Source organism: Daeguia caeni, assembly GCF_042653845.1.
Lineage (GTDB): Bacteria > Pseudomonadota > Alphaproteobacteria > Rhizobiales > Rhizobiaceae > Brucella > Brucella caeni.
The window spans coordinates 56,099-108,642 of sequence record NZ_JBHSEL010000031.1 but is presented as its reverse complement, the minus strand read 5'-3'; the positions used below and the strand labels follow the sequence as shown (position 1 = coordinate 108,642).

Genomic DNA, 52,544 nt, shown 5'->3' with positions numbered 1-52,544 from the left:
GTCAATGACGTGCTCAATCGTGTCGATATAGCCGCGATACATAGGCTCGACATGGAGCAGCTCGCGCGTATCTGGATCAAAATAGGCGTCATATAGGATGACCGTCCGCCCCTTGTAATCCACGCTCTCAATCTGCGCCAATTTGTCAGGTGTGATGCCAAAGTCCGCCCGCGTCGGCATGGTGATTGTGATTGGCAGTGCCGCAGACCCCAATTGCTGCGGCGGTTCCTCGATCGCGATCAGCTGATTTGGGATGTATGTATGACCATTCCACGTCAATTCTGACGCACCATTCCAAATGTACCATGCCCCAGTGCCAAAGAGGAAATCTCCGAGAGAGCGCACCACAAGGCGGCCCTCGGCAAGCAATGTCTGTAATCGCGCCGGGAAGCTCATTTAGGCACCTCTATAAGCTGGAATTTTGCCGTAGGGCGCGGCCCAACAGTCATTTCAAAACTGCCTGCCACCAATCTAGTATTCAATTCCGGCTGTTTAAACAGCACTGTGGCTCCAGCCGCGATATATGAGGCAATGGGCTGATCAACCGTAACCGTGATAGTCGTGCTGGATGCGATCGCACCAATGACTACCTGCGCCATCTGGCGATAGTCACCGCTCTTGAAAGAGATCAGATCACCCGGCTGCAATTGCAGGCCAGTCGATACGCCTGTGATCTGTACAGTATACCCATTGGCGACCGCACCACGTGCGCCCGTTCCCGTGATTTTTGCGTTATTCGGGTCTCCCCAATATGCACGTGGGACACAAATATGAGTTGGACGATAAACAATCGTCTCCATGCCACCACGGGCGGCCGCTATAAATGCCTGCAACTGTACAGCTTCGCGGGCAGTCATCGGGACCGTTTGCATATCAATGACACGGTACGGATCCGCATATTCGACCGTCGATATGGCACGGCCACCATAGCGTGTTTGGCTAACCGGGATAAGCAGCTGAGGGTATGACGGCAAAAATCTCACAGTAGAAATCAGGTCAATCACAAAAGCCCCCGTCGTTGTGCCTGCTTACTATCACGCGCGAAGCGGGCCGCTCCCGCCTTGTCGTAACTGCGAATGGCATTCTGGCTTGTCTGCTGAGCAATATTTTTGACGTATGATTGCAGATTGCCGTTGTTGTCTACTGACACGCCTACATCGACAGCTATGCGACCAGTAGATTGCAACGGGCGTGCATATGATAGATTAGGCAATGATGGAGCGCGCAAGGTCGCCACGCCACCATCCGCCATTTTCTGGATCTTATTGTTATTGATCGCATCAAGTAGAGGCCGGAATTTCTTGGTTGCAGCAGCATTGACCACGTATTCGCCGTTGGAAAGGCGTGCCGGGATGCTGTCAGACCGGGAAGTCCCAGGGCCACTGATATAGCCACCACTCGCAGCCTGGATTACACCGCCATCCTTAAAGCCAAGCAGCCCCAATATGCCTCCGCCGCCACGGAATAATCCGCTGAAGATGTTATCAAAAGCCATATCCATGAGCTTATTGATGATTTTGTCCAAAGCCCCAGCGAAGGCCTCCGCCGCTGATTTACCGGCGATAAGATCATCAACGATCCCGCGCAATGCGTCTTTCTGAGCATCACGCCATTCTTCTGCGCTTTGGCGGATTTTGTCATGCGCTTCAGCCAGCTTATTAGCCTCTGTAGTCGCCACTGCCCACTGCTCAGCCGTCTGTGATATCTGCGCCCGCAGTTCTGGCGTGATAGCGACACCGGCCCGTTGCGCCGCGGTCAGTAAGTCCTGCTCTGTTCGAGCTTTCTCAACCGCGTATCCGTAATCATTCACCAGCGGATTGAGTTGGCGCATAGCCTCGGTTTCCGCGACCAAAGCGGCAGTCCGATGTACGACATCACTAATCTCGCGATCAAGCTTCTGGTCAGGTGTTTTGTGCTGTCGGCCCGATGCTTTACTAGATGCACTCCTGCGCGCGTCCGCGGCAAGGTTAGCCTGAGCCTGTTCTCGGAGTTGCTTCTCGGTGAGAATAGCTCCAGTTTTTTCGGCGTCCTTTTTGATCCGGGCGATCTCTGTTTCAAGCGCCAACTGCTCTTTTGTGAGCGTATTCCGTCGCTGCGCCTCTTTGAGATAGGCGTTTCCTGCCTCACGGGCCTGAATGTATGGGTCTTTCGATGACCTCTCAGCACGGCCTTCAATTACAGTGGACCAAGAAATTCCCGACAACAACGCCTTAGCTTGCGCCGCCTGAGAGTAAAGAACGGCAACTTTGTTGATAAGGCCGTCAAGACCGACCAAGGCCGTGCTGAAGCTTACGCCGCCAATAGCAGCGAGTGCGGCCCTCGCTTCTTCTGCCCCCTCACCGGTGTCACGAAGCTTCTTTAGCGCATCTTCCAGATTTTTGCGCTGCTCGGCAGTTATGATCTCTCGCTTTTCAAGGCGATCAAGGTCGTTGATGACAGTGTCAAGCTGCTGCTTTGCTTCATCCATACCAGGCATTACGCCGAGCGATAGGGATTGTGCCTGCAAGGCGGCAATCTTTTGGGCAGTGCGATCCAACTCATCAGCCATGTCTTTGACGGCATCGCTAATGGGAGTAGATCGAATAGCGTCCATCCGCTTACGAACCTCCTCCGTCGTCACCTGCATTCCTTGGAGGAGGTGTGCAAGTTCAACGATTTCGGTTCTTGCTTTACTGTCCGCGCTATCATCCGAAAACAAATCAAAAACGCTGGACCTAGCGCGTGCCTGGATGGCGCTTAGTTCGTCACCTGCGTTGCCGAAATTCCCACCGGTACGGATACGGTCAAGTTCGTCGGCAATCGAGCGCAGTTTCTGGGCGTTCTTTGCATCCGTCAAATCTTTGATTGATTTTGCTGCCGTATCTATGCCTTCTGCTACTCTTGGCGCGAGTAGGCCCAAAGCCTCCAGCTCACCTTCAAACTTTTTGGATTTCTGCGATGCCTCAGAAGCGTTCAGCGAATATAGCGCCAAGGCACTAACAACCGTACCGCCTAAGATTGTGCCTATCGGCCCAGCAGCTGCGCCGAGACCACCAAATGCGGTTACAAGACCCGACATGCTAGAAGCCGTTCGCAAGGCTGAAACAAACGACCAGACCGCTGACGAGGCAAGACCGAGAGACCGGATCATCCCAAATATAGATCGCCCAACCAGTGCCCCGGCAATGATGCCAGCCACCTTCAGGACAATATCAGCCGTATGATCGAAGTTGTCGGCTAGGGAATTTAACCCCTGAACGAGGCGCTGAGACGCACCAAGGCTTTCATCTGTTTCACCAATGTACTTCGTGAAAGCGTTATTGACTTTCGTAATACCCTGTTCGATGGTCTGTGTTGCATTGGCTGCCATCGACTGGATCGTGGGAAGCCCCCTGAGAAATGCTTGGAAAAACTGCTGACCGCTCACCTTTCCGTCAGTGACAAGCTGTTTCAGCTTCGATACGGAGCCGCCCGCCTCATCAAGGCCATTGGCGACAGCGATCAGAATTGGCCGAGCGCCTTCGTTGATACTATTAAACTCTTCTGCCTGTACACGAGCTTGGCCGAGCAACTGGCCTAATTGTGTCAATGCGCCCGATGCCTGTGATGCGCTAGTGCCTGCCACGCGCAGCGCAACCGCAACGCCATCGGAAAATTTGAGCATGTCGGCTTGGCTTGCACCAAGATTATCTGACGCCTGAGCCGCTCTGCCGTACAGATCGGCCAGTGCTGATATCGGAGTAGCATTGGCCTGCGCAGATTGGTAAAGACGTTCCAAAACGTTCGCCTGTTGCGCGCCAACAACCCCCGCGACTGCGAGGCTGTTTTTGGCGGATGTCCACGCATCTGCATATCGAAGGATTTCCCGCGTACCTAAGGCCGCACCGATGCCACCCAATGGCGCGACAAGCCCGCTGAAAGACCGCGCAAAGATAGCATCCAGATTTTTATTCATCTGGCGCGCGCGCTTTTCAATGGCATTGAACTGACTGTTCGTAATGCCGTTAGCCCTTGCCATGCTGCGCTCGAAGCTCTTTAAGTCAGCGGATAGCTGCACCACTAGCTTTTCAAGATCAGTTGCCATCGTGCGATTTGTCCTGTTAAACAAAAAGCCCGCACAGAGGCGGGTTAAGTGTAGAGGGATATATGAGCGTTCAAAGATACAGACTTACACCGCTCGGCTGGTTAGGGGCGGCATTATTCGTACTACCAACTCCAATTGCGGCTTGGATTTCTTCACCCGCTAAGCTTTCGCCGGGTGAGGACATGTACAAAAAGACGTTGGCCGAGGTTAGTGGCACGATCCCGTACGAAGGTCCATCTTTGTTTGTCGTGACGTTGCTGGCAACATCAACACTTGTCGGCTTGGTGATGTTACTGGTCGGAAGGGAATTACATCAAGACTGACGGAAAGATTAAGCCAGACACCTCTCCTTAAAATGAAAAGCGCCCCGTGGGGCGCTGATTTATCTTTCTTTAATGAAGTAGTATATCTGCTCTTCAAACCGATCTACGGTGATCTGGCCTTGGATGAGCTTCATAAATTCCACCGCTACGGCTTCATGATCCCAGTTAAATTCATATCCATTAAGCGCCATGAATATCATGCCAGCAGTCCATCCAGTACGCTTGTTGCCTTGCTCAAACGGATGGTTCTGCGCAATAGACAGCATCAGAATAACTGCGAGCCTTAGAATGTCATTATCACTTGAGTAATGATAATGGTTCACAGGACGCGCTAAGGCGCTCTCGAGGAGATCACGTCTCAAGAGCGCGAAGTTCTCTCCGCTTTCAGATACTTCTTCTCTATTAATTTTAATGACTTCCTCAATCGGAAGCCATAAAGGTTCATTTTGCAAGTTCTGACCTAATTTTCGGGAACTTGTTCATGATCTCTTTGCGCAAAGCGGCATAGTCCACAGCCCCTTGAACAGGGCGAGGCGGAAACTGGACACCGTCATTCTTGACGACTGGCACTGCTTTACGGATAATCATCTTCTCTCTCTCCGGTCTTCATTTTGAAGACTAGCTACATAATGATGCTATTCCCGCAACATTGCAATACCTGAGCAAAAGAAAAGCGCCCCGTAGGGCGCTCCGTTATGCTGCTTGTGCGGCCATAACAGCTATGGCCTGTTTTTGAGCGTCTATCCCGCCGAACTGGACAGAATGGCCATTTGACCGTGATTTTGGTAGAATTACAGCCATAAATTCACCTTCCATCCATTCATCAAGGGCTTGTGAAAGCTCACGAGCAAGACGGTTGACCTTCTCGACTGGATATTCAGTTGGTTCCATCATGCAGCCCTCCCAGCTTTGATGTGTTCTGGCAAACGTTTAGAAAAATATTCTAAGCCTTTTGGGGTCATGTACGAGCGTGGACGCGCTTTGTCATCTACGATCTCATTTTTTACTTCGAACAGCCCCATCTGGATGTATTGAACACGTGGAACCAGAGCTGTACCCTGATAGAACATATATTTTTCTTTCAGAAACCGAATGAACAGATTTGGACGAGCGTTTAACGCTCTGCCAGCATTTTGCAGAGTGTAGAGGCCATCTGCATTAACATAGGCATTATAAAAATCTGTTTTCGGCTTATCGGCTTCGATCTGGGATTGCAGTTCCAAAACCTTTTCACTGTATGACAGAAGAAGGCCACGCATTGCCGCAGGGTCATTGAGAACAGCAACAGGATCGACAGCAGCCTGTTTTGCGCGGCGTTCGCATTCAATAAAATATTGACGCGCCTGCTTGCCCTTCTCATTGCGCTCCACCATCGAAAGCTCTTTCGCCATGTCGAGGGAAAGCGCATATTCCTTGGACGGACGGCCTTTTACTGGATTTTCAGTAAAAGTCACAAAGTCCTGATTTTCAGCAAAGCCGAAGTCCCGGATACGTGCGGTGATCCAGTCATTGAAGCGTGTCGACACTTCAAGAAATGCATGAAGCTCTCTGGCGTTAACCGTCTGGATCGAGCTGCCGCCAATTTGGCCTTTAACTACGGATGGAAATTTGCTATATTCCATTTCAATAATCCTTTTCGACACTGGATTGTTTAAGAGCGAAGCTGGTTTACGAGGCCGTGGCTTCGCTCTTTTCATTTGCGCCATAAGCGCGCTCAAGCTGGAAAATAATCTCCGCGTTCATGCTCCTTCCATTTTTCGATGCCATCTGTCGAATTAATTCCCGCATCCCGTCAGGGAAGCGAAGAGAGAACTGGTCTGAGTTTCTTCCGGCAATTGCCATTTCATATTTTCCTTTCTGGCCTGGCAAATCATATTGCCGTAGTTGATACTACGGCAATTGCATTGACTGTCAATCGATAAAATTACAGTAGTACCAAAAAATCGAATTTGCAGGAGCACAACATGGTACAGCCACGCGCCGGACAGGGTACGGTCCAGATTGCACTTCGGTTGCCGCCGGACCTGCGCGACAGAATAAAAGAAGCTGCCGAAAAACACGGTCGCTCCATAAATTCTGAAATTATCAACACGCTGAACGCGTTTTATCCGGAACGCATGACGCTTGAAGACATGGTTAGCTACCTGAAAGACCTGACAGAACAATCCGAGGGAGGTTCTCGCTCCGAAATTATGGCCGAACTTGAACACGTCCTCGAATTGATCACAGAAACCATCCAGAAGCCTGGCGCCAAATGACCCTGATCTGCCAGTGGGCGACAGTTCCACCGCCCTTGCCCTTCTTTGTTACGATAACCTGACTGTGGGGCAGGTTATGAGCCAAAGCAACCGCTTCTATAAACGCCGCGACCGCCGCGTTTCACTTGGATGCCGGATTTCCCGGCAACTAAACTGGCTTCGACTAATTCACGAAAAGCCTTCGTACTTTCAAGCGCCAACCAATCAGAAGGGCGGCGACTGTCTTCGGCTCCCGCCGCCTTCCACATATCGGTAAGGCTCAACATTTCGGCTTTAACCGTAATGTCGTGTCCATTATAGACAAGCGGGCCGGAATTTTGGATAATGTGCGTATTCATCGCGGTTCCCTATAAACCGTGGTTGATAGACGCACCGCCCTGCAAGGCGGTGTTGTTGCTTGATGCGACGGGAGTTGAGTTTCCAAGGCCCTCTCCCGTCGCCGCCATCTCCTTCTCCAAGATGCGAAGGATGATGTAGTTCATTGAGCGATCATGCTTTGCAGCGTTTTCAGATACCCAGTCCTTAATTCTTTGTGGCATTCGCAACCCAAAAGGCGCGATTGACCCAATCTTATCATTCATCTTTCTACTCCGTTACTGATTTGGTACGTAGCCAGATTGATACCATTACGTAACGTAGTCAAGAGTCTTTTGCTTATTCCGTATTTTTTTGGTATCGAGTCCATTATGGCTAGACCGAAATACCCAAGTGATCAGGTGGACAAGACGATGGTGCGCTTCCCAGAAGGGATGATGGACCGTCTGAAAGCTGCTGCGGCTGAAAACCACCGCTCCATGAATGCTGAGATTATTGCGCGGCTTGAAGCTTCATTTTCCAATTCATCGGGGAGCAAACTTACCGATAGGCTTTCTGAACAGGAAAAAGCCGAATTGTGGGATTTCATCCGCGATATTGCGAAAAACGAACGGAAAGAAAAGTAACGCTCTACTCATTCAGCCAATCCCAACATTTACTTTCAAGACGCGTCCTGAAAGGGCTTAGACAATGAACGGATCATGGACACTGGCTTTTGTGATTGCTCCTGCTGCGGTTGTCGCGCTGGCTTATGCCGCTGTCCGCTTGCACGAGTACCGGGAAGCTTCTGGGCGGCATAAGCCTAGGCATTCTCACTAATCAGAACCCCGCTCCGGCGGGGTTTTGCCGTCATATCCCTAACCAATTCGCCAGATCGTCTTTCTCCTTGGCACTCAACCCGCCATCATCTGGCGAGTGTGCTTTGATATAGCCTTCCAGCGCAGCGAAATATTGCCACATAGACATGCGGTCAACTTCTTCCGGGCTGAACCCAGCCGCTGCACCACTACCGTAGACTGCGGCAAATCGGAACTTCCCGTTCGGGAGATCGTCTAGCTGCTCTCCGCCTGATTTGCCGCGTCCTGCTCCCCCACGGCTTCCTCCGGCGCACCGACAAGGCCAGCGGATAGCACAGCTTGAGCGACCATGAGGCTCTCAACCGGCGGTCGATCTTCAACATACTCTCGGACCAGCTTCAGCGCTTCTGAAGGCGTCATGCCGCCACCAATCAATCCATACCGGATCGTTTCGCGGATGTCGTTCATTCTCCAAGTGCCGTTCATCAGGCGCTCTAGAATGACGTAAGGACCGGCGTCACAGGCTTCTTGCAGGCTGGAAAGTTGCCCCCAAGCAAGCCGGAAGCGCTGAAGCCCCGGCCCGAAATCCAGTTCTACGGTTGCGTTTCTGCTCATTATGGTGTTACCGGCGTTGTTACGCGGACCATTTCGCCATCGGACTGCATCGTCACGTTGAGCGTGGCACGTTGTCCGTTCTGAGCGCCAGCCTCAAGGCTTTCGATGTGCATAAGGCCAGTCCAGGTGATTGTCTTAGCGGGGAATTCCCATTCCACCTTCACCGGAATGCTGTCGATGCTTTCGAATGCTTCCAGCCAAGTGTCCACGCTTTCGGCAGCTAGCACACCCTCACCGGAAACAGTCATCGAAAGGCTGGTCGCATCGCGCCCGGTCCAATCCACCTTGTCAGGATCCTCACAATCCGGGACATTGATTTCTTCCAGACCCTTATTCAGCGTGATCGAGCGCTGAGTGAAGCCGCAAGGCGCAGCGTAGACGATGGGAGTGGCGTCATTCCCAATAAGAACTCGAAATTTACCGCCCTTGATGGTAGTGGCTTGTGCCATGGGGTTTCTCCATTTGACAGTGAAAAACCCGCCACAAAGGGCGGGTGGTTGCAGAATTGAATTTTCGGTTTTCTATGGCTGCTCTACGAAGGCTACGAAGGTCATAGCGCCATGTGAGGTTAAACCGTCTGGGTCTCGGAATACGCGGCTTATACGGTGGTTGAAAGTCACCAATGCGTTGTCTGCGAGCAATATTCCATCTTCTGGCAAAGCCTTGCGAACAGCGTCAACAATCCTTCGACACTCAGGAAATCCGACCGCTCTCGACCAGACATCCAGCTGCATCGTGACTTCAAAACCGTCGATACAGTCGGCATCGTCACTAACCTCATCGGATGGGCCGAACGACACATAAGGAAATGTGGGGCTGTCCGGCACCCGGTCGTAAATGCGACCGCCGATCAACGCATTTAGCTCAGGTGACGCTTTCAGCAGGGTAACAATCTGCCCTTGAAGCTCATAGGTTGGCGAAGTCATGCTACCCTCTTATCGACTTGCAGCAACTTTCTTTGCCGCCTTGTTGATGGCGCGGGTTATGCGGCCCTTCGCACGCTTTTTGTTGGCGCGATACGACACATAGAAATATGGTCTAGCCGCCATCTTCTGGGTGCCAAATTCAACCCAACGGGCGTAATATGCCTCGCTATTACCGGCATAGATCGTGATCGTTAGATCGGTGGCCAGCTTTGAAGCGAAGACCTTTCCAAGTGTCATTGCACCACGCGGAACATCGCCGTAGGTCCAGCCAATGCTATCCTTTAGGGCACCAGTGTCTTCAGGGACAAGTTTCTTTGCTAATTCCACAATCTCATTCGCGGACTGTTCCAGCGCCCTTTTAATCTCGTCCTTGGCTATCTGTGGCATCGCGTTGAGCTTTTTCTGAAGCTTCGCCAGACCGATTATCCGCGATTCCGTTGCCATCTGATTTCCTCGGCGTCTTGGTTTTCGTGGCTGCGCCTTTTGCAACAGCTGCTTGAGCGCACGGTGTCGTCACATTCCCTCTGAAGCCAGCAGGATAGGCTATGGTAATCTGAGGCTTCGGCTTCCAGTCGAAATCTTTGGTAAACTCTACCCAAGGCATGGCATCACCCCGTAGCTACGCCGCTTTCGCACGTGAGCGAGATGAACTGGCGGTTAACTTCGTGCTCTATATCTCTGATATTGAACGATTCCCCGGTGCGCACATCCCGAAGCATCCAGTCAGTCGAAATCAGCCGGGTATTGGAAGAATTGCGGACCCGGACAACCTGGGTGTGCTTGCCTTGGAGTCTGCCGGCAAGGACACTTTCACCGCCTCTGAGGTGGATGAACTCAGCGCGGGTCTGGAACTGCTCGACAAAGTCTGACACGGTATTGCCCATGCCGTCGTCAACGTCTTCGCGTTTCAGCAGCGCGACCTGATAATGAAGTTGCCCTGATCCTGCTTTTGCCATGGTCACACCTTTGGACGCCGGAATTGCCAGATAAGCGCCTCATACGCCGGGTTGCTGTCGATGCGTGGGCCTTCTGGATCGCCACGGTACGAGTACATCAAGCCGACATGCATAAGGATTGCTGCCTTGAGAGACGCTGGAACTTCTCCCGCCGGAACGCCAGCCGTATATTCGATAGTGACCGCATCAGGACGATATGCCGTAGCGGGCCACGTGTTGCCGTAAGTGGGCGTGACACTCGTCCCGCATGTGTAGTCCAGTGTCTTGTAGGAGGCCGCTGGGACGGTTTGCTCCACATTGTCAACATCGAAGTACTTCACCGATACAACGCTTGCCACAGGGCCATTACGGAGCCGCAGAAAGCTATCGAACGCACAAAAGGACTGCTTCCATGTCTGGGTGACAAGCGACATGTTCAGCTTTCGCTCAAGATGGTCTGTAGCTGCCTGAATAAAGCGCGTGATCTGATCGTCATCATCGGTAAACCCGGAGACAATCAGATGCTGGCGTGCTTCATCCAGTGACACCGGCGTCTCGGCTGGCGCTTGTGTGCGGACAGGAAGCAGCATCGATCATTTGCCCTTGTTCTTGTCGGATGCGCCTTCAGCCTTGTGCTTGTGCTTCGGCTCAGCTTTCTCTTGAAGGACGCCGTTTTTCACGAGGTGCGCGACATCATTTGGCGATGCGGTGCGCACGTCACCGGGCCGGTAAAACTTGTCGCCCTGATGCTGTCGTTTGACATCGTATTCCATTGCTCTCTCCTTCGGTTCAAGAAACGGGCGGCGTTAACCGCCCGTCGATTTGAGCCGAACTTAGCCACCAGAACCCGCGTTCACATCGCCGTAGATGAAAGCTTCTGGACGGTAGACGGCCAGAGCAAGACGTTCTTCTGCAAGGATGGTGACGAGGTTCTTGATGAAGTCGTCTTCGTTCTCGGTTGCGACTTCGACACGAGCCTGCCAGCGGTCGAAAATCTGCGCACCCAGCTTGAATGCACCGGTGAGGAACTTGCCGGCGGCCATTGCCTGGGTCGTGACAACCGGCAGACCCCAGAGGGTCGGAGCAATCGTTCCCTGCGGGTTGCCGATGATGTAACGGCCCTGGGTGTCCTTCAGGAGTTCGATCGAAGTCCAGTCAATCGGGCTGAGAACGTGACCAGTCGCCGGGTATTCAGCCAGAGCAGCCTGAAGCATCGCCACACGAAGGCGGTCAATGCCGGTCACGGTCGCGGGCATGGTCGTGCCAGCCGGGACCGCAAAGGCGGTTGCCTGCGGGATGATGCCCAGCAGGTTCTGGCCGGTGCCATCGCCATTGAGAAGCTGGTTCTCTTCGACGTAGGCCAGACCGTACAGCAGACGCTGATCGATAATAGAACGCAGCTGGGCGATGTCAGACAGCACCTGACGGGATGCCTTCATCCAGTGTGCGATGACCTTGGCAGAGGTCGTCACAAGTTCGAACTGAATGTCAGAACCAGGCTTTGCAGCACCTTCAGCCACCGGAGCGGCGTTGTTGTTGAAGCCCTTTTCCTTGACGTATTCCAGCGAGCCGCCGTCCATCTGGCCCTGCGAAAGCAGGTCACGGATCGTAAGACGACGCTGGGGCAGTTCAAGAACGCCCGGGAGGCGAGTGGCTTGGATAGCAGCACCAACGGAACCGGCGGCATTCGTGGTTGCCGTGGTCAGCGTGGCCTTGGTCTGCATATCCACACGGCCGCGAGGGTTCGCCTGACCGAGAAACTCCTTGACTTTGTCGTTCTCAACGAACTGTTCGCCAATGGACTTTTCACGGTCGCCTTCACCACCTGAACGGGCCGCCTTCTGCTCGATCTCGTCAAGGCGGGCCTTGAGTTCGTTCATGGCGAGAAGATTTTCGTCAGCCTTCTCCTTCAGGGCTTCGCTGAGGTCGCCGTTCTTCTTGGCTTCCGCCACGGCATTTTCAGCGATTTCCTTCACGGCATCGAACTTCCTCTCGAAGTCGGCTTTGACCTCAAGAGCAAGCTGCTCTACTGTTTTCCCTTCACTCATGGGAATATCCTTTCTGGACAAAGAGGGGTGGATTTAACCGCGCAACGCAGTCAGGAAGGCGGTTGCGTCATCTGCCTTTTCGCCCTCTGGCTCCCCCAGAGCGGCCTTAGCATAGCCAACAGAGGCAATCTGTGTAGCCATGCTTTTGGGAACACCTGCCTCACGCAAGATGTCCTCAAACTCTTTGATCGGCATGGGATTGCCATCGCGCAGACGGCGGGCAAACTCTTCCATGCGATCGGATTTCACTGCCTCGATACGGGCGCGCCGGTTGGCCGGGAAAGACACTGGCGAGATTTCGAGCAGGTCCAATTCCTCCAGGTTGCGCACATTGCCGTCGGGCGTTGCTTTGATCTCGCGGTAGCCGATAGACAGCCCGCCGATGGCATGCGCCTTCATGAGTGCATAGACCTCGCGGGCCTTCTGCACTTCCATGATGAGGCGACCTTTTCCCCAGAGGCCTTTTGCATCTTCGGCAAGGTCCTCCCAGATACCAATCGGCTCATTCGGGTTGTGCTGCCACAGCATGAGAACATTGGTTCCCTCACGCTTGTGTTTCGCAAGGCTCCTGGCGAAGGCCCCCGGCATGACGCGCTCGCCGTAGCTGTCCACGTTGCCGTAGACCGAGCCGTAGCCCGTAAAGGTGCCGTCTTCCGACAGGTCTTTAACCTGTAGGGCAAAGTCTTTGGTTTTCATCGAGATTTATTCCTCGTTGTCGGTCTGACGCGGCGTCAGTTCTCGGTCTTCACCGGCATCGGTGATCGGAACATTCTGCATCTGGATGCGTGGGATGCTGCCGCCCTCAACAGGTGGCAAATTCTCAAGCTCTCTGACCTCATTGATGGTCATGGCCCCGATAGCGGTCATCTGCTGGTAGAACTTCGCCCTGCCGCTGCTGTCGCCGCGCAGAAGCCCTTCCTGGTTAAATTCGATGATGATCCCGGCGGCCTTATCTGCTGGCGTCAGCAACTGCTTTTCGAGCGCCTGTTCGATACGCTTCAGACGACGGCGAAGTGTGAACTTCTGGAAGGCAAGGGTCTGCTGTTCAATGCCCGATCCCCAACTGGTCGATTTCGACGTATGGCCGACCATGTGAGGCGGGACACCGAAGAACCGGCAGATTTCCTCCACAGAGAAGGCCCGCGTCTCCAGCATCTGTGCATCTTCTGGCGTAATAGTCAGTTGCTGCCATTCCGTGCCGCCTTCAAGGACGATTGGCTTGCCAGCATTCCCGCTGCCGATCTTCGCGGCCAGTTTCTGTTCGGCGACCTCGCGCTGCTCTTCTGTCAGCCATTTCTCAAACTTCAGGACGCCAGATGGGCGAAGTCCATGCTGGAACATTGATCCCGCCGATTTGTCAGCGGCTTGAGCCAGCCCAAACACCCGGCGGCCAAAGTAAAGCGTTGACACCCCACCGAGAGGATTGCCGCCAAACCCACGGATATGCAAAATTTCGCGGTCCGTCGCTTCTTTTGCTTCCCCGTCCTCGGTCCACCGATAGACCAGACTGCCATCCGTCTTCCGCTGCACGCTCATGAGCGCAGGAAGAATAGGAGTGATAGCCCTCACCTTATTGTCAGACCGAGTGACCCGTGCGTAAGCGTTGCCCCAAAGCTCCACGGATGCAGCCATGAAATCCCAGAAATCAACTGCCGTCTGGTCATAGTTCGGGCTGTCATGCAGAACGTTGTAAAGCGGATGATCTTTTGCAAGCTCACGCGATCCGTCAGCGTTGGTCCGGTATACCATCAAAGGCAGTGACGAAATCGTCCCAGAAATCAGGTTCACACACGCCCAGACTGCCGAAAGCGCCAGAACATTGCGTTCCGTGATGATCTCGCCCGCACCGCCGATGCTGTCCGATGGATACCAAGCGTCAGGCTCACGAACGGTCAGGTTCCGCTTCACAGGCGTATCGCCAACGAAACCATTCAGCATCTTACGCAATAGGTTCACGCTGCACCTGCCAAGCTCTTGAAGTAATCGTCTATTCCGTCATATTCGGCCTCTTGCTGGATGAACCAGCCGAGAGACATAATGAGCGCTACCGCTCCGTCGATCTTGTTCTGGGGCATTTCCTTGCGCGGATAGACGTTCTCTTTCGCGTCGTAATGCCCGACCACATTGCCGATCATCCAATTCATCACTGCATTGCCGGTGTGATGGATGCGGCCTTCGCGCATAAGAGCATCAAGCGTCTTTGTCGCCTCACTCATGGTCGCCACAGTCTGCCGGTATTCCACCGCTGGCATTCCGTCCCGCTTGAGGTTCTGGATCATTTGCTGGGCTTGCCAAGGATCGGTAGCAACCGCCTGCAGGTTCAAGCCGGGCGCTTCTGCTCGAATGTCATCCTCAATGACGCTGAAATCGATTGTCTCACCGGCAGTCGCGGTAATATCACCCTGCAACTCCCAGCCGCGATACATCGGATGGCGATCTTCATCGATTGCAGCCCGTGGTAGGTAAAAACGCGGAAAAACATAGTAATGCGCCTTCCCGTCTATCAACCTGCGGTATGTATTCACGCGGGCCGCAATATCGACCTTGCTGGCGAGATCAAGGCCGATGACGCATTCATCGTCGGCAAAATCTGCCTCATCCAGCGTCCGATCCTCGCATTTCCGCCACCACTCGGTGTCGAACAGCGCCGAATTGGCATCCACCCACACATTAAGGTGCTTGGTGAGGTAATTCGCCCTCGCCGTCGCGACCTGCCGGGCCTTTGCCGCCGTTTGCATGACAATCTTTGGATCGACCGAGACGCCCCAATTCGGATTGGCCTTGCGCAAAGTCTCCTCTGAAAAGGGATCGTCGCCCTCATCAATGGTGTAAATGATCCCGAATACCGATTCCGCCACCTCACCGCTGACGTGACCGGCCAGAACATCAAGGACGAACTTCCTCACCTCGTAGCAGATACCGTGCTTGTTGCTGCCCGCCGTGGTGATCATCCAGAGCATCGACTGAGGACGCTTGCCGAGGCCGGTTTCCAGCACATCGTAAACATCACGGTTCTTGTGAGCGTGAAGCTCGTCCACAATCGCCAGATGGATATTCAGACCATCCAGCGTGTGGCCGTCTGCCGACAGCGCCTTGAAAGAACTGGATGACTTCAACTGCACAATTGCTTGCGCCGTCACATCCACACCGAAGCGCTTGCGATATCCTGGCATCTTGCGAGCCATGGCTTGCGCATCGCGGAATACGATACGGGCCTGATCGCGGGTTGTGGCAGCCGAATAGACTTCTGCACCGGCTTCGCCATCCAGCGCCAGCATGTAAAGCCCCACCGGAGACGATAACGACGACTTGCCATTACCTCTGGGGACCTCGACATACACCCGGCGAAACCGCCTGTTGCCCTCAGCGTCAACCCAACCGAATGCCGTGCTCAGGATGAATACCTGCCATGGCTCAAGGATCATGAGATCGCCACGGGATGCGGCAGGCCCTTTGATATGTGGGCAAAGCTCGACAAACCGGCACACCCGATCAGCCCTGGCGGCGTCGAAATGATACCCGGCCGGCGGATTATCTAGATCTTTCAGCTGTCTTGCACATGCCTGATAGACATACTTGCAAGCCGGTATTGCCCCCGAAACCACGCCGCGAGCGTACTGATGCGCCTTCTGCGAATAGTTCAATGCGCCCTACCGTCAAATTCTGCGAATGGATCGTCTTCCTCGCCCTCGTGGGGCTGGTAAACCTTCGTTCTGTCCACTGGCGTTGCACCAAGTGAGGATAGCGCCATGCGGTAATTCCCGTAGAAGCTGGCAGGCAGGTCGGCGGTATTCCCGTCCATAATATGTGCTCTCATCAATGAGACGATTTCCACCGCGCCCCGATCCTCGAAGGTCAGCCACGGCAATTCGTCTGCAAATGTTGCCCAAGCTTTTTTTGCCGTCCTTGGCAGGTAATCCGGGGCCTTCCCCAGTCCTCGACCTGACGTTATTGGTTCACTGCGGTGCTTAAATCTCTGGGGGTCGTGCTTGTCAGCGCCGGTCAGCGCCGCTTTTGCAGTCGGCGTTCGCGGTCGTGCCATTTCAGCCCTTTGCCTTTTTTTGAATTGCGGATGCGTGTAAATGCTGGGCGCGCGGGTCTACAGCCGAACGCGATCCAGACTTTTCTCCACCCCCCCCGCCCCATGCTATTTGCCCATATCAAGCCACAGAGAGCGATTTGCGAGTTTTGCGACGCGATACAGCCAATCACCCCAAACGCTTTTCAGCGGTCAAATATGGAGGTGCCTGTCTACCCATCGATCTTTGGGCGCGGTTGGGTATCCATCCAGCCCGACGATACGATGCTCTATCTTCTTACGTCTGATTAAGTCAGGGCGTCGATAGTGCAGGCGCTCGATAGACTGGCATGCTCCATCGTGGCAGACGTCGCATACTGCCCATAGGTTGCTTTCATTGAAGAACAGGGCTTCATCGCCCTTGTGTGGTATCAGATGGTCGCATACTGCGGGTCTTAACCCGGTTGCGCCCTTCTCCGATCTACCTTCTCTCAGGATCACACCGCACATCTGGCAGGTGAACAGGTCACGGACGAGGATGGACCATCGTAGCTTCTGCCATCTCGCTGTCTTGTACCATTGTCGATAGGGCTGCGCTGTATCTCGGTCTGGCCTGCGCGCTCTGCGCCTATCGCCCATCTCTATCCCCTCGCCTTAAGCTCTGCTGCTACTGCCGCCGCTGTCTGATGATCGAGATTGGCGTCTAGCAGGTCGTGCATCTCTGCCCGTATCTGGTCAGCCTCATCCGTCTGCCCTCGCATGACTGCTGCGAGATGGAGATGCCTTGATCCTACGATGTCCTGCCATGTGGCTTGCATAAGCAGCTCGGGCTTAGGCATGGCAGATCACCCCGCGACCAGAAATAGTTGCGCAAAGAGCAGCGGGACTGGATAAGCCGATAGAGCAGCATCCCGCTGAGGCAGTGCCTCGAATCAAAAAGCCGCCCACCCGGCGGCCCGCAGGTCAGGACGCAATCCTGCATCCTGAAATCATGTGTCATAAATAAAGCAATTGCCACAGCCATGCAATCGATATTTTGTGCTCGCACAGCCTGTGGATACCAATATGTGCCAAAATTGCGGTGCCTCAAGTCCCGCGCGTCGCCGTCAGCGTGGCGTATGATCCATGAGGGCTGCATGATCCCGTATGTGACCCGGTGCGCGACAAGCCCCGCCGTTCAGGGCGGGGAAGGATAGCGCGGACGGTGCTCTATAGAGTGCCGTCCTTGCGTTTTTGCGTGAAAAAATGCCTGTAAAGCGCATTGCAGACGAGACGTATATCACCCAGCATATGCGGGTAGTATTGGTCCATCTCTAGCATGTACTGCACCGCGGCATACAAATTGCCATTGCGCGTCTCTTGCTGCGCCTCGTCGATTGCCCGGCGCGCATCAAGATACGCAATCTCGACGCGCTTTACCCAGTCCTCATAGGCGTCAGGATCAAACGCCCCCACAGTGCCCGAATGCTCATAATATGCGCCGGGCGATAGGTGCGCCCGACGCCAGCCGTTGTAGACCTGCCTATAGCGCTCCGCGGCGTTATACTGGTCAGCACTGATCCCGTCCGAATTGTCCCTACGCCAAGCCAGATGCAGACGGCCTAGATTGTCGGCGGCTAGGTCACTCAGGGCCTCTGAGGCCGTCAGCCCCAAAATCCTCATCCGTGCCTCCATAGCCACCCTACGTGGATCCTCCTTGGCGCGCGATGGCCGGCCATTAGGCTCCCGTAGCACATCCGGCTTCCTTGGCCTGCCTCGTCCCCTTTTGGCCGCCAGTTTTTGCGACTTGGTCTTCATCCACCCTCCATTATGCAGCTAGCTTCGCCGCACCACGACGATAAGAGCACTTGCTAAGCTGTTGCTGCCTCCGCGCTACATCAAATGGCTCAAGGCCCTGCGCAATGCGGATTTCGTCGGCTATTTGGATCACACGCTTGATGTGGACGATCTTCGGCTTGCCTTTCCCAAGCCGGATGCGCATCGTGCGGCCACGCCTACAGTCTACCTCATAGCCATAATCCGCCAGAAATGCCGCTAGCCTGTAGATGTCTACCCCGTCATTAGGCGCAAATTTCCGCACGCCATTTCTGGCAATGTAGTCGTCGACCAGGGCTGAAATATCTGCTGGCACTGATTTAATCCGCACTTGTGAGGTAATCATCAGGCCGCCCTCCTAGATTGATCGTCCCAGCGATAGCCGTGCTTGTCGAAGCCATCGCCGTCTTGCAGGAATTGCTCTGGAACACGGCACCCCGCGTCTCCCGGCATCGGCCCCCACACCGATGAGAACCAGCACCGATTGTCGCGGGCATAGCTCATCCTCTTGGTCCATTTCGCCGTGAGTTCTTCCGGTGAAAGTTCGCTGTCTGGCTTCGGCTTTTCCGCAGCTACAGGCTCCGGCGACCAACCAGCCTGCATCGCATTCCGTCCCCATTCGGCCTCGAAGCTGAGCCATCCCTTCTCGATCATCAGGTCCGCCGCCTGATCCGGCGTAAGGCCACAGGCATCCTTGGCCGAGGCGAGGCGCTTGGCAAGAAGTTCGGCGGCGCGTTCGGTCAGCGGTTTTTTGATCTTCGCCCTGTGTTCGACCACTGCGGCTGCAATGGCTTCGGAAAGGACGGATTGCAAAACCGTTTTGGGGGATTTCTTTTGGGCCCCTTTAGGGGCCTTTTCTTTAGGGGGATTAATTTCTTCGGAAGGGGTACGGGGAAACCCTTCTTTATCAAGGGGGATGTCACACTTGTCACGCGTGACATGCGTGACATGCGTGACATCGCGTGACATAGCTTTATTAAGACGACGCTTCTGTTGCCGTAGACGAGCAAGCTCGCGCTTATGCGCTGACCGCTCCCGCTCAGCCTCTTCTACTGCCTTGGCAACGCACACGATCTGCTCGGCAGAGCATCCAGCTTGGAGCATGGCCTCTAACACTGAGGAATTGATTGTCATTTTAAAACCTCGCCGCGTTACGAACTGCCGAACAGGCAACGTCAATGAACAGGTCAATCGATGTGACCGGCCCGTTGCGCTGCTTGGCGATGACAAATTCAAGTTTGTTCTGGCAATCGGCCAGACGGTTGATGCGCTCGTCTTCCTTTTCAGGAGACAGGCCCTTTTCCCGTTGAAGGTAATAGGCTTCCCGGTAGAGGAAGATGATCGTGTCCGCGTCCTGCTCGATCGCACCACTATCTCGAAGAGACGACAGCTGAGGTCGCTTGTCGGCTTGGCCTTCAAGTCCACGATTAAGCTGTGAGAGAAGAACGACCGCTATTCCATACTCACGCGCCATGGATTTAAGCGCGGCCGTCATTTCGGCAATTTCATTGGTTCGGTTGCCAGAATAACGGTTTGACGCTCTGATCAATCCCAGATGGTCGATCATGAGAAGTTCAAGCGGTGTTCCGCCTTCTTCCATCTTCTGCATCATGCTTTCGAGCTTGATGCGAATATCGGTCATGGAAAGGCCGGACTGCTCTTCGATCAGGAGAGGAAGGTTTTCAATCTGCCTCGCCGCGTTTTCGAGAGCGACTAAGTCCTGATGGGTTACTCGTCCTGTGATGAGGTCCTGATATGGCACTTTGATCCCCATATCATATGCCAGATCGGTCACGGCGCGTGCCGCCAGCTTGTCAGCATCCATTTCAAGGGAGATGAAGCCCACACCATGCCCCGCCTGTGCGACTTTAAGACAGGTGGAAAGACCAACAGTCGTTTTCCCCATAGAAGGACGGCCACCGATCAAGGTAAGGTCGCGCTTATGAATGCCGCCGGTACTGTGGTTTACGTCCGTAAGCCCCCATGTGATGCCTGTCAGGCCTGTTCCTCGCTCATGGGCTTCCTTGGCGGCGGCAAAAGCATTGCTGGCAGCATCCATGATGGAAATCTGGGATTTGCGCCGTGGCCCGCGCCGGACCTCGGAGAGAATATCATCTGACGCCATGCCGAAAGATTTCACCAGCTCAACCGGATTGGTCGCAGGATCGTTCGCAGCATCGAGCAGCAAAGCCGCCTCTTTGGCGATCTGGGCCTTTGCCCACTGTTCAACGACGCGCTTAGCGGTGTTCTCCAACGCCGCGCCGCCGTAGACGGCACTGACTGCCAGCCGGGAGATATAGGACGCAAGGCCCTCGCCCGTCGCTGTCTGGTACTGATCCTTGACGTTTTCCGGGATGAGCTTGATCACCACGTTGGGTTTCGTGGAATTCATCCGTTCATAGGCCGTCTGGATGGCTGAAAATATCTCGCCATGGATAGGCTCAAGGAAATGATGGGCTTCCAGCCGACCAGAGACGCGGCGGAAGTCCACGCCGAGAAGCAGGGTTGCGAGAACTTCCTGCTCTATCTCGATTACGAAACTGGATTTTTCGGGGATGGCGTTCATATTCCCGCCCTCCGCAGATTTTCATGATCCGCAAAAAGATCGATGAAACGACGCCAGGCGAGAGCGGCCTTCGTGCCGTCTTCATATTTCAGCGTCTTCTGGGCCGTCACAGCTTTATCGACGTAGTCTTCCCAAGCCTCGCCCATCTGCTCGGTAATCTCGACCATGGTCCTGCTCATGCTGTCACCTGCGCTTTCAGTTGGATATTCCAGCCCATCAGCGCGGTCTGCACGTCTCCCAAAGAGCGGCAAACAGCATATGGGATTAAGTTCTGATCGAACCAATCAAGCCATTCTGTCTGTGCTGCTGATGGCCTTCCTTTGTCAGTCTTGATTTCGATGAAAGCGACCGCGCCACCCTGCTGGATCAGGGCAATGTCAGGCACGCCCGCCTTTACGCCAGCAGCCTTGAGCATTGCGCCTGTTTTGGCGTCACGGCGGCCGCCATTGGGTATATGGATTGCCCTGATGTACGACGGCAAAGCTGCATCCAAAAAGCGCATTGCCTGCTTCTGGATCTGCAATTCACGCTGGCGCATCTCACCACCCCATCAGGATTTTGAGTGGGGTGACGATGACAGCTGCCATGATGATGGCGTATCCAATGATCAGGACAGCCCATGCGATGCGATGATCATTCATGTGCCCCTCCCAGTATTTCCGGGCATATCCATTCCGCTAGATTGGCCGCGTGATGGCGCAGCCATACAGCTATCCTGAGCCGCCTCTTGCGCGACAAGCATCGCAACAAGACGGGCGGTTTCTTCTCGGTATGCTGCATGTTCTTCCCTTGCTTTTATGATCGCCCGCATATCCTCGATTTCGCGGTGCTCGATCCGACTGGCTTCTTTATTAAAAACGGCTCGTACACGCCGTCTCGTCCACGCAGGGTTACGCTTACTCAGCTCTTGGTATGCGCGCTCCAGCATTGCCTTGACTGGCTCGCGCAGGCCACGCGCACCAATAATCTGGTCGAGAAGGGAAGCCGCGACTTCTACATCAGTCATTGCCGCCTCCTTGTGCTTGGCTGGAAAATCCAAGTTCTTGGGTGAAATTTCCACGTTCATGGACAACTCCGTTGCTAGGATGCTCAACGGATAGGGAGTTCATCTGTAGCAACGGAGGTAGATCGTGGAGCATATAGGCCATGCAGCATGGCGCACTTTGCAAAACGCACGCGCTGCTATGGCCAGAAAAGAGAGATTGGATGACAGTAAAAAATCCACCACGCGAAAAGCCCCGGACGGTACGCAAAACCAATCCGTCCGGGTAGCTTTCGGGAGCAAAAAGTGAGCGGGGCTTATTCATCGCTGCCGCCCCGCTCAAAATGGGGAGCCGTGGCGCAGGAGGCGAGCGCCACGGCTTTCGTCTGCCGATTTAGGGAGAAAGGCACAGGCAGACGAATTCAAATTCTTCAAAGCATGCTCACGGTCGATGAAGGACTTCAGGCGCGAGTTGCTCATACCGACGCCCTCACAGAACGGGAGCGCTTGGGAGGTGGAGGTTCAAAAAACCAAGCATCATCCCATCTAAGTTTCCGATCCAAAGCCGCCGCGCGGATGGCCTTCATTTCATCTAGCGATGGAGCAACGCCATTTTCCCATCTGGATATTGTTGCCTGCGTTACCCCTGCCAAAGCTGAAAATTCAGCTTGGGTGAGCTTAAAGACATTCTTTCGGATGTGTCGGAGCGTGTTCATGGGGCCGTATAATATACGCATACGTATAGATTTCAAGAGCAAAATTATACGTGCTCGTATTTTTCTTTTTGCGTTTGGTGTGGCTAGATATCCCTATGAGAAAAATTGACTTCTACCTTCGATCTATCCTCAAGGCGACCGGCTGGAACCAATCTCAGCTGGCTGAGAGGCTTGATACGACGCAGGCAACGGTGAGCCGATGGCTCAAGGGCTCCGAACCCGAGGGGCATAGGCGCGATGCGATTGTCGATCTTTACAATTCGCTCGTGAAATCCAGCGAAGATAGCAGCGAGACAGGAGGTATCGTTGCGGTCATGGGATATGTTGGTGCAGGCGCCGAGATCGAACCAGAGTTTGAACAAACGCCGCCTGAGGGGCTAGAGGAAGTCCAAGTGCCCTTCCCGCTTCCTGCTGAAATGATAGCGTTCCAAATCCGCGGCGATTCAATGCTTCCTGTCTATAAGGACGGACACATCGTCATCGTTTATCGCGAGCAAAAGAGGCCTCTGGAGACATTTTACGGCGAAGAAGCGGCAGTGCGCACGTCCGATGGGAAACGCTTTATCAAGACCATAATGCGCGGCGTGAATGGCGTGAACCTGTTTTCGTGGAATGCCGCCGTGATCGAGAATGTCCAGTTGGAATGGATTGGAGAGATTTTCGCCATCCTTCCTCGTTCTTCGATACGGCATGTCGAACGCAAGGGCGGAATTCAAGGGCGTCTTCGTATCTCATAGCAAGGCGCTTTGGCGTGATCAAATAGGGCAACACAGGGGGTAGCAACCATGCGGGGAATATGGGCGGCGGGGATCGCTTTGATCGTGGCTGGATGCGTCCAACCTCAACGGCCCGCGAAAATGTCGGGACCTTTTCCGACGAAACCGGCTGAGCAGCCCGTCGACAATCCTTGGTATCCGGGAGAGACGAAAGTCGTTCAAGACCTGATCGGAAAGGTCACAGTCTCGAGACAGGGTATAACACCATCTGGCTCAACCTATCGGTACTATTCAGACGGAAGCGGTTCGGTGACGAATGGTGCAGCCAGCTGGTCCCTCTCTTGTAAAGTAGACAAGATCAGCGACCAGAAGAAGTGCGAAATTACCAACCATCACGCCGACCTTTTCATAAACTACGGTTCATCACCCTCGCCCCGGTGGATTTGCTCAATACAACATGACTTCCCCGGTCGGACCGGGGCTATCCGTGTCGACGGGAATAAGGCAATGACTACAGACACAGATGGCTGTGTTCCGGGATCAAGGATTAGCCAATTCCTCGCCGGGAAGAGTGTGACGGTCCGAAGCGTCAAGTGGCCTTACGATTATGACCGGGATTCGACCGGTCCACTCACCGGATTAAAAGATGCGATGGATTTGGTCACACATATCCGGGCGAATATTTCAAATATCAGTTTCTAGATTGAAACGGATCAGGGGGGCATGAATGATTGATGAGAATTTACCACCTTTGCCGGTGGTGAAGGACCCAAAGAAATGGCGTGACGCCAAGGTCAGGAATGCGAAGGTTGACCTTACTGCTCGTGATATCGACCTGATCATCAGCATTTTTTCCACGACACATCACGCATTTCTCGAACTGTACGCGGCTGTGACAGGCGCAGGCGGCGCAAGTGCAGAAAGGCGGCAAGAGTTTGCAAAGCAGGCGTTCGGTTCAATGCATCAATCGAGTGCTATGGTTACCGAGTTTCTAAACTCGTTCATTGAACGCGCTGACAATGGTGAGTTCGATGGCCAATAAAAACCCCGAATACTTGCAGGTTGTGACCGACGCCTTTCAAGCCAATAACTCTACCGAAGAGCTGCTATTTACCTTGAAAGATGGCGGCGGCGGCGGTACATTTGACGACATGGAAGCACGTGTCGCAAAATTGGAAAGCCTTGCTGAAGACACCCGCAGTACGCTTGAAAGCATACAGCGGCAGCTTGCTCGTATCGATACAAAATTAGATGGCAAGCCCGATCAGGGGTGGATCATCACCCTTTTAATCGCAGTTTTTGGCCTGTCGTTTACCGTAATCGCGGCCACAGCTGGCGTATTTGCACTAATTAAGTAAGTCAGCCGCTCTCCATTCTGAAAGGAAGGATCGGCATCTAAGACCCTACCAAGGGCAACCCCGCTCCGGCGGGGTTTTTCATTTGCATCTGCTAAAACGGCATTTTGCCGCCGCTAGATGTTCTTGCGATCTGCGTCGATTAGGACCGCGCAAATATCCGGCAGCATCCTGGCATCATAGCCGTCAGCAATGGTATTGGAAGGTGTCACGAACCGTATAGGAGTATTTGCGCGCACATCTAATCCATTGATTTCCATGCCTTTATTAGCTAATCTAGCCATTAGAGCAGGTATTTTGCGCGCGCCTCCTTTACCGCCCCCCTCTGACATTCCTATACCAGATTGTAGCGATCTTAAGCTCAATACTCGTGTCTCATCCTCCAGCACGTAACATTGGATTTCTATATCGCCAAACTGAAGTTTGCGATCATCAGACCCACATATCGCCTTAGGTAGATTTGCGCGCTCTTTCTTAGCTTCAACACCTTTGAGAGCGATTTCCCTCCTTCTTTCTGGTGACACCGCCTCTTATGCGCCCGTATACGCCAACGCAATTATTTTTATACGTTCACGCATTTTTTCTGTTGACCTTTATACGTATGCGTATATTATACATCTCAACAATCAAGTTGGGAGCTTCACCATGAGCGGACAATCCGAAATGCAGGCGATTATCGATCGCCAGATCGCGCAGCTACAGCGCATACGCGATGATATCCCATCGCTGACCTGCTACGACCTTATTGACCAAGGCGAGAGCGCATTCAGCGTCAAGCGCATCCTCGATGCGATGCTGGAGGCCAATATGGAAGCCGTCATCGGCGCCATCGATATGCTGCGCTCTTTTGGCAATCATGGATATATTAGCAGATACGAATGCGCACGGCTCCGAGCCAATCAGCGCGATGATGTCGATGACCTCATCTACGATGCGCTTGAAGCCGCAAAGATGATGTCTCTCGGGGAGGTCGCGTGATGCGTGACCTCATCATCGACTTCATTAGCTTGATCGCGGTTTCCGTTTTCACTGCCACTTTTTGCATGTGGGCGGCATATTTTGCGGGGGTATAAAGGGGGATAAAAATGGGCGCACAAGCACTGGAAGCATATAGCGAAGATCATACCCAGCCCAATCAGCGCAAGGCTGTGCCTAGCACGCCTATGCAAATGGCGTATGAGCTGATCCATCAAGGTGCTGATCTTGGGGCTGTCAAGGAAATGCTGGCTTTAAGCAAAGAGCTAGCGGCGGATCAAGCAAAGCGTGCTTTTTCTGTGGCTATATCTGCGGCCAAAGCAGAAATTACGCCAATCGTGAAAAATCGCAAAGGGCATAACACGAAATACGCAGACTTTGCCGCGATTGCGCGGACAATCGACCCGATCATCTCCAAACACGGCTTGTCGTACCGATTCAAGAGCAAGCAGCAGGATGGTCGCATTCATGTGACATGCATCATTTCTCATGTAGATGGATATTATGAAGAAAATACACTCGAAGCCCCTGCCGACAATTCCGGCAGCAAAAATGCAATTCAAGCTATTGGATCGACACTGACTTATTTGCAGCGCTATTCGCTGATCCAAGCTTTTGGCCTTGCAGTAACAGATGATGATGATGGTGCCGCGGCTGGGGCACAGGCGGATGCTGGCCCTATCACCGATGCGCAGCGTGATGAGCTTATGCGCCTGATCAATCAGGCTCAGATTGAGATCGATATCTGGTGCCAATACTACAAAGTGGAGGCCGTGCAGGCACTGCCTGCAAATCTATTCGATCAGGCCAAAAAGCGGCTGCAGGATTATATCAATAGGAAGAAGGCAGGCACCAATGGCTGATATCGTCCAAGGTACGCCCGAATGGCACGCCGCGCGATTAGGCAAGGTAACAGCATCGCGTGTCGCTGATGTGGTCGCCAGGACAAAGTCTGGCTACGCCGCATCCAGAAAGAATTACCTGACAGAGCTAGTGCTTGAGCGGCTGACTGGGACTGTAGCGGACACCTATACGTCAAATGCAATGCAGTGGGGCATTGAGCATGAGGCGGACGCACGCGCCGCATACCAATTTGATCTCAATACTAGGGTGGCGACAGTGGGCTTTGTCGACCATCCGACCATAGAGCATAGCGGTGCATCACCAGATGGCTTGGTGGGCGAGACTGGGCTGGTCGAGATCAAATGCCCGCACTCGTCTACTCACCTCGACACTATCAAATCAGGCGAGATACCATCGCGCTATGTCCCGCAAATGCTGTGGCAGATGGCATGCACTGGGCGCGAGTGGTGCGATTTCGTGTCGTACGATCCACGATTCCCAGACGGTATGCAGCTATTCATCAAGCGCTTGGAGCGGGATGACAAAGCCATATCAGCGCTGGAAGCAGAAGTCATCGCCTTCTTACAAGAGGTCGATGAAGCAGTGGATGCGCTGCGGCAGAAATTCATCTCAGATATTCAGGAGGCCGCATAATGGCTGGGAGCATCAATAAAGTCATTCTGATCGGTCACCTTGGAGCCGATCCGGAAGTGCGTCGTTTGAATTCGGGCGATATGGTCGTCAATCTGCGCATTGCCACCTCTGAAAGCTGGCGTGATCGCCAGACCGGCGAACGCAGGGAGCGCACCGAATGGCACAGCGTTGTCATTTTCAATGAAAATCTGGCGAAGGTTGCGGACCAGTATCTGCGTAAGGGCGCCAAGGTTTATATCGAAGGCGCATTGCAGACCCGCAAATGGCAGGATCAGAACGGCAATGACCGTTACACGACCGAAATCGTCCTGCAGAAATATCGTGGCGAGTTGCAGATGCTTGATAGCAAGAGCGAGGGCGGCACCACGGAGACGAGCGCCCCGGCCACACGCCCTAGTCATAGCTACGCGGAGCTTTCTGCCGGCTTTTCGCGAGATCTGGATGATGAGATCCCGTTTTGAGGTGAGACATGGCGCAGACGGTCATTTTACGCGGTGACAGCCAGAGGGCATTCGCAAAAGCGCTCATTGATCGCGCCCCTGTCGATGCTGTGGTGACGATTAAGCAAGCAAGCCGCACGACTGAGCAGAATGCGAAAATGTGGGCGATGCTGTCTGATGTCGCCCGCGCTAAGCCAGAAGGCAGGCATTGGACGGCAGAGACATGGAAGTGCGCATTCATGCACTATCTCGGCCATCAGGTGCAATTTTGCATGGGCCTAGACGGGGCTAGCCCTTTCCCTATTGGCTTCCATTCGTCACGGCTCACAAAAGCTCAAATGGCTGATCTGATCACATGCATTCAAGAGTACGGTGACAGGCACGGCGTCAAGTGGATCGACGAGCCAAAGCATTGGGTGCATGCAGCATGAATACGCAGTCGCTACGCATCCATGCAGACACCAGGCGCAGCCGGTCAAAGCTGCGTCGATATATCGAAATACACGAGCAATTACGCCGCGAAGTGGAAGCCGCCCGCATGTCCACCGAGATCATTGGAGAGGTGGAGCGCGTGCTTGCAGAGACTGATTTTTCTGTGAGCTATTCATGTGCTGATAATGCGCGGCATGTCATTGGTGAGTTTAAATGATTGAAACTGTTACACAATTCTCCGAGCGCGATGCACTGGCTGCCGAGAATTCGCGGCTGAAGGAGGCGTTGCGCCTGATCGAGTCAGCGAAGGACCGGGGATTTGGTATTGACTATGCACGAGGCGTGGCACAGAGCGCCCTGCTGCGCGACTAGGAGGAAGGGAAGTGAGCGACGAATATATCGAGCTGCCACCGCTTCCGAAGGCGAGCAAGATGTACGACATTCCCGGCTACGACGAGGAAGAATTGAAAGACTATGCACGCACTGCCATCCTTGCCGACCGCGCCGTCCGCGCCGACAAGCTGGAAGAACTCGCCGCCGAGCAAGCCGCAACCTGTAACGAAAGCTTACAGGTTGAGCCAGCCGCACCAGAAGCGCAGCTTGCCGCCTTCCTAAATGATCTGTCCGGAGAAAATGGAGAGTTAATCGACAGAATGGCTGCGGCTATCCGGGATTGGGGGTCTCACTACGATGATGGACCTTGGGAAGCGCTTTCTGAGGATCGTAAAGCTGGCTGGCGCGGTGACGCTGAACGCGCCCTTGCAGTAGTCAAGGAATACTTGACGGCTCGCGGCCAAACACAACCGGAGGGAGCGAAATGAGACAGGTTTCCAAGGGTGAATTTTACGCCGCAGTGGGGAAGTTGAATGTGCATCCGAAAATTGTAAGCGGATTTCCTTATGAGTGCCAATGGATCTTTCTCAACGACCCGCGTGGACCATTGTTCGGGAAAACGGTTGACCGCGTCGAAGGAGGATTGACCGTCACAGACTATTTCCTGAACGACACCCACCAATCAGGAGGCGCGGAATGAGTAGTTCTGCCCCAAGGAGGCAATGGAATGACTGATACCCTTAAGCGATTTTTCAGCGATGTTGAAACCGCGTCATTCTTCAATCTTAGCAAGGCCATTATGCCAGGTCACTACAATCAGTCGGTGACATTCACACTAGACCAAGATTACGGCGACAAAGGCTGGCCGCCTGCCCTTCTTGCCATATGGGAGGGGGACTGTTCACCCGAAAAGCGCAGTTCCGAATGGATATACATGCACCCGGACGACGCACGGAGCATCGCCCACGTTCTCCTTGCATATGCCGACGCATGGCAAGAGCGATGGGATCGCTTTGAAAACGGCGAGGAATTGGACCACGGCAAAGCTTGGAACGCCCCCACCAATCAGGAGGCGACCGTCATGGCGAGTAAGGAACTCACGAATAAAGCTTAGCCGACGATTGATGGTGAATAAGATGGAGCTAAAACAGCGATTAGTCACACGATCAGAGGCCGCGCAGTATTGCGGGCTGACCACGTCCGGATTTTCAGAATGGGTCAGACGTGGGGTATTACCGTCAGCAATACCGGGGACAAATAGATGGGATAAGCGAGCCATTGACGCCCGGCTTGACCGATTATCGGGGCTGGAGACACAGGCAAATGATGATGCGCAAGACTTTTCAGAAATGGAGGCGGCAATAGATGCGCGTCTTGCTCAAAGGCGTTCACCGCGTACGAAAGCGGCTTGCTGATGGCAGCGTGCGCTATTACTACTACGCATGGCGCGGGGGACCATTATTGCGAGGGGCAGACGGCAAGATACTTGCCCCATCTGACCCGGAATTTCATGCTGCATATAGCGACGCCGTCAAAGCGCTTACGGGCGGGAAAAAGCATACGCTCTCGCACATCATCAAGGAGTATTCCAAGTCCGCAGATTTTACCAAGAAATCAGAAAAGACGCGCAAGGATTATATGCGCTATCTGGCGGAGATAGAGGACATCTTCGGAGACCTGCCATTCTCATATCTCGAAACACCACGCGCAAGAGGAAAATTCAAGGAATGGCGGGATACCATGGCAGATCGCCCTAGAACGGCGGATTACGCGTGGTCTGTTTTGAGCCGTGTATTGTCATTTGGCAAGGATCGTGGATTGCTGGCCGTCAACGTGTGTGAGCGTGGGGGCCGACTATACGTCGCTCAAAGAGCAGATAAGATATGGACGACAGACATCATTCAGAGATTTATACGTGTGGCGTCCCCCGAGCTACAGCTTGCATTGATGATGGCTCTTTGGACTGGGCAGCGTCAGGGGGACTTACTTCGCGTGACTTGGCCAGCATATGACGGGAAGACGCTACGCATCAAGCAAGGGAAGACGGGGGCGAGAGTTTTAATACCCGTTGGCGCGCCACTACGCGACTTGCTCGGTGCGCCGCGAAAGTCAATTGGCACCATTCTTGTAAATTCTCGCTGCCAGCCGTGGACTACGGATGGCTTCAAGACGTCATGGGGTAAGGCCTGCGTCAAAGCAGGCATTGACGATCTCACATTTCATGATTTGCGAGGCACAGCGGTCACGCGGCTTGCCCTTGCTGGATGCAGCACAAGTCAAATCGCATCCATTACAGGTCACGCACTAAAAGACGTTGAGCGCATCCTTGATGCGCATTATTTGGGTGGGAAAGTTGAACTTGCAGAGGTGGCAATCTCAAAGCTTGAGCGGTTTACAAACTCCCTGTAAGCTATTGAATCTCTTATTGTCGATATATGGTTAGTTTGTAAAATTACCCAATAAAATTAATGAATAGCACCTGATTTGTAATCAGGGGGTCGGGAGTTCGAGTCTCTCTGGGGGCACCAGTTTTTGACAAGGCATCTCTGTCCTCGGTCTTTATTACTGTAATTGTATTTTTTGCAGTCCCCACCATAATCCATATGTTTGTGCAGTCGGGCGCTTTTTTAATACCCTTATCAGGACTACCATTAACCATTTATGCGTGGCCAGCCTCACGCACACCTATTGTAAAAACCAGATCTTCTCTTGCAGATGCAAATTATTGCTACTTGCCAATAAGCAGTTCCTTTTCGAATGAGGCAAAGGTGATTGAAACGAGCCATCATTACAACATCCTACAGCCTTCCGCATCCCCGTGCCATGAGGCTTGAAACCCTTTTTGGGAATGTACCGCATGCTAAACGATTGACAGATTCTTTAATCAGACATGATCGCACCACTGAGGAGAGCTATGGAACTTGAACAACAAAAATATCATGGCAACGTTGAAATAATCGGCGGGGCGCTATTACGCGGTTGGTGCTGCGCCAGATCCGGCGAAACATGCGAAGTGACAATCATAGTTAATGGTAAAGTTTGTGCACGCATCCACGCCATAATACCGCGTAATGACCTGAAAAAACGTGGTTTTTGTACCGATGGCGGTGAATTTGAATTAGATATTTCCAGTTTTTTAGACTTTGGAAGCAATCGTGTAATAGTAACAGACCCTTCTGGAAAAGTACTTCCAAATGGAGAACACGAAATTAATTTCAGAGATGTTATCCGCGCCGACATGGATCCATGGTTTCAGGATCAAAACCATATTATCGGCGTACATGGCAACACATATCTAGCAACTGATCCACTTGTTGGCTCGGTATTAGGTAAAATGTGGCACATCTTCGGTTACAAGTATTCAAAAGGTGATTCTGGACAAGAAACTTGTAACTTATGGTTCAGCCATCCACACCTGCAAAAGCCAAATAATCTAGAAAAATTTATAAACGTCAATTGCAACGATATTTCTAAAAGCGGTATTGATATAGCACATCGTAAGGTTTTCAAACGGGGAATTTGTCTATGCCCGAATGACATAGAGCCAGAAAAATTTTACTTGGTAAAATCTAATGAAAACGCAACTCACGATGGGCGTATCATCAAAGGGTCAGACATTACCACTGAACATTTTTCAAATTTTGTAGTGCAACGATTAATTAATAATAATTTTCACACATCGTCATCGCAAAGATCAGTATATGACATACGCGTACCAATCATAGGAAATGTAATACCTTTTGTATATATTAAAGTTAGAAGAGATAATATTCGATTTTCCAACGCGAATGATAGCGCAACAATAACATTACCATCAAACGTTTTATCACAAGAAGAGATAGAAAATATTATAAAATTCTGCAGTCATATCGGCCTGGATTATGGAGAATTGGATGTTCTTAGAGATCAAAACGATGGTGATATTTGGATAGTTGATGCCAATAATACGCCTTCCGGTCCTCCTAATGGGTTGGTTCAAAGCGACAAGATATTTGCAATTCGGGAACTGGCCTTGGCGTTTAAGCAACAATTCATTAACCCTGGTCTCTACTGGAAAAACGGGCTGCATAAGGACAGAACCAAAATACAAGCCTCCCATAATGAGCAAGTGGCAAGTGAAGACGTAGGCTTGAAAAATAATTCAACCCAAACAAGTAACGAGCAGTTGATATTATAGTTAGGCCGCAGACTCATTACGCGTGGCACCAGATTCGCAGTCTGACCAGTTTGACGGCAACGAGGAAGTTCCTGGGATCTTTGCCCTATCGGGTGGTGATCCCGGGAACCGTTTGATCCTGCTGAAGAGACGTTCGACCAGATTGCGCTGGCGATAACCCCAGGCGGAAAAGGGAAAGAAGCCCTTGCGCTTGCCGGGATATTGGCCCAGGTCTATTCTTCCCGGCCAAAGCCCGAATGACATCGCTGCCATAGACCTTGTCGGCCAGCAGGGTCGCGCGTCCTCAATGTGTCCCAAGCAAGGCTTCGGCTTCGACACTGTCGTGGGCTTGGCCTGCAGTCAGACGCAGGTGACGCGGGATGACCTTCCGCATCGACGAGCGCGTGGATCTTGCTGGTGAGGCCCCACGGGAGCGTCCCATGCCGCATCACGAGAGCCCCTTTTTCCCGTGGCCCCATGCTGGTGAACACGGACACAGGTCGAGGCGATCATGATGATGTCGCCATCATAGGCCTTGGAGGCTTCCTCCATGAGCCGGCCCCAGACGCCTGCCTTGCGCCAACGAACAAAGCGGTTGTAGCAGGTGGTCGGCGGGCCGTAGTGCCCGGGGATTTCCGCCCACGACGGGCCTGTCCGGAAGCGCCAGAGAATGCCATTCAACACCCGGCGGTCATCGACACGGGGCACACCGCGAGGCTTGTTCGGAAGCAATGGCCCGACGACCGACCATTCGTGATCTATCAACTCGTACCGTCGCCGTGCCATCGCCCCCCATCGCTGGGGGGGGGGGCTTTGAATCACAGCCTGGACGAATGGGAAGAGCATTTATGAGTTTGCGGCCGAATACGCGCCATGTGCCTTGGCTTTTCGCCAGCATTGATAGGCCAAAAGCAGGGCGCAAAACTCATAGATAAACTCCTGCATCTCGCCGTAATTCAAGGCACCTCCTGCAGAAGCCCCATAAAGCAGGCTGAAAGGCCTTATGAACAAAATAAAGACCGTCGCAAAAAGAGCCGCAATCGACAAATCGGCAATGGGAAGACCAATTTTGTCAAACAGAGGCGAAGTCATCGGAATCCCATGATAAATCAAAGGGATAATCACGAAATAGATCGAAAAGACCGCAAGACCTATTTCATGCGCATAAAAATGAATGAAGGACATATTATGCAAATTGGTCTCATGCTGGAGATTGCCTTCAAATGTTGCCGGCGTTTCCCAACCGATGAACCACTGCCCCCAACTGATTTCTTCCATACCCAGGAACAGAAATCCAACTGCAAGCGCGGCAAGCCAGAACGCTTCGCGCCTGCTTGAAGCCCATTGCAAAAAGGCAGTGCGCAGAAATAAACAACCGGCCAGCATACAGGAAAAAAAAGCCAATGATTTCAAATGGGCCATTTTCCTGCAACAGATAGGCGGCAAGCGGTCTGTTGATATAAAACAGCCGTGCAACCACAAGCATGGCTGCAACCCAACCGACAAGTACGACAAAGCTGATGATTTGCAAGAATTTTGCAGGTCTCTGATTATACATATCTACCCCCTAATAAACGGGGGCATCTAACAAGCCGGCACCAGAACCACAACCACTTTTTATAAGCTTCTTGTGAATTTAATTCGGATTTTTAGCCACAACGATTAATCTTGGCACACAAATATTTGTTTTTATGAACTTAAATTCAAAAATATTTTAGCAGATGGGCTTTATCCCGCGTCAGGATGCGTCTTATTCTGACGATCCAAAACTGCGTATGCAAACGCCATTGGCAGAAGCCAACGGCATTGCCTTGTTTACGAATCCATTGATCAAGACGGAAATCTTATGTTTCAAGCCTTGGCGCCGTGTGTCCCAAGGCGCAGAACGGGTAGAGCACCTCTCCTGCTTCCGTGCAATGTTCCATGCACTGTTTCCAGTCCTTGTCAAAAGCACAGGCGTAAGCGCCATTCGTACCCAACACCATTGAAGCCGTCACCAGCATCATAAACAGCTTTTGCATGGAATCACTCCTGATGCGTTGCATGTATTGTGTGAAACGAAGGCTACGCTCACTTTGACAATAGCGTAATTTCAACTGTTCGGTCGCAATATATCAAGCCCAACAAATTGAAAAAACCTTGTACCCCGGCACGGGCATGGCCCCTGTTTGCGGTTCTGGACTTTAAGTATCCTGCTGGCCAGGATTTTTTATCAACATATAAATCGATTTAGATTTCAAAGGCTTATCTTTTGTGATGCAGGCCTTCAACATATATTGTGCTATGAAGCGGAACGATGAAGGAGGATGGAATGTCCAACCAGACCGTTTCTGATGAAATTTACCACCGTCATGCCCGTGAATGGGCTGCCATGCGCGCTGCCATGGAAGCCAAAGAGCGTTCGCAGGCGCAAAAGAATGAAGACAATGCATATGGCAGCGTCAAAAGCGCCAGCCAGCAATAAGACGTCCAACAGCAAGACATTCCTCTCGTAAAGTGCGCTTGCAGTGCGCAGATCAATTGCAAGCCCCTCGATTTTGACGGCGATCAAAACGAGGGGATTTTGTTCTCGCATCTAGAGCATCCCGATCCCAAGATATTCCTGAAAGGGTATTTGCCCCCAGGAAGCAGCACTCCTGAACACACCTTGCTGGGTCTGGCTGGTGTCAGAATGACTGTCACATGCAGGCCCATGAACCGCAGCACACAATTCCAGCTCCGCCCGATCAAGATTTTTGACTTGGGTTTTCATCCATAACCGCTAATTTTGCTCCGACATAGACAAACCAGGGGGTAATGAGATGTCTTCTCGGAAAGTAGCCATCATCACGGCAGGCGGCAGCGGCATGGGGGCTGCCAGCGCACGTCGTCTGGCGCAGGATGGGTTTGCCGTTGCAATCCTTTCCTCGTCCGGCAAGGGAGAGGCCTTGGCAAAGGAACTGGGCGGCGTTGGCATCACGGGATCCAACCAGTCCAATGATGATCTGAAAAAGCTGGTTGATTTGACACTGGACAAATGGGGCCGCATTGATGTTCTCGTCAACAGCGCCGGCCACGGCCCGCGCGCGCCGATCCTCGAAATCACGGATGAGGACTGGCACAAGGGCATGGAAACCTATTTTCTGAATGTCGTGCGGGCAACGCGACTGGTTGTGCCAACCATGCAGAAGCAGAAATCGGGCGTCATCATCAATATTTCAACAGCCTGGGCTTTTGAACCAAGCGCCATGTTTCCGACATCAGCAGTGTTCCGGGCAGGGCTTGCCAGCTTCACCAAGATCTTTGCCGACACCTATGCCCCCGACAATATCCGCATGAACAATATTCTGCCCGGCTGGATCGACAGCCTGCCGGCAACCGAAGAAAGGCGCAAAAGCGTGCCTTTGGGGCGTTATGGCAAAAGCGAGGAAATCGCCGCCACCGTATCGTTCCTTGCCTCGGATGGCGCAGCCTACATCACCGCCCAGAATCTGCGCGTGGATGGAGGCCTGATGCGTTCAATCTAGGCCTGATGCACGGTAACCAAATCCCAAGGAAACGCTGCTAGCGTCTTCCATATGATTCGGTTACGGAAACGGTCAGATGGCTGCCAATAAACGCTCTACTCGCCGCCGCTCCTCATCAGCAAGGAGGCGCAGCGGGGGTTCAAAAGCCTCGCTTCTGGTGCTCGCGGCTATAGTCAGCTTCGGTGCCTTCAGCATCTGGTCGACTGCCAATCATAAAAGCCCGCAGCAAGCCTTTGCCACGCTGTTCCAGCGTCAACTTGCACGCATCACCACGCCCGCCAATACTGAAAAAAGGCCCGCATCAGGGCCTGCCGCTGCAAGTCAAAACAAGCCAAAGCCGCAGGTCGCGCCACAAACTGTCGTGGCGGCACCCGTTCCGCGCCCATCAGCCCCAGTGGGTTCATCACCAGAACCACGAACGATTGCCGAGCTGCTAAGCCAGTCGGCAAAACCGCAGGTCAAGCCTGGCAGCAGCCAGACACGCATGTCAGCGCATCCTGCCCCGCGTTCCAGTACACAAGGCGCAATGCCGCCGCGTGGAGTCAATTCCCCTGCCCATTCCCCAACCGTCGTCTTTGCAAAAGAAAAACTCATCATCCGCAAGACGGCATGGGAAAAGGCCCCGGCCATTGCAGTGATTGAAAAGGGACGTGAAATGCGCTCCTACGGCAAGACCGGACGCTGGCATCGTGTCATTGTGCCGACAACGAACCTTATTGGCTGGGTTCATGAAGATCTGCTGGTCGGCGACAAAAACAAGCCGGACAGCGCTTCTCTGATGACAGGCGCAATCGGCAAGAAAACGGAAACGGGCACGCCTCGCATGAGCACCCGGCCACTGCCGCCCAAAGCGATTGGCCACTGAATGCGATACAAGCCACGTTTCAGATGTCGCGTGCGGTGATTGCCATGGCGGCAAGCTGTCCTTCGCCCGGACGATAACGGAAGCCTGCCCGTTCGATCGTCGTGCCATCCACGATGAGATCACCAAAAAGCTGTTCATACATGTTGGACTTTCCCACAGCCGACAGGAGCAGCTTCATTATGCATGGCGGAACAGGTAGCAGGTTCAGCGGACGGCCGAGCGCCTGACGTGCCTTTGTCACCAGTTCTCTGGTTGAGCGCGTCTCGGGCTCGGCCAGATGGAAAATGCGGCCCGACAGTTTTTCGGCGGGCATTTCAGCCAGAAAGACCAGCGCGCGCACGACATTTTCCAACGAGACAAGGCTGCGCTTGTTGCTTGCCAAGCCAAAAGGCAATGGCAACCTGCTGTCGCAGAGTTTCATGAGGGCATGCAGATTGGCCCTGGCACCGGGGCCATAGACCAGAACCGGACGGGCAATCACGGCTTCAATGCCCTCCATTGTGATCAGCGCAGCCTCTGCCTGTGCTTTCGCCCGGCCATAATCGTCACGCGGCGCAAGCGGCATGCCAGTCGTCAGCGGCTGTCTGTTTCCGGCAATGGTATGGATGGTTGAAACGAAGACAAAACGCCTGACGCCTGCCTGTCTTGCCTGTTCGGCCAGCCTGACCGTCAGACGATGGTTGACTGCATCGAACGTTGCCGCATCAGGCCGCCCGGCTCCGGTGCGATGGGCAAGTGCCGCACAATGAATGACGACATCAACACCAGAAAAATCGGGCTCAGACAGTGCCCCACGTGACAGGCTCAGAACTTCATGGCCCGCGGCCTGCAATTGGCCGACCAGCACCTTGCCGATAAACCCACCTGAACCGGTTACGGCAATTTTCATCGCGCCCTCAATCTTTGCGCCCGTCCTGAGCGTTTTGTGCCTCTTCTGCCAGTGCCTGCGCTGCCAAGGCACGTGAAATTCTGGTCTTCTGTTCAAGCGCCATGCGGTCGAGACGATCAACCAGCCTGATTGCGGCTGATAGCGAGCGTTCCATGCGGCCGATCATATAAGAAACGACCTGCGGTTCGACACTCACCTGCCGGTCGGCAAAGAGCTTGTGAATGACCCCGAACAGAAGCAGATCGTCCGGCTCTTCGATCTCCACGACCGTTGCCGCCTTCAGCCGTGAAGCAAGATCAGGCAGCGTGACCGGCCAATTGGCCGGGCTCTGACGCGATGTCATGAGAAGCGAATTGGCCTTGCCCGCAGCAAGGCTCTGGCGGATCGTATTGATGATATGAAACAGCCCCGTTTCACTGAACGGCGCATCACCAATATCCTCGATCAGGATCGAGCCTTCCGCCGCGGCAAGCACGGCAGCCTCATCAATATGGGCTGCATCCACGCGCAAAGCGCCGGTGCGCTCACGCCAGATTTCGGCAAGATGCGTCTTGCCGGCACCAATCGGCCCGGACAGGACGGTTACCGGCGAAAGCCAGTCCGGCCAGCGATCAACAATATCAACAGCCGCACGATTGGCCTCCGTGACGATCAGATCGTCGCGGCGGTAAGCCGGCTGATGTTCGAGATCGAGCGGGATCTGGCGTGGCGCTTCACGCATCACTGCCCCCATGCCGTCTTTCTCTTGTGCTGCTCCTGTTCATGACTCGCTATGTGCCTCATCGCCAGCTTCAACCACAAGCCCGGACTGCGCATCAGTCCCGCTTTTCACATGGGCATTGGCCGGATCATATAATGGAGAATCCAGATAGCTATTCAGCGCAAAACGCACAAGCACCCCAACGACTGCAGCCGCAGGCACGGCAACCAGCATGCCGGTAAAGCCGAACAGATAGCCAAAGGCAAAAAGCGCAAATATCAGCCAGACCGGATGCAGCCCAACCGATGAGCCAACAAGTTTTGGCTGGAGAATATTGCCTTCAACGAACTGGCCGATGAAAAATATGGCGGCAATCACCGCAACCATGACCCAGTCCGGCCAGAACTGCACCAATGCCACGCCAATTGCCAGAGCAAGACCGATGAAGAATCCAACATAGGGAATAAAGATGATCAGACCGGCAAAAAAGCCGATCAACAGGCCAAAATTAAGCCCCGCAAGCGTCAAGCCAATGGCATAATAGGCGCCAAGCAGCAGGCACAAGGTGCCCTGCCCGCGCACAAAACCGGCAATGGCCTGATTCATCTCGCGCGCAAGACCGCGCACCGTGTGAAGCTGGGTGCGCGGTATCCAGCTGTCGATGCGTTTGATCATGCGATCCCAGTCGAGCAGCATGTAAAAAGCAACCACCGGCGTGACCACGACAAGGCCGGCAATGTCGATGAGCGATTTCCCCGAATTCCACAACTGTTGCAGCAGAAGGGAGAGGAAACCGGCCCCCTGTTCCACCAGGGAGGAAAGGTTCTGCTGGATGACGGAATTATCGATTCCGATATAGCGTTTCAGCCATTGCGAATTTTCTTTTGTCATCAGTGACTGCAACAGCGTGATGTAATCGGGAATTCTGGAAATGAAATCGGAAAGCTGCGCTGCCAGGATCGGCAGAATAATCATCGCCGCAATGGTGAGCGCCAGAAGACATACCAGCAGGATCACGATTGTTGCCGCCAGTCGCGACAGGCCAAGGCGCTCCAGCCGGTCGGCGATCGGATCAAGAAAATAGGCCAGTGCCATGCCTGCGACAAAAGGCAAAAGAATGGCGCTGAATACAATCAGGAACAGCACAAAAACGACAACCGCACCGATCCAGAACATGGCCTGACGGCGCATGGCCGAGCCTGAAAATCCCCCCACGGCGACATTGACGTGAATATCGCCATCGCGTGTGGTCGCATCCGACTGACGCATTGTGCGGCTGCCACTTTTCATGACACCCTGACGTGCCGGCATCGACTTCTTGGCCATGTGTGCCCGTTCCCTGTCCTTCAGCGCATCTTCTCCTGTTGCGACCATATCCTACCATGCAAGATTTCGACAGATTCCTGCATAGTTTTTTGCTTTTACCGCTCGTTGGCCTTGCAGCTTTGGCAATCTCATGCGAAAGCCCCCGCATATTATCCCTTGAAGTGGATGAGCAGCCAGTTTCAGGAAGAGGCCAGACCCATGGAAAACGAGCGCAACGGCCAGAACGGCCTGACTTATGCGCAGGCAGGCGTTGATATTGATGCCGGTAACCTGATGGTAGAAAAGATCAAGCCATTGGTACGTTCAACCCGCCGTCCGGGTGCCGATGGCGAAATCGGTGGCTTCGGCGGCCTGTTTGATCTGAAGGCCGCAGGCTTCAGGGATCCGGTTCTGGTTGCCGCCAATGACGGCGTGGGCACCAAGCTGAAAATCGCAATCGATGCCGACAAGCACGACACGGTTGGCATTGATCTCGTGGCCATGTGCGTCAACGATCTCGTCGTGCAGGGTGCAGAACCGCTGTTCTTCCTCGACTATTTTGCCACCGGCAAGCTATCGCCGGATCAGGGCGTTGACATTGTGGCCGGCATTGCCGAAGGCTGCCGTCAGGCAGGCTGTGCACTGATCGGCGGTGAAACAGCCGAAATGCCAGGCATGTATCGCAATGGTGATTATGATCTCGCCGGCTTTGCCGTTGGTGCGGCAGAACGTGACAGCCTGCTGCCACGCGGCGACATTGCCGAAGGCGATGTCATTCTCGGCCTCGCCTCATCGGGCGTTCATTCCAACGGCTTCTCGCTGGTGCGCCGCATTGTCGAAATTTCCGGCCTTGGCTGGCAGTCGGAGGCACCGTTCCAGCCGGGCGCGAAACTGGGCGAAGCGCTGCTGACGCCAACCCGCATCTATGTCAAGCCGCTGCTGGCCGCGATCCGCAGCTCGGATGGTATCAAGGCGCTTGCCCATATCACTGGCGGCGGTTTTCCTGACAATATTCCACGCGTTCTGCCGCAAGGGCTTGCGGCGGAAATCGATCTGGATGCGATCTCTGTTCCAGCCGTCTTCTCATGGCTTGCAAAGGTTGGCCGCGTGGAAGCCCATGAAATGCTGCGCACCTTCAATTGCGGCATTGGCATGATCGTCGTCGTTTCGCCGGACAAGGCAGCGAAAGTTGAAGCCATTCTTGCCCGCGAAGGCGAAAAGGTCGTCACGCTTGGCCGTATGGTTCACCGCGAAAAGGACGGCGTGATCTACAAGGGTAGTCTGGCACTATGAGCCGCAAGCGGGTTGTGATTTTCATTTCGGGCGGCGGCTCCAATATGGAGGCGCTGATCCGGGCATCGCGCGCAGAAGATTATCCGGCAGAAATCATTGCCGTCTATTCCGACAAGGCGGAAGCAGGCGGCATCGCCAAGGCTGAGGCCGCGGGTATTGCAACGCGGATCTTTGTCCGCAAGGACTATGCCTCCAAGGAAGCGCATGAAGAGGCCATCCTTGCAAGCCTTGCACATGACAGGCCGGACATCATCTGCCTTGCGGGCTATATGCGCCTTCTCTCCGGCCGTTTCATTGCCTCCTATGAGGGGCGCATTCTCAATATTCACCCCTCGCTTCTGCCGCTGTTTCCGGGACTGCACACGCATCAGCGCGCGCTTGATGCCGGTGTCAAGCTTGCCGGCTGCACGGTGCATCTCGTCACCGAAGGCATGGACGAAGGCCCGATTCTGGCACAGGCCGCCGTGCCCGTACTGAAAGGCGATACGGCAGAAACGCTTGCTGCACGTGTCCTGACAGCTGAACACAAGATCTATCCGCTGGTGCTGCGCCAGTTTGCCAGTGGCAAGGCAGAACCTCAGCCTGCCGATGCGATGATCATCAGCGCATCATTGTTCTAGACTCTGAATGGTGGTCGGCCTGCGACAGGCCCGCCACCGCGCGACATATTGGCCTTCTCCCCGTTTCTGTTAACAAAATTTTCAGCAATTCCCAAAATGGCCGAATTGTGACGGCAAGAAAAACAAGCGCCTGGCTCGACATCCAGAATCAGTCGCATAACAACAATGAAAAGTAGAGGACAAGACGATGTCTCGCCGTTCTTCAAAATCCCTCCTGTCGGCCGTGGCCCTTATTTCCGGTCTCGGAGTGACTGTCCCTGCGATTGCCGCCGATCGTGTTGCACCACCAGCCTCTGCCCGTGTGCAGCCCTATTCCCAGGTCGGCACGCTGGTTTGCGCAATTGAACCGGCAATCGGCGTTATCCTCGGTAGCCAGCAGGATCTCAACTGCGAATTCCGCCCGGCCAACAAGCGCAATCCGGTCGAACACTACTCCGGCACCTTCACCAAGATTGGCGTTGATCTTGGCTTTACCAATGGCGGTACAATCGCCTGGGCCGTCTGGGCACCATCGGTTCGCCCTGAAGGCGCGCTCAAGGGCAATTATGCCGGCGCATCGGCCAATGCAGCCATTGGCATTGGCGGCGGCACCAATGTCCTGACCGGTGGCTCATGGAAGACGGTTTCGTTGCAGCCGATCTCGCTGCAGGGACAACGCGGCCTTGCTGCTGCCGTTGGTGTTTCGCATCTGAAGCTGAACTATGAGGGCTGATTAAGTTTTTCTGCTGATTGAGCTATTCAGATACAGAAACCGCGCTTTTCAGCGCGGTTTCCATTAGCTAGTTCTACACATGTCTGCCAAACTGGTTGAAACATGTGCTAATCCAGCTTTCGGATCCACACCTTGGTGTCGTGGAAGGCAGCACCGCCATAGGGGGCGACAGAATCCGCGCCGATCAGCGTATTGATCCCCTCGCCGCGCTCAAAGGCGGAATTGGGAAAAAGACCTTCCGAAATCACCACGCCGCGCTTGTGGCCGGAGCGAATGGCGGCATGCAGCACAACCTCGCCGCGATGATTGCCGATTTCGATGCGATCGCCATCGGCAATGCCCAGTTCAGCCGCATCCTCCGGATGGATCAGCAATTGCGGGCGTCTTTCCTTGGCAATCGATGTCGGTGTTTCGGTGAAGGTGGAATTGAGGAAATTATGCGCCGGCGACGTCGCAAGGCGGAATGGATGTTCCGCATCCGCCGTTTCGATCACTTCCCAATGATCCGGAAATTCCGGCATTCTGTCATACGGCCCCTGATTGCCCATGACCACAGGCGGGCGGTTAGGGGCTGGGCTGCCCGTCCAGTCGGGGCGGAAACGGAACTTGCCATCCGGCCATTTGAAGCCATTGATATAATGGGCTTCCTCGAATGAGGGCTGCAAATCGACAAAACGCTGCTCTTCCAGCTCGTCAAAGGACGGCAAGCCGCTTTTGGCGTTCATGTTGCTGATCAGCCTGCGCGCATCGACATCAAAGCCCGGCAAATGTCCGACACCCAGCCGCCTTGCCAGTTCATTGATGACAAACAGGTTCGGCCGCGCCTCGGCATAAGCTTCGATCAGTTTTGGCCCCAGCACGACATGCTGCTGGCCGCCGCCGCGATAAATATCGTCATGCTCAAGGAAGGTCGTTGCCGGCAGAACCACATCGGCCATCCTGGCCGTATCGGTCATGAATTGCTCATGCACGGCAACAAACAGATCCTCGCGCGCAAAACCTTTACGCACCAGACGCTGTTCCGGCGTCACCGTCATCGGATTGGTGTTCTGGATCAGCATGGCCATGACCGGTGGGCCGCCATAAAGCGCCTCGCTGTCGCCGGTCAAAATCCGCCCGATCTTGGACTGGTCGAGAAAACGGATCGACTTGTCCTGCATCGTGCGGCCTTCGATTTCATTCTTGGCCATGTGGAAAATGCCGGCATTGGAATGGAATGCCCCGCCGCCTTCATATTGGAAAGCGCCGGTCACGCAGGCAATGGAAGCTGCCGCATGCATATTGATCGCACCATTGCGCTGGCGCGTAAAACCATAGCCCAGACGGAAATAGGTGCGCTTGGTCTTGCCCACCAGATGAGCAAAGGCTTCGATTTCTGCAACCGTCAGGCCGGTGATCCTTGCCGCCCATTCTGGCGTGCGGCTTGCAAGATGCGCCTCAAGCCCTTTCGGATCATCGGTGTAGCGGTTGAGATAATCCCAGTCGGCAAGCCCGTCGCGGAACAGCACATGCATCACCGCACAGGCAAAGGCGCCATCCGTACCGGGCTTCAGCACAATGCCCATATCGGCCTGGCGCACGGTTGCATTGGCATAGATGTCGATGGCAACGACCTTGGCGCCGCGCTCTTTACGTGCCCGCACCGCATGTGTCATGACATTGACCTGGGTTGCAGCAGCATTGGTGCCCCAGATCACGACGCAGTCGGCCTTGGCGATTTCACGCGGATCAGGCCCGGTCAGGCTGCCGGTACCGGCAAAATAGCCCGTCCAGGCCATATTGGTGCAGAAACTGTCAAACTGGTTGGAATAGCGCTTGGCAAAGCGCAGGCGGTTGATGGAATCGCGCTGCACCAGCCCCATCGTGCCGGCATAATAATAGGGCCAGACGCTTTCAGAGCCATGCTCTTCTTCCGCCTTCAGAAAGCGTTCGGCAATGAGATCAAGGGCAGCATCCCATGAGGCCCGTTTCCATTCGCCCTCGCCTTTACGGCCAGCGCGGATCAGCGGATATTTCAGCCGGTCTGGATGATGCACCCGCTCGGCATAACGCGCGACCTTGGCACAGATCACCCCGGCCGTATAGCTGTTGTCCCTGGCACCGCGGATGCGTCCGATGGTGCGTTCATCGATGAGCTCCACATCGAGAGCGCAGGTGGAAGGGCAATCATGCGGACAGGCCGAATGACCGATTTTGAGAGATGCGGGCGTGTCGGGTCGGGTCATGCACCTTATCTAGCGCAACATCCTGGCCGCCGAAACAAGATTCTGCCCGCAACAGTTGCAAGCACACCGCTTATTGATCAGGCAAGGCGCAAGACAAGCGCGCCAATCACAATCAACACGGCAGCCAGACCACGATAAAGGCCGACTTTTTCTTTCAGGATCACGACCGAAATCAGCATGGCAAACAGGATTGCTGTCTCGCGCACGGCCGAAACAATGGCGATGGGCGCCATCGTCATGGCCCAGAGAATGGTGGTATAAGCCCCCACCGCGCCAATACCCCCGATCAGCATGGCACGCCAATAGGTCGTCATATGGTGGATGAAGCGTTCTGGCTCCCGCACCAGAACCCATGCGCTCAGTGGAATCCAGCTGATGGCAAAAAGCCAGAGCGTATAGGCAATCGCATTGCCGGCAAGGCGCGCGCCAAGCCCGTCAATGATCGCGCAGGCGGCAATCACCAGCGCTGTCAGCAGGGCAAGCAGAATGGAGCGGTATGAACCGCCCCCGTTGCGCTGGCGCGCTTCCAGCGCCATGCTGAGGACGCCCATGCAGATGATGATGATGCCAAGCCAGCTCATCAGCCCGATTGCCTCGCCCAGCAAGGGCGCGCTGATCATGGCAATGATCAGCGGCGGCGTGCCGCGCATGATCGGATAGGTCTCACTCATGTCGCCGGCCTTGTAGCAGGCGGCAAGCAGCACCATGTAGAGCGCCTGCATGAGAACCGAGCCGATGATGTAGACAAAGGCTGTGGCTGGCGGAAGCGGCACGAAGGGCAGCCCCAGCAATGCTATCAGAAACCCTACCTGCCCCAGCCCGACGGCCGAGAAAAACTTGTCGCCTGTCCGCTTGATAACGGCATTCCAGCTCGCATGACAAAAGGCGCCGAGGAGGACAACGAGCAGGACAGTGCCGGACATGAGAAACCTGATTGGGAGAAGCTGAAGCGGGAATGAGAGAACCGGACGGTTCTCTGCCGCACATAACATGCCAATATGCTTGTGCAAGCAATTATTTCAGGTAGTCATGCAGATCATTGCCCTTTCATTACGAAAGGCGCAGCACGATGGCGCCGCAGACGATCAGGGCAGCTGCCACCATGCGCGAAGCGCCGATCCTTTCCTTCAGGATCAGGCCGGAAATGAGCAGGGCAAACAGGATCGAGGTTTCGCGCACGGCTGCAACGATGGCAATCGGTGCCATGGTCATGGCCCACAGGGCAAGACCATAGGAGGCAAGCGTACCGGCGCCGCCAATCATCATGGTGCGCCAGTGTCCGCGCATGAAATTGACGAAGCGATCCGCCTCACGGTGCATTGCCCAGAAGGTCAGCGGAATCGCATTCAGGATGAAGGTCCACATGATATAGGAGCCGGTCGCATCAGACAGACGCACGCCCACGCCATCGACAAGCGTATAGGTGGCGATGAACATGGCATTGATCAGCGCAATCATCGCCGCACGGCTTGACGTGCCCTTGTTGCGGCGGCGAGCATCCAAGGCCATGGCCAGAATGCCGGAACAGATCAAGATGATCCCCAGCCAGCTGCTCCAGCTCATCACCTCGCCAATCAGCGGGCCGCTGACCAGCGCCACCAGAAGAGGTGGTGTTCCGCGCATGAGCGGATAGGCCTCGCTCATGTCTCCGGCCTTGTAGGCGGCAACGACCAGCGAAAGATAGATGGTCTGGATGATGGCTGAGGCAACCAGATAAGGCCAGCTTACCATGGCAGGCTGTTTGAGAAACGGCACGGCAAGCAGCCCGAAAAGGCAGGCAAACAGCGCAATGCCGGCTGCACTGAAGAACTTGTCGCCGCTACCCTTGACGATGGCATTCCAGCTTGCATGACAAAACGCCCCCAACAGGACGATCAGTAGAACCCCACCCGACATAGCGCGACCGAATCTGAATTGATGTACCGTTTGTCTTTCTATGTCACATTTATGACAAATGCGATATGCCCATCTGCACCGAACCCCTTGCACAATGATGGCTGGCATGAAACAAGCGCGCTCATGAATTATCGTCACGCCTATCACGCCGGAAATTTCGCGGATGTCGTCAAGCACGTCATTCTTGCGCGCATCATTGACTACCTGAAACGCAAGGAACAGGCCTTCCGCGTGGTCGACACGCATGCGGGCATCGGCCTTTATGACCTCAACAGTGTTGAGGCAGGCAAGACCGGCGAATGGATGGGCGGCATTGGCCGCCTGCTTGCAGCCAGGCGAGACGGCAGGATCAGTGCCGATGCCTTCGACCTGCTTGCGCCCTATTTCGAAGCGATCGCCGCAGTCAATGAAGGTGAGACTGTCACGTCCTATCCGGGTTCCCCCATGCTGGTGCGCAAGCTTCTGCGCAAACAGGATCGCCTGTCGGCGCTTGAACTGCATCCGCAGGATGCGGCAATGCTGGCAAAACGCTTTGCCGGTGATTTTCAGGTACGCGTGATTGAACTTGATGGCTGGCTGGCGCTGGGCGCGCATCTGCCGCCAAAGGAAAAGCGCGGCCTTGTTCTGGTTGACCCGCCCTTCGAGGTCGAAGGCGAATTCGACCGTCTGGTCGAGGGACTTGCGAAAGCGCACAAGCGCTTTTCCGGCGGCACCTATGCGCTGTGGTATCCGGTAAAAGACCGGCGTGAGACAGAACGTTTTGCCAGAAAGCTGCGCGAAACCGGAATCGCAAAAATCCTGCAGATCGAGCTTGCGATTCGCGCGCCCTCGCCCGAACCTCGCCTTGATGGCACAGGCATGATCGTGGTCAATCCCCCTTTCACGCTGGAAAGCGAGATGAAAATCCTGCTGCCCTGCCTGAAAGATCTGCTGGCGGAAGATAATGGTGCCAATTTCTCACTGCGCTGGATCCGCTCGGAAACGGATCGGTCTTGACCTCAACCCACGGCTGGCTGAAACTGCGCCCATTGATCAGGGCAGGGATCCCTCCCGGACATTGCGACAGGATAGGAATATGCAGCACATCCATAACCTTATTGGCCAGTTTTCACGCGCAAGTCTTGCCGCTGCACTCATTGCGCCCTTGGCCATCGTCTCAATACCGGCCAAGGCTGCCGATTATATTGGCACAGCCCCCGTCGCGGCAGATGCCGGCATTTGCAGCCAGCAGTCGATCCTGCGCCGCGTTGTTTCTGGCTTCCGCTATCAGGTGCATCACGTGCCGCATCTGCCTCAGGTCGGCATTGCCGCCGTCAGTGACATCCAGCTCACGCGCCATGAGCCCAAGACCAATCCGGCCCAGATTGAACGCACCTATTGCAAGGCCAATGCGGTTCTGAGCGATGGCCAGAACCGTCCGGTCTGGTACCTGATCGAGGAAGGTCAGGGTTTTGCCGGTATTGGCCGCAATGTCGAATTCTGCGTCGAAGGATTTGACCGCTGGCATGTCTTTGATGGCAGATGCCGGGTGCTTCGCTGAAGAATGAAGGCGCGTTGCTTTCCTGAAACAGGAGAACAATGCGCTGTTATTCCGGGAGGAAGAATGCTGCGGTTTCAGACCGTTCCGAAAGCTGTGTTGCGCGCGATCGCAGCCTGTCTCTTGTCATTTGTTTCCGTTGCACAGGCTCAGACTTTCTTTCCCGGGCAGACAGGCAATGCGCCCGGGGATTTTGACTTCTACGTCCTGGCGCTTTCCTGGTCGCCAAGCCATTGCGCCACCAATGGCGGCTCACGACCGGACGATCTGCAATGCAATGCGCGCCGCCCCTATGGCTTTATTGTGCATGGGCTCTGGCCACAATATGAGCGCGGTTATCCGGAAAATTGCGCCATCGGCAACCGGCGCAGCGGCAATTCCTATGTTCCCCGCCGCATAATTTCGTCGCTTTCGGATATCATGCCCTCACAGGGGCTCATCATTCATGAATGGCGCCGGCATGGAAGCTGCTCCGGGCTGTCGCCTGAGGATTATTTCGCCACACTGCGCCGCGCCTATGAGCGCGTGACCATTCCAGGCAGCATGCGCAATCCGGTCAATGATCGCCGGGTCGATCCGCGGCTTGTGGAAAAAGCCTTCATTGCCGCCAATCCAGGCCTGCCGGCAGATGGCATATCGACCGCGTGCAATCGCGGCCATCTGCAGGAGGTGCGAATCTGCATGACCAAGGATCTGCAGTTTCGCTCATGTCCGGAAGTCGATGCCCGATCCTGCCGCAGCCGCGCAGTCAAGATGCCCGGCACCTATTAACATCCAACGGGAAGTATCCGATGACACAGATACTCTATTCGCCTGCCTCGCCCTATAGTGCAAAAGTGCGCATGGCAGCGCATCATGCCGGAATCGCCTTTGAGAGGGTAGTGGTTGAAACCAGCAAGGAACCGGAGGTGCTGATCTCGGCCAATCCGCTTGGCAAGGTTCCCACCCTGATCACGGATGACGGCAAGACGATTTTTGACAGCCGTGTCATCACGCAATATCTGAACCGCGTTTCGGGCAACAAGCTTTTCCCGCGTAATGCCGAAAAGCGCACCGAAGCCGAACGCCATGAGGCTATGGCCGATGGCCTGTGCGATGTGCTGCTTGCCCATGTCTATGAACGGCGCATGCGCCCTGAGGAAAAGGTTCACCAGCCCTGGCTTGATCTGCAATGGCGCAAGGCGGAACGCATGCTTGATCTTCTCAATGAAGCGCCGCCGCGTCTTGCCGGCAGGATCCATGCCGGCCATATCGCCATTGCGGCAGCCCTTGGCTATCTGACGCTGCGTTTTGGCGACAAATGGGAACGCGGCCGTCCGAAGCTGAAGCGCTGGTTCAAGCGTTTCAAAGAACTCCACCCAGAGCTGGTGGAACTGATGCCGAAGGGCTGATCGTCTGCAAGACCTTCATCCGGCAAGAACTGATCCGGCCCCATTTTCATTGACTGTAGAATCAAAAAAGCCGGGCAATCATCTGCCCGGCCTCTTTGTCTGCATGTTCAGCTATCAGAACTTGTAGCCAACACCAACGCGAACATCGTGGGTGTCCAGCTTGTTGGTGACCGTGCTTGCACCAAGGTCATAGTCCTTCTTGCCGAACTGGGTGTAACGGTATTCGATACGGCCCAGGATGTTGTCGGTCAGCTTGGCTTCAAGACCGGCACCGGCCGTCCAGCCGAAGCGGAACTTGCTGTCGCTGCCGATACCATCGTCAAGCTTGACATTCGAACCGGCAATACCGGCGGTCAGGTATGGCATGACCGGCGTCAGATCGTAACCGAGGCGGCCACGCAGCGAACCTTCAAAGCCTTGCTTGACTTCCAGACCGTTCTTGGACTTCTTGGCCCAGGAGTAACCGGCGTCACCTTCAACACCGTAGACGAAGTTGTCCTGCTGGAAGTTCCAACCTGCATAGGCGCCAGCCTTCCAGTCATTTGGATGGATGTTGCCCAGACCTTCATTCTTTGCCTTGTTCCAGCCATAGCCGAGGTAAAGACCGGTATAGCCACCAGCCCAGCTATACTGCGGAGCAACTTCAACCGGAGCTGGAACCGGAGGCTGTTCCTGAATGGCGTCAGCAGCAAATGCAGTGGCAGAGAACGGCAGCAGCGCAGCCGAAACGATGACAATAGACTTAAGAGTGCGCATGGCATTCTCCTTCATTTTTTAATTTCATTAAGCGTGGTGACTTCAATACAAAAATCGGGAGGACTTAACCGAGTCACGCTTTTAACGCTGGCAACATCTCTGCAAATTGCGGCTACAACTTTCTGATTTTGTGATCAAAACCGGTCAAGATAATGGCAAAAATGCGGTGTTGCATTCCCGCCACATCCGTACCGGCAGACCGCCAGCTTCCCCGCAAAACTCCACAATGATGTCATTGTACACAAACAAGGGATGAAATATTTGAAATCATTCATATATTATCAGCAGAAAGCATGACGCGCCCTCTTTTCCGCTGTATTCTTGCGATAAAAATGGCATGAATTCAGCGCTCGTTTGTTGCTAAGAAAGTGTTTACCGTGTTGGAAAATCGCAGCCATTCATCGCGTGCAGACTGCCCTGTCCTGATCACCGGAGGAGCGCGGCGCATTGGCAAGGCCATGGTTGAATATCTTGCAGCGCAGGGCTTTCCGGTCGTCATTCATTGCAATCGCTCGATCGCGGAAAGCGAGGCGCTGGCAGACGGCATTGCAGGACAGGGCGGACGTGCGGCTGTGGTTCAGGCAGATCTGATGCAGGATGAAGATGTTCGTGGCCTTATCCCTGCGGCGGCGGACAAATTTGGTCCGATTCGTCTGCTCATCAACAATGCCTCGCTTTTCGAAGATGACCGTATCGGGCAGCTTGATATGGCGCTGTGGGAAAAGCATTTTACCCTGCATGTCAGGACGCCGGCCATACTGGCCGAGGAAATGTACCGGCACCTGCCCGCAGAGCTTGAAGGGCTGATCATCAACATGATCGACCAGCGTGTCTGGAAACTCAATCCGCTGTTCTTTTCCTATACATTGTCGAAAACAGCCCTCTGGAATGCCACGAAGACAATGGCGCAGGCCTTTGCGCCACGCATGCGCGTCAATGCCATCGCACCCGGGCCAACATTACCAAGCGAGCGGCAAGAACAAAGCGATTTTGACCGACAGGTGGCAGCCCTGCCCTTGCAGCGCGCGCCTGCACTGGATGAATTCGGCAAGACAGTCTGCCTGCTGTGGGAATGCCGCTCGATTACCGGACAGATGCTTGCGCTTGACGGCGGCCAGCATCTGGCCTGGGAAACGCCGGATATTGCAGGTATTCCCGAATGACGGGTTCAGACAAAAAGACGCCGGCGCATCATCTCGATCCGGAAGCGGAAGACGACCGCATGAATGAAATTGCCGGCCTTGACCTTGATGAAGCTGATAATGATGACGAAGGCGAGACCGTGGCCGCAACGCCATCACCTGCCGATTCCATCCAGTGGGATTCGTCCGATGGCCTGCCGGATACAGAAGGCTTAAGCGGCCAGGACATTATCAATACCTTTGTCAAACGCCTGCCGAACAATCCCGGCGTCTATCGCATGTTCAACAAGGACGGCGATGTGCTTTATGTCGGCAAGGCGCGCAATCTGAAGAAACGCGTGTCGAATTATGCACGCGGCATTGGCCATTCCAACCGCATCACGCGGATGATTCGCGAAACAGCGACGATGGAATTTGTCGTCACGCGCACCGAAACCGAGGCGCTGCTGCTGGAAGCAAATCTCATCAAGCGACTGCGCCCGCGTTTCAATGTCTTGCTGCGTGACGACAAATCCTTCCCCTATATTCTCCTGACAGGCGATCATCGCGCGCCCGGCATTTTCAAGCATCGTGGCGCCCGCACGCGCAAGGGTGACTATTTCGGCCCCTTTGCCTCGGCAGGGGCAGTCAACCGCACGATCAATGCCCTGCAGCGTGCCTTCCTGTTGCGCACCTGCACGGATTCGGTGTTTGAGACGCGTACGCGCCCCTGCCTGCTCTATCAGATCAAGCGCTGTTCTGCCCCCTGCACACAGGAAATCAGCGATGCAGCCTATGGCGAGCTGGTGGCAGAGGCCAAAGCCTTCCTTTCCGGCAAAAGCCAGTCGGTCAAGGACCATCTGGCCAAGGCGATGCAGGAAGCCTCAGATACACTCGATTTTGAACGCGCCGCCGTGTATCGCGATCGTCTGGCAGCCCTGTCGCATGTCCAGTCGTATCAGGGCATCAATCCACAGACGGTTGAGGAAGCTGATGTCTTTGCCATCCATCAGGAAGGCGGCATGACCTGTATTCAGGTGTTTTTCTTCCGCACCGGCCAGAACTGGGGCAATCGCGCCTATTTTCCAAAAGCCGATTCCACGCTTGGCCCCGCAGAGGTTCTGGGCGCCTTCCTGTCGCAGTTTTATGATGACAAGCCCTGCCCGCGTCTCGTGCTTCTGTCCGAAGCCGTGGATGATCAGGCCCTGATTGCCGAAGCCCTGTCGACCCGCGCCGAACACAAGGTTCAGATTCTGGTGCCGCGGCGGGGCGAGAAAAAGGATCTGGTCGATCACGCACACACCAATGCGCGCGAGGCATTGGGGCGCAGGCTGGCGGAAACCTCATCGCAGGCACGGCTGTTGCGCGGACTGGCTGAAACCTTTGGTCTCGAACGCGTTCCACGCCGCATCGAGGTCTATGACAACTCGCATATCATGGGCACCAA

The 52,544-nt window shown here is 54.3% G+C and carries 69 protein-coding genes and 1 pseudogene (2 of these 70 running past the window's edge); 31 read left to right on the top strand and 39 right to left on the bottom strand.

Features of this window, described 5'->3' with window-relative positions; translation table 11 throughout:
- The 3 genes in view from ACFO1V_RS03170 to ACFO1V_RS03160 are tightly spaced (each overlapping or abutting the next) and all read right to left on the bottom strand, a layout consistent with a single transcriptional unit that may run on beyond the window.
- On the bottom strand, nt 1-396 hold the 5' portion of the coding sequence (locus ACFO1V_RS03170) for a hypothetical protein (RefSeq protein ID WP_374832996.1). 174 nt of this gene lie to the left of the window's left edge; the window shows 396 of its 570 coding nt (coding positions 1-396); it begins with the start codon at nt 394-396; the stop codon falls past the left edge of the window.
- Nucleotides 393-1,004, bottom strand: a complete 612-nt coding sequence (locus tag ACFO1V_RS03165) for a hypothetical protein (protein WP_374832998.1) — start codon at nt 1,002-1,004, stop codon at nt 393-395. The genes ACFO1V_RS03170 and ACFO1V_RS03165 overlap by 4 nt, the downstream gene beginning before the upstream one ends.
- The gene (locus ACFO1V_RS03160; protein WP_374833000.1) at nt 1,001-4,063 is read right to left on the bottom strand and encodes a tape measure protein; all 3,063 of its coding nucleotides are present in this window, start codon (nt 4,061-4,063) and stop codon (nt 1,001-1,003) included. Before ACFO1V_RS03160 ends, ACFO1V_RS03165 begins: the two co-directional genes overlap by 4 nt.
- A gap of 62 nt (nt 4,064-4,125) precedes the next feature.
- On the opposite strand from ACFO1V_RS03160, the gene ACFO1V_RS03155 reads away from it, so the two are divergent.
- Nucleotides 4,126-4,386 carry a hypothetical protein gene (locus tag ACFO1V_RS03155; protein WP_374833002.1) on the top strand — a complete coding sequence of 87 codons (261 nt, stop codon included), beginning with the start codon at nt 4,126-4,128 and terminating at the stop codon, nt 4,384-4,386.
- Between the two features lie 59 nt (nt 4,387-4,445).
- Here the strand turns inward: ACFO1V_RS03155 and ACFO1V_RS03150 are convergent, their stop codons facing one another.
- The 4 genes from ACFO1V_RS03150 to ACFO1V_RS03135 all read right to left on the bottom strand — a co-directional run bounded on the left by ACFO1V_RS03150 (nt 4,446) and on the right by ACFO1V_RS03135 (nt 6,228).
- Nucleotides 4,446-4,838: a type II toxin-antitoxin system death-on-curing family toxin gene (locus ACFO1V_RS03150; protein ID WP_374833004.1), complete on the bottom strand. Its 393-nt coding sequence runs from the start codon at nt 4,836-4,838 to the stop codon at nt 4,446-4,448.
- Nucleotides 4,839-5,079: 241 nt separating this feature from the next.
- Nucleotides 5,080-5,280 carry a hypothetical protein gene (locus ACFO1V_RS03145; protein WP_374833006.1) on the bottom strand — a complete coding sequence of 67 codons (201 nt, stop codon included), beginning with the start codon at nt 5,278-5,280 and terminating at the stop codon, nt 5,080-5,082.
- Nucleotides 5,277-6,008 carry an antA/AntB antirepressor family protein gene (locus ACFO1V_RS03140; protein WP_374833008.1) on the bottom strand — a complete coding sequence of 244 codons (732 nt, stop codon included), beginning with the start codon at nt 6,006-6,008 and terminating at the stop codon, nt 5,277-5,279. The genes ACFO1V_RS03145 and ACFO1V_RS03140 overlap by 4 nt, the downstream gene beginning before the upstream one ends.
- 46 nt (nt 6,009-6,054) lie before the next feature.
- Complete coding sequence (locus tag ACFO1V_RS03135) at nt 6,055-6,228, bottom strand: Arc family DNA-binding protein (RefSeq protein ID WP_374833010.1); 174 nt, start codon at nt 6,226-6,228, stop codon at nt 6,055-6,057.
- Nucleotides 6,229-6,350: 122 nt separating this feature from the next.
- Here ACFO1V_RS03135 and ACFO1V_RS03130 point away from each other — a divergent pair, with 122 nt between their 5' ends.
- Nucleotides 6,351-6,644, top strand: coding sequence for an Arc family DNA-binding protein (locus tag ACFO1V_RS03130; RefSeq protein WP_374833012.1), 294 nt, complete (start codon nt 6,351-6,353; stop codon nt 6,642-6,644).
- Nucleotides 6,645-6,718: 74 nt separating this feature from the next.
- Here ACFO1V_RS03130 and ACFO1V_RS03125 read toward each other — a convergent pair whose 3' ends face one another.
- Nucleotides 6,719-6,982: a KilA-N domain-containing protein gene (locus ACFO1V_RS03125; RefSeq protein ID WP_374833014.1), complete on the bottom strand. Its 264-nt coding sequence runs from the start codon at nt 6,980-6,982 to the stop codon at nt 6,719-6,721.
- 9 nt (nt 6,983-6,991) lie between these two features.
- Nucleotides 6,992-7,225, bottom strand: a complete 234-nt coding sequence (locus tag ACFO1V_RS03120) for an Arc family DNA-binding protein (protein ID WP_374833016.1) — start codon at nt 7,223-7,225, stop codon at nt 6,992-6,994.
- A gap of 105 nt (nt 7,226-7,330) precedes the next feature.
- On the opposite strand from ACFO1V_RS03120, the gene ACFO1V_RS03115 reads away from it, so the two are divergent.
- Nucleotides 7,331-7,585: an Arc family DNA-binding protein gene (locus ACFO1V_RS03115; RefSeq protein ID WP_374833018.1), complete on the top strand. Its 255-nt coding sequence runs from the start codon at nt 7,331-7,333 to the stop codon at nt 7,583-7,585.
- 426 nt (nt 7,586-8,011) lie between these two features.
- Here ACFO1V_RS03115 and ACFO1V_RS03110 read toward each other — a convergent pair whose 3' ends face one another.
- The 19 genes from ACFO1V_RS03110 to ACFO1V_RS03020 all read right to left on the bottom strand — a co-directional run bounded on the left by ACFO1V_RS03110 (nt 8,012) and on the right by ACFO1V_RS03020 (nt 21,745).
- Nucleotides 8,012-8,371 (bottom strand): gene transfer agent family protein, encoded by a 360-nt coding sequence (locus ACFO1V_RS03110; RefSeq protein WP_374833020.1) that lies wholly within the window; start codon nt 8,369-8,371, stop codon nt 8,012-8,014.
- Nucleotides 8,371-8,820: a phage tail tube protein gene (locus tag ACFO1V_RS03105; protein ID WP_374833022.1), complete on the bottom strand. Its 450-nt coding sequence runs from the start codon at nt 8,818-8,820 to the stop codon at nt 8,371-8,373. The genes ACFO1V_RS03110 and ACFO1V_RS03105 overlap by 1 nt, the downstream gene beginning before the upstream one ends.
- 72 nt (nt 8,821-8,892) lie before the next feature.
- Entirely contained in the window at nt 8,893-9,297 is a 405-nt protein-coding gene (locus ACFO1V_RS03100; RefSeq protein WP_374833024.1) for a DUF3168 domain-containing protein, read from the bottom strand.
- Nucleotides 9,298-9,306: 9 nt separating this feature from the next.
- Nucleotides 9,307-9,741, bottom strand: coding sequence for an HK97-gp10 family putative phage morphogenesis protein (locus ACFO1V_RS03095; protein WP_374833026.1), 435 nt, complete (start codon nt 9,739-9,741; stop codon nt 9,307-9,309).
- 164 nt (nt 9,742-9,905) lie between these two features.
- Nucleotides 9,906-10,253, bottom strand: a complete 348-nt coding sequence (locus ACFO1V_RS03090; protein WP_374833028.1) for a phage head closure protein — start codon at nt 10,251-10,253, stop codon at nt 9,906-9,908.
- Nucleotides 10,254-10,255: 2 nt separating this feature from the next.
- Complete coding sequence (locus tag ACFO1V_RS03085) at nt 10,256-10,822, bottom strand: head-tail connector protein (RefSeq protein WP_374833030.1); 567 nt, start codon at nt 10,820-10,822, stop codon at nt 10,256-10,258.
- Between the two features lie 3 nt (nt 10,823-10,825).
- Nucleotides 10,826-11,005 carry a hypothetical protein gene (locus ACFO1V_RS03080; protein ID WP_374833032.1) on the bottom strand — a complete coding sequence of 60 codons (180 nt, stop codon included), beginning with the start codon at nt 11,003-11,005 and terminating at the stop codon, nt 10,826-10,828.
- Nucleotides 11,006-11,065: 60 nt separating this feature from the next.
- On the bottom strand, nt 11,066-12,280 hold the full coding sequence (locus ACFO1V_RS03075) for a phage major capsid protein (protein WP_374833034.1): 1,215 nt from the start codon (nt 12,278-12,280) through the stop codon (nt 11,066-11,068).
- 33 nt (nt 12,281-12,313) lie between these two features.
- On the bottom strand, nt 12,314-12,976 hold the full coding sequence (locus tag ACFO1V_RS03070) for an HK97 family phage prohead protease (RefSeq protein WP_374833036.1): 663 nt from the start codon (nt 12,974-12,976) through the stop codon (nt 12,314-12,316).
- Nucleotides 12,977-12,982: 6 nt separating this feature from the next.
- Nucleotides 12,983-14,236, bottom strand: coding sequence for a phage portal protein (locus ACFO1V_RS03065; RefSeq protein ID WP_374833038.1), 1,254 nt, complete (start codon nt 14,234-14,236; stop codon nt 12,983-12,985).
- Nucleotides 14,233-15,924: a terminase large subunit gene (locus tag ACFO1V_RS03060; RefSeq protein ID WP_374833040.1), complete on the bottom strand. Its 1,692-nt coding sequence runs from the start codon at nt 15,922-15,924 to the stop codon at nt 14,233-14,235. The genes ACFO1V_RS03065 and ACFO1V_RS03060 overlap by 4 nt, the downstream gene beginning before the upstream one ends.
- On the bottom strand, nt 15,921-16,322 hold the full coding sequence (locus ACFO1V_RS03055) for a hypothetical protein (protein WP_374833042.1): 402 nt from the start codon (nt 16,320-16,322) through the stop codon (nt 15,921-15,923). Before ACFO1V_RS03055 ends, ACFO1V_RS03060 begins: the two co-directional genes overlap by 4 nt.
- Nucleotides 16,323-17,507: 1,185 nt before the next feature.
- Nucleotides 17,508-18,095 (bottom strand): hypothetical protein, encoded by a 588-nt coding sequence (locus ACFO1V_RS03050; RefSeq protein WP_374833044.1) that lies wholly within the window; start codon nt 18,093-18,095, stop codon nt 17,508-17,510.
- A 10-nt stretch (nt 18,096-18,105) separates the two neighbouring features.
- Nucleotides 18,106-18,459: a hypothetical protein gene (locus tag ACFO1V_RS03045; RefSeq protein WP_374833046.1), complete on the bottom strand. Its 354-nt coding sequence runs from the start codon at nt 18,457-18,459 to the stop codon at nt 18,106-18,108.
- Nucleotides 18,459-19,082, bottom strand: a complete 624-nt coding sequence (locus ACFO1V_RS03040; RefSeq protein ID WP_374833096.1) for a hypothetical protein — start codon at nt 19,080-19,082, stop codon at nt 18,459-18,461. Before ACFO1V_RS03040 ends, ACFO1V_RS03045 begins: the two co-directional genes overlap by 1 nt.
- Nucleotides 19,083-19,248: 166 nt before the next feature.
- The gene (locus ACFO1V_RS03035) at nt 19,249-20,679 is read right to left on the bottom strand and encodes a replicative DNA helicase (protein WP_374833048.1); all 1,431 of its coding nucleotides are present in this window, start codon (nt 20,677-20,679) and stop codon (nt 19,249-19,251) included.
- Nucleotides 20,676-20,846 (bottom strand): hypothetical protein, encoded by a 171-nt coding sequence (locus ACFO1V_RS03030; protein WP_374833050.1) that lies wholly within the window; start codon nt 20,844-20,846, stop codon nt 20,676-20,678. The genes ACFO1V_RS03035 and ACFO1V_RS03030 overlap by 4 nt, the downstream gene beginning before the upstream one ends.
- Nucleotides 20,847-20,854: 8 nt before the next feature.
- Nucleotides 20,855-21,217 carry a VRR-NUC domain-containing protein gene (locus ACFO1V_RS03025; RefSeq protein WP_374833052.1) on the bottom strand — a complete coding sequence of 121 codons (363 nt, stop codon included), beginning with the start codon at nt 21,215-21,217 and terminating at the stop codon, nt 20,855-20,857.
- Between the two features lie 99 nt (nt 21,218-21,316).
- Nucleotides 21,317-21,745, bottom strand: a complete 429-nt coding sequence (locus tag ACFO1V_RS03020) for a hypothetical protein (RefSeq protein WP_374833054.1) — start codon at nt 21,743-21,745, stop codon at nt 21,317-21,319.
- 222 nt (nt 21,746-21,967) lie between these two features.
- Here ACFO1V_RS03020 and ACFO1V_RS15495 point away from each other — a divergent pair, with 222 nt between their 5' ends.
- From ACFO1V_RS15495 to ACFO1V_RS03000, 4 genes are all read left to right on the top strand, one after another.
- Nucleotides 21,968-22,486, top strand: a complete 519-nt coding sequence (locus ACFO1V_RS15495; RefSeq protein WP_445438789.1) for a hypothetical protein — start codon at nt 21,968-21,970, stop codon at nt 22,484-22,486.
- The gene (locus ACFO1V_RS03010; protein WP_374833058.1) at nt 22,473-23,114 is read left to right on the top strand and encodes a LexA family transcriptional regulator; all 642 of its coding nucleotides are present in this window, start codon (nt 22,473-22,475) and stop codon (nt 23,112-23,114) included. Before ACFO1V_RS15495 ends, ACFO1V_RS03010 begins: the two co-directional genes overlap by 14 nt.
- Before the next feature lie 706 nt (nt 23,115-23,820).
- The gene (locus ACFO1V_RS03005) at nt 23,821-24,135 is read left to right on the top strand and encodes a hypothetical protein (protein ID WP_374833060.1); all 315 of its coding nucleotides are present in this window, start codon (nt 23,821-23,823) and stop codon (nt 24,133-24,135) included.
- Entirely contained in the window at nt 24,125-24,451 is a 327-nt protein-coding gene (locus ACFO1V_RS03000) for a hypothetical protein (RefSeq protein ID WP_374833062.1), read from the top strand. Before ACFO1V_RS03005 ends, ACFO1V_RS03000 begins: the two co-directional genes overlap by 11 nt.
- 113 nt (nt 24,452-24,564) lie before the next feature.
- Here the strand turns inward: ACFO1V_RS03000 and ACFO1V_RS02995 are convergent, their stop codons facing one another.
- Nucleotides 24,565-24,972: a hypothetical protein gene (locus ACFO1V_RS02995; RefSeq protein ID WP_374833064.1), complete on the bottom strand. Its 408-nt coding sequence runs from the start codon at nt 24,970-24,972 to the stop codon at nt 24,565-24,567.
- A 121-nt stretch (nt 24,973-25,093) separates the two neighbouring features.
- Here ACFO1V_RS02995 and ACFO1V_RS02990 point away from each other — a divergent pair, with 121 nt between their 5' ends.
- The 12 genes from ACFO1V_RS02990 (at nt 25,094) to ACFO1V_RS02935 (ending at nt 32,302) form a co-directional block, all read left to right on the top strand.
- A complete protein-coding gene (locus tag ACFO1V_RS02990) occupies nt 25,094-25,426 on the top strand; it encodes a hypothetical protein (RefSeq protein WP_374833066.1) in 333 nt (110 codons plus the stop codon).
- A gap of 107 nt (nt 25,427-25,533) precedes the next feature.
- Complete coding sequence (locus ACFO1V_RS02985) at nt 25,534-26,286, top strand: ERF family protein (RefSeq protein ID WP_374833068.1); 753 nt, start codon at nt 25,534-25,536, stop codon at nt 26,284-26,286.
- Complete coding sequence (locus tag ACFO1V_RS02980; RefSeq protein ID WP_374833070.1) at nt 26,279-26,920, top strand: lambda exonuclease family protein; 642 nt, start codon at nt 26,279-26,281, stop codon at nt 26,918-26,920. The genes ACFO1V_RS02985 and ACFO1V_RS02980 overlap by 8 nt, the downstream gene beginning before the upstream one ends.
- Nucleotides 26,920-27,381: a single-stranded DNA-binding protein gene (ssb, locus tag ACFO1V_RS02975; RefSeq protein ID WP_374833072.1), complete on the top strand. Its 462-nt coding sequence runs from the start codon at nt 26,920-26,922 to the stop codon at nt 27,379-27,381. The genes ACFO1V_RS02980 and ssb overlap by 1 nt, the downstream gene beginning before the upstream one ends.
- Nucleotides 27,382-27,389: 8 nt before the next feature.
- Nucleotides 27,390-27,791, top strand: a complete 402-nt coding sequence (locus ACFO1V_RS02970; RefSeq protein WP_374833074.1) for a recombination protein NinB — start codon at nt 27,390-27,392, stop codon at nt 27,789-27,791.
- Nucleotides 27,788-28,009, top strand: coding sequence for a hypothetical protein (locus tag ACFO1V_RS02965; protein WP_374833076.1), 222 nt, complete (start codon nt 27,788-27,790; stop codon nt 28,007-28,009). Before ACFO1V_RS02970 ends, ACFO1V_RS02965 begins: the two co-directional genes overlap by 4 nt.
- Nucleotides 28,006-28,164: a hypothetical protein gene (locus ACFO1V_RS02960; protein ID WP_374833078.1), complete on the top strand. Its 159-nt coding sequence runs from the start codon at nt 28,006-28,008 to the stop codon at nt 28,162-28,164. Before ACFO1V_RS02965 ends, ACFO1V_RS02960 begins: the two co-directional genes overlap by 4 nt.
- Before the next feature lie 11 nt (nt 28,165-28,175).
- Entirely contained in the window at nt 28,176-28,613 is a 438-nt protein-coding gene (locus tag ACFO1V_RS02955; RefSeq protein WP_374833080.1) for a hypothetical protein, read from the top strand.
- Entirely contained in the window at nt 28,610-28,825 is a 216-nt protein-coding gene (locus ACFO1V_RS02950; protein ID WP_374833082.1) for a hypothetical protein, read from the top strand. The genes ACFO1V_RS02955 and ACFO1V_RS02950 overlap by 4 nt, the downstream gene beginning before the upstream one ends.
- A 27-nt stretch (nt 28,826-28,852) precedes the next feature.
- A complete protein-coding gene (locus tag ACFO1V_RS02945; RefSeq protein ID WP_374833084.1) occupies nt 28,853-29,239 on the top strand; it encodes a hypothetical protein in 387 nt (128 codons plus the stop codon).
- Nucleotides 29,240-29,490: 251 nt separating this feature from the next.
- Entirely contained in the window at nt 29,491-30,534 is a 1,044-nt protein-coding gene (locus ACFO1V_RS02940; RefSeq protein WP_374833086.1) for a tyrosine-type recombinase/integrase, read from the top strand.
- Between the two features lie 505 nt (nt 30,535-31,039).
- A complete protein-coding gene (locus ACFO1V_RS02935; RefSeq protein ID WP_374833088.1) occupies nt 31,040-32,302 on the top strand; it encodes a hypothetical protein in 1,263 nt (420 codons plus the stop codon).
- A 16-nt stretch (nt 32,303-32,318) separates the two neighbouring features.
- On the opposite strand, the pseudogene ACFO1V_RS02930 reads toward ACFO1V_RS02935, so the two are convergent.
- The 3 genes and pseudogenes from ACFO1V_RS02930 to ACFO1V_RS02920 all read right to left on the bottom strand — a co-directional run bounded on the left by ACFO1V_RS02930 (nt 32,319) and on the right by ACFO1V_RS02920 (nt 34,302).
- A pseudogene (locus ACFO1V_RS02930) lies at nt 32,319-33,067 on the bottom strand (IS5 family transposase).
- Nucleotides 33,068-33,127: 60 nt separating this feature from the next.
- Entirely contained in the window at nt 33,128-33,703 is a 576-nt protein-coding gene (locus ACFO1V_RS02925) for a hypothetical protein (protein WP_380075052.1), read from the bottom strand.
- 422 nt (nt 33,704-34,125) lie between these two features.
- A complete protein-coding gene (locus ACFO1V_RS02920; RefSeq protein ID WP_374832371.1) occupies nt 34,126-34,302 on the bottom strand; it encodes a hypothetical protein in 177 nt (58 codons plus the stop codon).
- A gap of 290 nt (nt 34,303-34,592) precedes the next feature.
- On the opposite strand from ACFO1V_RS02920, the gene ACFO1V_RS02915 reads away from it, so the two are divergent.
- The 3 genes from ACFO1V_RS02915 (at nt 34,593) to ACFO1V_RS02905 (ending at nt 36,652) form a co-directional block, all read left to right on the top strand.
- Nucleotides 34,593-34,745 (top strand): hypothetical protein, encoded by a 153-nt coding sequence (locus ACFO1V_RS02915; RefSeq protein WP_374832369.1) that lies wholly within the window; start codon nt 34,593-34,595, stop codon nt 34,743-34,745.
- A gap of 337 nt (nt 34,746-35,082) precedes the next feature.
- Nucleotides 35,083-35,787 carry an SDR family oxidoreductase gene (locus tag ACFO1V_RS02910; protein ID WP_374832367.1) on the top strand — a complete coding sequence of 235 codons (705 nt, stop codon included), beginning with the start codon at nt 35,083-35,085 and terminating at the stop codon, nt 35,785-35,787.
- A 76-nt stretch (nt 35,788-35,863) separates the two neighbouring features.
- On the top strand, nt 35,864-36,652 hold the full coding sequence (locus ACFO1V_RS02905) for a hypothetical protein (RefSeq protein ID WP_374832365.1): 789 nt from the start codon (nt 35,864-35,866) through the stop codon (nt 36,650-36,652).
- Nucleotides 36,653-36,671: 19 nt separating this feature from the next.
- On the opposite strand, the gene ACFO1V_RS02900 is transcribed toward ACFO1V_RS02905, so the two are convergent.
- From ACFO1V_RS02900 to ACFO1V_RS02890, 3 genes are read right to left on the bottom strand one after another with little or no spacing between them, the layout of a single operon-like run.
- The gene (locus tag ACFO1V_RS02900; protein ID WP_374832363.1) at nt 36,672-37,541 is read right to left on the bottom strand and encodes an NAD-dependent epimerase/dehydratase family protein; all 870 of its coding nucleotides are present in this window, start codon (nt 37,539-37,541) and stop codon (nt 36,672-36,674) included.
- A 7-nt stretch (nt 37,542-37,548) separates the two neighbouring features.
- On the bottom strand, nt 37,549-38,274 hold the full coding sequence (gene hdaA / locus ACFO1V_RS02895; RefSeq protein WP_374832361.1) for a DnaA regulatory inactivator HdaA: 726 nt from the start codon (nt 38,272-38,274) through the stop codon (nt 37,549-37,551).
- A 27-nt stretch (nt 38,275-38,301) separates the two neighbouring features.
- Entirely contained in the window at nt 38,302-39,567 is a 1,266-nt protein-coding gene (locus tag ACFO1V_RS02890) for an AI-2E family transporter (RefSeq protein WP_374832389.1), read from the bottom strand.
- Nucleotides 39,568-39,765: 198 nt separating this feature from the next.
- On the opposite strand from ACFO1V_RS02890, the gene purM reads away from it, so the two are divergent.
- The 3 genes from purM (at nt 39,766) to ACFO1V_RS02875 (ending at nt 42,171) form a co-directional block, all read left to right on the top strand.
- The gene (purM, locus tag ACFO1V_RS02885) at nt 39,766-40,839 is read left to right on the top strand and encodes a phosphoribosylformylglycinamidine cyclo-ligase (protein WP_374832387.1); all 1,074 of its coding nucleotides are present in this window, start codon (nt 39,766-39,768) and stop codon (nt 40,837-40,839) included.
- Nucleotides 40,836-41,459: a phosphoribosylglycinamide formyltransferase gene (purN, locus tag ACFO1V_RS02880; protein WP_374832359.1), complete on the top strand. Its 624-nt coding sequence runs from the start codon at nt 40,836-40,838 to the stop codon at nt 41,457-41,459. Before purM ends, purN begins: the two co-directional genes overlap by 4 nt.
- 187 nt (nt 41,460-41,646) lie before the next feature.
- Nucleotides 41,647-42,171, top strand: coding sequence for a DUF992 domain-containing protein (locus tag ACFO1V_RS02875; protein WP_374832357.1), 525 nt, complete (start codon nt 41,647-41,649; stop codon nt 42,169-42,171).
- A gap of 107 nt (nt 42,172-42,278) precedes the next feature.
- On the opposite strand, the gene ACFO1V_RS02870 is transcribed toward ACFO1V_RS02875, so the two are convergent.
- From ACFO1V_RS02870 to ACFO1V_RS02860, 3 genes are all read right to left on the bottom strand, one after another.
- Nucleotides 42,279-44,396: a molybdopterin oxidoreductase family protein gene (locus ACFO1V_RS02870; RefSeq protein ID WP_374832355.1), complete on the bottom strand. Its 2,118-nt coding sequence runs from the start codon at nt 44,394-44,396 to the stop codon at nt 42,279-42,281.
- Between the two features lie 77 nt (nt 44,397-44,473).
- The gene (locus tag ACFO1V_RS02865; protein ID WP_374832353.1) at nt 44,474-45,319 is read right to left on the bottom strand and encodes an EamA family transporter; all 846 of its coding nucleotides are present in this window, start codon (nt 45,317-45,319) and stop codon (nt 44,474-44,476) included.
- 127 nt (nt 45,320-45,446) lie between these two features.
- Nucleotides 45,447-46,292, bottom strand: coding sequence for a DMT family transporter (locus ACFO1V_RS02860; protein ID WP_374832351.1), 846 nt, complete (start codon nt 46,290-46,292; stop codon nt 45,447-45,449).
- Between the two features lie 123 nt (nt 46,293-46,415).
- Here ACFO1V_RS02860 and ACFO1V_RS02855 point away from each other — a divergent pair, with 123 nt between their 5' ends.
- The 4 genes from ACFO1V_RS02855 (at nt 46,416) to ACFO1V_RS02840 (ending at nt 49,220) form a co-directional block, all read left to right on the top strand.
- Nucleotides 46,416-47,288: a 23S rRNA (adenine(2030)-N(6))-methyltransferase RlmJ gene (locus ACFO1V_RS02855; protein WP_374832349.1), complete on the top strand. Its 873-nt coding sequence runs from the start codon at nt 46,416-46,418 to the stop codon at nt 47,286-47,288.
- A gap of 79 nt (nt 47,289-47,367) precedes the next feature.
- Nucleotides 47,368-47,832, top strand: a complete 465-nt coding sequence (locus tag ACFO1V_RS02850) for a phage portal protein (RefSeq protein ID WP_374832347.1) — start codon at nt 47,368-47,370, stop codon at nt 47,830-47,832.
- Between the two features lie 63 nt (nt 47,833-47,895).
- Entirely contained in the window at nt 47,896-48,600 is a 705-nt protein-coding gene (locus ACFO1V_RS02845; RefSeq protein ID WP_374832345.1) for a ribonuclease T2 family protein, read from the top strand.
- A 20-nt stretch (nt 48,601-48,620) separates the two neighbouring features.
- Nucleotides 48,621-49,220, top strand: coding sequence for a glutathione S-transferase (locus tag ACFO1V_RS02840; RefSeq protein ID WP_374832343.1), 600 nt, complete (start codon nt 48,621-48,623; stop codon nt 49,218-49,220).
- A gap of 114 nt (nt 49,221-49,334) precedes the next feature.
- Here ACFO1V_RS02840 and omp25 read toward each other — a convergent pair whose 3' ends face one another.
- Complete coding sequence (gene omp25 / locus ACFO1V_RS02835) at nt 49,335-49,976, bottom strand: outer membrane protein Omp25 (RefSeq protein WP_374832341.1); 642 nt, start codon at nt 49,974-49,976, stop codon at nt 49,335-49,337.
- Between the two features lie 377 nt (nt 49,977-50,353).
- Here omp25 and ACFO1V_RS02830 point away from each other — a divergent pair, with 377 nt between their 5' ends.
- Entirely contained in the window at nt 50,354-51,139 is a 786-nt protein-coding gene (locus ACFO1V_RS02830) for an SDR family oxidoreductase (RefSeq protein WP_374832339.1), read from the top strand.
- Nucleotides 51,136-52,544: the 5' portion of an excinuclease ABC subunit UvrC gene (gene uvrC / locus ACFO1V_RS02825; RefSeq protein ID WP_374832337.1), read on the top strand. It continues 658 nt past the right edge of the window; 1,409 of the gene's 2,067 nt are visible here — the first part of the coding sequence; its start codon is at nt 51,136-51,138; the stop codon falls past the right edge of the window. Before ACFO1V_RS02830 ends, uvrC begins: the two co-directional genes overlap by 4 nt.

Bases quoted from the DNA above. Each gene is read 5' to 3' on its own strand.
- ACFO1V_RS03160 (WP_374833000.1), bottom strand. From the start codon at position 4,063: ATGGCAACTGATCTTGAAAAGCTAGTGGTGCAGCTATCCGCTGACTTA.
- ACFO1V_RS03155 (WP_374833002.1), top strand. From the start codon at position 4,126: ATGAGCGTTCAAAGATACAGACTTACACCGCTCGGCTGGTTAGGGGCG.
- ACFO1V_RS03145 (WP_374833006.1), bottom strand. From the start codon at position 5,280: ATGATGGAACCAACTGAATATCCAGTCGAGAAGGTCAACCGTCTTGCT.
- ACFO1V_RS03140 (WP_374833008.1), bottom strand. From the start codon at position 6,008: ATGGAATATAGCAAATTTCCATCCGTAGTTAAAGGCCAAATTGGCGGC.
- ACFO1V_RS03135 (WP_374833010.1), bottom strand. From the start codon at position 6,228: ATGGCAATTGCCGGAAGAAACTCAGACCAGTTCTCTCTTCGCTTCCCT.
- ACFO1V_RS03130 (WP_374833012.1), top strand. From the start codon at position 6,351: ATGGTACAGCCACGCGCCGGACAGGGTACGGTCCAGATTGCACTTCGG.
- ACFO1V_RS03125 (WP_374833014.1), bottom strand. From the start codon at position 6,982: ATGAATACGCACATTATCCAAAATTCCGGCCCGCTTGTCTATAATGGA.
- ACFO1V_RS03120 (WP_374833016.1), bottom strand. From the start codon at position 7,225: ATGAATGATAAGATTGGGTCAATCGCGCCTTTTGGGTTGCGAATGCCA.
- ACFO1V_RS03115 (WP_374833018.1), top strand. From the start codon at position 7,331: ATGGCTAGACCGAAATACCCAAGTGATCAGGTGGACAAGACGATGGTG.
- ACFO1V_RS03110 (WP_374833020.1), bottom strand. From the start codon at position 8,371: ATGAGCAGAAACGCAACCGTAGAACTGGATTTCGGGCCGGGGCTTCAG.
- ACFO1V_RS03105 (WP_374833022.1), bottom strand. From the start codon at position 8,820: ATGGCACAAGCCACTACCATCAAGGGCGGTAAATTTCGAGTTCTTATT.
- ACFO1V_RS03100 (WP_374833024.1), bottom strand. From the start codon at position 9,297: ATGACTTCGCCAACCTATGAGCTTCAAGGGCAGATTGTTACCCTGCTG.
- ACFO1V_RS03095 (WP_374833026.1), bottom strand. From the start codon at position 9,741: ATGGCAACGGAATCGCGGATAATCGGTCTGGCGAAGCTTCAGAAAAAG.
- ACFO1V_RS03090 (WP_374833028.1), bottom strand. From the start codon at position 10,253: ATGGCAAAAGCAGGATCAGGGCAACTTCATTATCAGGTCGCGCTGCTG.
- ACFO1V_RS03085 (WP_374833030.1), bottom strand. From the start codon at position 10,822: ATGCTGCTTCCTGTCCGCACACAAGCGCCAGCCGAGACGCCGGTGTCA.
- ACFO1V_RS03080 (WP_374833032.1), bottom strand. From the start codon at position 11,005: ATGGAATACGATGTCAAACGACAGCATCAGGGCGACAAGTTTTACCGG.
- ACFO1V_RS03075 (WP_374833034.1), bottom strand. From the start codon at position 12,280: ATGAGTGAAGGGAAAACAGTAGAGCAGCTTGCTCTTGAGGTCAAAGCC.
- ACFO1V_RS03070 (WP_374833036.1), bottom strand. From the start codon at position 12,976: ATGAAAACCAAAGACTTTGCCCTACAGGTTAAAGACCTGTCGGAAGAC.
- ACFO1V_RS03055 (WP_374833042.1), bottom strand. From the start codon at position 16,322: ATGGCACGACCGCGAACGCCGACTGCAAAAGCGGCGCTGACCGGCGCT.
- ACFO1V_RS03050 (WP_374833044.1), bottom strand. From the start codon at position 18,095: ATGAAGACCAAGTCGCAAAAACTGGCGGCCAAAAGGGGACGAGGCAGG.
- ACFO1V_RS03045 (WP_374833046.1), bottom strand. From the start codon at position 18,459: ATGATTACCTCACAAGTGCGGATTAAATCAGTGCCAGCAGATATTTCA.
- ACFO1V_RS03040 (WP_374833096.1), bottom strand. From the start codon at position 19,082: ATGTCACGCGATGTCACGCATGTCACGCATGTCACGCGTGACAAGTGT.
- ACFO1V_RS03035 (WP_374833048.1), bottom strand. From the start codon at position 20,679: ATGAACGCCATCCCCGAAAAATCCAGTTTCGTAATCGAGATAGAGCAG.
- ACFO1V_RS03030 (WP_374833050.1), bottom strand. From the start codon at position 20,846: ATGGTCGAGATTACCGAGCAGATGGGCGAGGCTTGGGAAGACTACGTC.
- ACFO1V_RS03025 (WP_374833052.1), bottom strand. From the start codon at position 21,217: ATGCGCCAGCGTGAATTGCAGATCCAGAAGCAGGCAATGCGCTTTTTG.
- ACFO1V_RS03020 (WP_374833054.1), bottom strand. From the start codon at position 21,745: ATGAACGTGGAAATTTCACCCAAGAACTTGGATTTTCCAGCCAAGCAC.
- ACFO1V_RS03010 (WP_374833058.1), top strand. From the start codon at position 22,473: ATGAGAAAAATTGACTTCTACCTTCGATCTATCCTCAAGGCGACCGGC.
- ACFO1V_RS03005 (WP_374833060.1), top strand. From the start codon at position 23,821: ATGATTGATGAGAATTTACCACCTTTGCCGGTGGTGAAGGACCCAAAG.
- ACFO1V_RS03000 (WP_374833062.1), top strand. From the start codon at position 24,125: ATGGCCAATAAAAACCCCGAATACTTGCAGGTTGTGACCGACGCCTTT.
- ACFO1V_RS02990 (WP_374833066.1), top strand. From the start codon at position 25,094: ATGAGCGGACAATCCGAAATGCAGGCGATTATCGATCGCCAGATCGCG.
- ACFO1V_RS02985 (WP_374833068.1), top strand. From the start codon at position 25,534: ATGGGCGCACAAGCACTGGAAGCATATAGCGAAGATCATACCCAGCCC.
- ACFO1V_RS02980 (WP_374833070.1), top strand. From the start codon at position 26,279: ATGGCTGATATCGTCCAAGGTACGCCCGAATGGCACGCCGCGCGATTA.
- ssb (WP_374833072.1), top strand. From the start codon at position 26,920: ATGGCTGGGAGCATCAATAAAGTCATTCTGATCGGTCACCTTGGAGCC.
- ACFO1V_RS02970 (WP_374833074.1), top strand. From the start codon at position 27,390: ATGGCGCAGACGGTCATTTTACGCGGTGACAGCCAGAGGGCATTCGCA.
- ACFO1V_RS02965 (WP_374833076.1), top strand. From the start codon at position 27,788: ATGAATACGCAGTCGCTACGCATCCATGCAGACACCAGGCGCAGCCGG.
- ACFO1V_RS02960 (WP_374833078.1), top strand. From the start codon at position 28,006: ATGATTGAAACTGTTACACAATTCTCCGAGCGCGATGCACTGGCTGCC.
- ACFO1V_RS02950 (WP_374833082.1), top strand. From the start codon at position 28,610: ATGAGACAGGTTTCCAAGGGTGAATTTTACGCCGCAGTGGGGAAGTTG.
- ACFO1V_RS02945 (WP_374833084.1), top strand. From the start codon at position 28,853: ATGACTGATACCCTTAAGCGATTTTTCAGCGATGTTGAAACCGCGTCA.
- ACFO1V_RS02940 (WP_374833086.1), top strand. From the start codon at position 29,491: ATGCGCGTCTTGCTCAAAGGCGTTCACCGCGTACGAAAGCGGCTTGCT.
- ACFO1V_RS02935 (WP_374833088.1), top strand. From the start codon at position 31,040: ATGGAACTTGAACAACAAAAATATCATGGCAACGTTGAAATAATCGGC.
- ACFO1V_RS02925 (WP_380075052.1), bottom strand. From the start codon at position 33,703: ATGGCCCATTTGAAATCATTGGCTTTTTTTTCCTGTATGCTGGCCGGT.
- ACFO1V_RS02920 (WP_374832371.1), bottom strand. From the start codon at position 34,302: ATGCAAAAGCTGTTTATGATGCTGGTGACGGCTTCAATGGTGTTGGGT.
- ACFO1V_RS02915 (WP_374832369.1), top strand. From the start codon at position 34,593: ATGTCCAACCAGACCGTTTCTGATGAAATTTACCACCGTCATGCCCGT.
- ACFO1V_RS02910 (WP_374832367.1), top strand. From the start codon at position 35,083: ATGTCTTCTCGGAAAGTAGCCATCATCACGGCAGGCGGCAGCGGCATG.
- ACFO1V_RS02905 (WP_374832365.1), top strand. From the start codon at position 35,864: ATGGCTGCCAATAAACGCTCTACTCGCCGCCGCTCCTCATCAGCAAGG.
- ACFO1V_RS02900 (WP_374832363.1), bottom strand. From the start codon at position 37,541: ATGAAAATTGCCGTAACCGGTTCAGGTGGGTTTATCGGCAAGGTGCTG.
- hdaA (WP_374832361.1), bottom strand. From the start codon at position 38,274: ATGGGGGCAGTGATGCGTGAAGCGCCACGCCAGATCCCGCTCGATCTC.
- ACFO1V_RS02890 (WP_374832389.1), bottom strand. From the start codon at position 39,567: ATGGCCAAGAAGTCGATGCCGGCACGTCAGGGTGTCATGAAAAGTGGC.
- purM (WP_374832387.1), top strand. From the start codon at position 39,766: ATGGAAAACGAGCGCAACGGCCAGAACGGCCTGACTTATGCGCAGGCA.
- purN (WP_374832359.1), top strand. From the start codon at position 40,836: ATGAGCCGCAAGCGGGTTGTGATTTTCATTTCGGGCGGCGGCTCCAAT.
- ACFO1V_RS02875 (WP_374832357.1), top strand. From the start codon at position 41,647: ATGTCTCGCCGTTCTTCAAAATCCCTCCTGTCGGCCGTGGCCCTTATT.
- ACFO1V_RS02870 (WP_374832355.1), bottom strand. From the start codon at position 44,396: ATGACCCGACCCGACACGCCCGCATCTCTCAAAATCGGTCATTCGGCC.
- ACFO1V_RS02865 (WP_374832353.1), bottom strand. From the start codon at position 45,319: ATGTCCGGCACTGTCCTGCTCGTTGTCCTCCTCGGCGCCTTTTGTCAT.
- ACFO1V_RS02860 (WP_374832351.1), bottom strand. From the start codon at position 46,292: ATGTCGGGTGGGGTTCTACTGATCGTCCTGTTGGGGGCGTTTTGTCAT.
- ACFO1V_RS02855 (WP_374832349.1), top strand. From the start codon at position 46,416: ATGAATTATCGTCACGCCTATCACGCCGGAAATTTCGCGGATGTCGTC.
- ACFO1V_RS02850 (WP_374832347.1), top strand. From the start codon at position 47,368: ATGCAGCACATCCATAACCTTATTGGCCAGTTTTCACGCGCAAGTCTT.
- ACFO1V_RS02845 (WP_374832345.1), top strand. From the start codon at position 47,896: ATGCTGCGGTTTCAGACCGTTCCGAAAGCTGTGTTGCGCGCGATCGCA.
- ACFO1V_RS02840 (WP_374832343.1), top strand. From the start codon at position 48,621: ATGACACAGATACTCTATTCGCCTGCCTCGCCCTATAGTGCAAAAGTG.
- omp25 (WP_374832341.1), bottom strand. From the start codon at position 49,976: ATGCGCACTCTTAAGTCTATTGTCATCGTTTCGGCTGCGCTGCTGCCG.